Genomic DNA, 55,722 nt, shown 5'->3' with positions numbered 1-55,722 from the left:
AGGGCACCTTCACCGAGCCGCGCATGTTCAACGGCCTGATGAAGACGTTCCTCGGCCCGGTCGAGAGCGCCGAGGGCGTGCACTACCTGCGCCCGGAGACGGCCCAGGGCATCTTCGTGAACTACGCCAACGTGGCGACCACGGCCCGCAAGAAGCCGCCGTTCGGCATCGCCCAGGTCGGCAAGAGCTTCCGCAACGAGATCACCCCGGGCAACTTCATCTTCCGTACGCGGGAGTTCGAGCAGATGGAGATGGAGTTCTTCGTCGAGCCCGGCACCGACGAGACGTGGCACGAGTACTGGCTGAACGAGCGCTGGAACTGGTACCTCGACCTGGGCATCTCGGCTGACAACCTGCGCTTCTTCGAGCACCCGCAGGAGAAGCTGTCGCACTACTCCAAGCGCACGGTCGACATCGAGTACCGCTTCCGGTTCGGCGGCACCGAGTTCTCCGAGCTGGAGGGCATCGCCAACCGCACCGACTTCGACCTGACGACGCACAGCAAGCACTCGGGCACCGACCTGTCGTACTTCGACCAGGAGAAGAACGAGCGCTGGACGCCGTTCGTCATCGAGCCCGCGGCCGGTCTGACCCGCGCGGTGCTGGCGTTCATGCTGGAGGCGTACGACGAGGACGAGGCGCCCAACACCAAGGGCGGCGTCGACAAGCGCACCGTGATGCGCTTCGACAAGCGCCTGGCCCCGGTCAAGGTCGCCGTGCTCCCGCTGTCGCGCAACGAGCAGCTCTCGCCGAAGGCCCGTGGCCTGGCCGCGGACCTGCGCAAGCGCTGGGTGGTCGACTTCGACGACGCGCAGGCGATCGGCCGCCGCTACCGCCGCCAGGACGAGATCGGCACGCCGTACTGCGTCACCGTCGACTTCGACACCTTGGAAGACAACGCGGTGACGGTCCGTGATCGTGACACGATGGTCCAGGAGCGGGTCTCGCTGGACCAGGTGGAGCGTTACCTGATCGAGCGCCTGCCCGGCTGCTGACCTTGGTTGACGTGCGTGGAGTCCCCCGAACCGGTGGTTCGGGGGACTTCGCACACGGGTAGTGCGACGTTTGCCGAGTTTGATTCGGGTCCTCCCCGGTAACATACGGACAGTGACCACCATCGAGCTGAAGAAGACGCCCGGAGGCCCGGCTGAGCCGCCTCCCCGGCGCCCGGCCTGGCGAGCGGGGCTGGTCATCGCGGCCGCCCTGCTGCTGGCTGCTGTGCTCGCGGGTCACCGGCTCGTCCCCAATGTGCACGGCATCGGCAGCGTGCTCGACACCATCGCCCCGCTGTTCGGCCTGGCCGTGCCGGTGCTGGCGATCGCTGCCCTGCTGGCCCGCTCCGGCAAGGCGCTGCTGGTGGTGCTGCTGCCCGCGGTGATCTGGGCGGCGATGTTCGGCCGTGCGCTGCTGCCGCCGCCGGGCGGGCAGGTGCAGTTGCGGGTGGTCACCCAGAACCTGTACGCCGACAACCCCGACCCGCAGACCACGGTGCGGGCGCTGGCCGACGGCGGCCCCGACCTGATCGCGCTGCAGGAGGCCTCCGGCGGCACCATCGAGACGGTCGCCGAGCAGCTGACGAAGACGTATCCGCACTACGCTGTCCGCTCGACGGTGGGCCTGCTGAGCAAGTACCCGATCGCGGACGTCACCGGCGTGGACACCGGTCTGGAGTGGACCCGGGCGCTGCGCGCGCTGGTGAAGACGCCGCAGGGCGACGTCGCGGTGTACGTCGTGCACCTGGGCTCGGCCCGGATCAACGACACGGCCACCCGGGACCACACCATCGACATGCTGGCGCAGGCGGTCCGCGAGGACGAGGCGCAGCGGGTGCTGGTGCTCGGCGACCTGAACACCGCGGCGACCGACCGGGCCATCGCGCCACTGGCGGCGCTGCTGGACGACGCGCAGGCCGAGGCGGGCTGGGGTTACGGCTTCACGTGGCCTTCGTCACTGCCGGTGATGCGCCCCGACCATGTCCTGTACCGCGGGCTGACCGCGACCCAGGCCGGGGTGCTGCGTACTCCCGGCACCGACCATCGAGCTGTCACCTCGGGCTTCTCCTTCTGAACGCGTCCGGAACGTGTACCTTCCTCTCCTTGGACTAGTACTTCTGGCCGACCTCTTGTATGGTCGGCAGTGCTCGGCTTGCCGAGTCGGCTGCCAAGCCGTCTAAACAGCGCTCAAGAAACGGGTGCTGTGTCCGTCACAGGCGAACCGTGTCCGAGGTCGACCCCCGTCGCCCGGAACACACGCGGTTCACTGCGCCGGAGGCCTGCAATGTCTGCAACACTGGTTCGCGAGACCGAAGCGTCCGCGTCCCCCTCGTCCCTGACCGACACCCTCGACGCGACCGCCGGCGATGTGCTGCTGCGCCGTCTCGGAGAGCTGAGCGAGCAAGACCCCGCACATGAGGACGTGCGGCAGGAGGCCATCTGTGCCTGGCTGCCGCTGGCCGAACGCCTGGCCCGCCGCTTCCGACACCGCGGTGTGGATGGCGACGACCTCGTGCAGGTGGCGACCATCGGCCTGATCCAGGCCGTGGACCGTTTCGACCCCTCCCGTGGCAGTGCCTTCGTGCACTTCGCGGTGCCGACCATCGTCGGCGAACTCAAGCGGTACTTCCGTGACCGGGGCTGGAGCATGCGGGTGAGCCGCCGCATGCAGGAGCTGTACCTGGACATCAACCGGGTGTCCCCGCAGCTCTGCCAGGACCTCGGCCGGTGGCCGACCGCCGACGACCTCGCCACGCATCTCAATGTCACCGTCGAAGACGTGGTGGCCGGGATGCACTGCGCGCAGGCGTACCGCATCAACTCCCTCAATGTCGCGGTGAGCGGCGAGGACGGCGATGTGGAGCTCGGCGAGCTGATCGGCGAGACCGACACCGTGCTGGAGTCCATTCCGGACGTGCACGCGGTCCGGCAGTACGTCAAGGAACTGCCGGAACGTGAGCAGAAGATCCTCATGCTGCGCTTCGTTCAGGGCCACAACCAGGCCCAGATCGCCGAGCAGATCGGGGTCTCCCAGATGCACGTGTCGCGCCTGCTCAGCCGGTGCCTCGCGCAGCTGCGCGAGCGCATGCTGGCGGAGGACTGATCCGCTTCTTAACGTAGCGGTTTCGTCACTGAGTTCGTGGGGCAGGAAGGAACCATGGAGCTTTTACTGTGGATCCTCGCCGTGGTCCTGGTCGTTTCCGGGATCGTCTCGCTGGTACGACGCCAGATCCTGTGGGGCATCGTGCTGATCATCATCGGTCTGCTGGTAGGACCTGGGGGCGTGAGCATCTTCTCGTAGGACGCCACGCAGTAACGCCGAAGGGCCGGATGACCGACGTCTTCCCGGCCCTTCACCATGTCCGGCCGGGTGCGAGCCGCGTCACAGGACGCTGCCCGCGCCCGGCCGTACTGTTGCGCCGTGACCGCACTCGGCCAGCCCCTAGAACTGCGCGGCGTGACGCTGCCCCACCGCATCGCGATGTCGCCGATGTGCCAGTACTCGGCCGGGCCGGACGGCCTGCCCACCGACTGGCACCTGGCCCACCTGGGCGCCCGCGCGGTCGGCGGGGCAGGGCTGGTGATCACCGAGGCCAGCGCGGTGCTGCCGGAGGGCCGGATCTCCCCGCGCGACGCCGGCATCTGGTCACCGGCGCACGTGGACGCGTGGCGTCCCGTCACCGCGTTCGTCGCCGCGCAGGGGGCGGTGCCCGCGATCCAGCTCGCCCACGCCGGGTTCAAGGCGTCCACGTACTGGCCGTTCGCGCAGGAGCGGGGCGGGGTGCCCGACGCCGACGGCGGCTGGCAGCCGGTCGCGCCGGGCACCGAGCCGTTCGTTCCCGCGTACCGCACGCCCCGCGCCCTCGACGAGGCCGGCATCCACGCGGTGATCGCCGCATTCGCGCAGGCCGCCGTGTACGCGGTCGACGCGGGCTTCCGGGCCGTGGAGATCCACGCGGCGCACGGATACCTGCTGCACGAGTTCTACTCGCCGCTGACCAACCACCGCACCGACGGCTGGGGCGGCGACCGGGCCGGGCGCACGCGCCTGGCCGTGGCGGTCGCGACGGCCGTCCGCGACGCCGTCGGCCCCGACGTGCCCGTGCTGGCCCGGGTCTCGGCGACCGACTGGACCGACGGCGGCTGGGACGTCACCGACACCGTCGCCCTGGCCCGTGAGCTGGTCACGGCCGGGGTCGACCTGATCGACTGCTCGTCGGGCGGGGTTGTGCCGCAGGCCGACATCCCGGTCGGGCCCGGCTACCAGGCTCCGCTGGCCGAGCAGGTGCGCCGTGACGCCGGGGTGCTGACCGGCGCGGTCGGCCTGATCACCGAACCGGAGCAGGCCGAGCGCATCGTCGCCGACGGTCAGGCCGACCTGGTGCTGATCGGGCGGGAGCTGCTGCGTGACCCGTACTGGCCGCGCCGGGCGCTGGCGAAGCTCGGCGGGCAGCCGCACTGGCCGGACCAGTACGCCCGCGCCTTCTGACCGCTCAGCGGCCCTCGGCCCGCAACCTGATCACCACCGCGTCCAGGTAGGCGTCGACCCGCTCGACGTCGTAGCCCCTGCGGACCAGCGGCAGGTCGGCCTCCTCGATCTCGGCGGAGGTGATGCCGACACCTCCGGCCAGCACCGGTGCGATCCGCGCGACGAGTGCGTCCACCTGCGCGGGGTCGTACCCCCTGGTGAACGGGATGGCCCGCCGGAACGCCGGGGGCCGCGAGGCGACAGGACCGACGGTCGGCACGCCGCTGTCCGGGTCGGCCAGGGGCCGGAAGGCGCCGTGGGCCTCGTGCAGCGCCGCGACCTGGGCCAGGTACGCGTCCACCTGCGCGCAGTCGTAGCCGTGCATGACCACCGGGAGGTCGAACGTGCGCTTGCCGGCGAGATTCGCCTCGCCTCGGTACACCGCTTCGATCAGACGGTCGACCCTGTCGCGTCGGTAACCGAGCACGCGGACCACGGCGAATTCCGGCGGCGGCAGCATGGCGCACATCCTGGCACACCGGCCCGCCGTATCCGTCGTGAAAGGAACGTAACCCTCCGAGGTGCGGTGAAGGTGCCGTTCCTTCTGTCCGGGCGGGGGTTGGCGCGGGGGTGGGATCATGGGGGTGCGGGGCCGTCAGTTCCGCGGGGAGGTGGTCGGCCTCATGAGTGTCGCTACGGAGCTGTTGCAGCCGTTCCCGTTCCGGCAGGAGGACCTCGAGCACAGCAGGCTCGAGGAGGGCGTGCGGCATACGCTGGCGCACTACGCGCGGTGGCGGGACGGCAACCCGTCGGCCATCGCGTCGCATGTGGAGCACTACACCGCCCAGCTCGACGCCATCGCCAGGCGCAGCACGCCGGGCGCCGCGCTGCTGCGGGGGGTCTACCCGCCGCGCCGGCGGCGCGAGCTGCGTGAGCAGGCGCTGCTGGAGCTGAACTACTTCGGGGTGTACAACCTCAGCGAGGTGCCCGACCCGGCCGACGTGGCCCGGGGCGAGGTGCTGGCGCGGGCGCACGCGCGCACGGTGCGCGAGATCGTCGAGGGCATCGAGCGCGGGCGTGGCGTGGCCGGGGTCGTGGAGTCGCTGGAGCGGCGCTTCCCGGTGCTGCGCGAGGTCGACGAGGTGCGCTGGCTGGCCGAGCGGCTGGACCGGCTACACCGCACCCTGCCGGAGACGGTGGTGCAGGCGGGCGCGATGGGCAAGGTGGTCCGCACGCTGGTCGGGGTGCTGGCCATCGGCGGGTACGACACCCGTGACGCGGGCCGGGCCGCGGCGCGCGAACACCTCACCCGCATCCTGCCCGGCGCGTACGCGTACGGAGCCGCGTACGCCGTCATCGACGACAGCTTCCAGGACCTGCCCGGCGAGCACATGCTGCCCCGCGAGCGGGACCGGCTGCACCGGCTGATCCTGCGCGGCCTGGCCACCGGCGGCGCGATCGATCCCGGCGAGGTGCCCGACCATCCGCTGGCCGAGGAGATGCACGAGCTGTACGGCATCGCGCTGCAGGTCTACCCGTTCGCCACGCACCGGCACCTCTACCACGCGGCCGAGTCGATGTACCTGGCCCAGCACCGTGACGCGGGACGCCGCGCCGACGAGCCGCTGGAGTCGGCGTACCCGGACATCTTCCTCAAGGCCGGGCTGAGCCGGGTGGTCGCGAACATCCTCGGCCGCCGCCGGCTCGACGACGGCTTCTACGCCCGCTGCCTCAACACGATCTTCCTGAGCCAGTTCAAGGACGACCTCGCCGACCGGGACGAGGACCGCCGCGCGGGCCGGACGACCCCGTTCACGCACCCCGGTGACGGGCGCACCAACCCGCTGCTCGACCTGTTCGCCTACGACGCGTACGTCGTCGACCAGGTGTACGGCGGCGACCCCGTCGCCCGCGAGGCGCTGACCGGCGTCGGTGCGATCAAGCTGGGTGTGCACCTGTGCGCGGACCCGCAGGCCACGCTGGCGCTGCTCGACCAGTACCCGGTCACCCCGGAGATCGCCGCGTTCCTGCGTACGGCGGCCGGGGCGCCCCGGCGGGTGCTGCCGCAGTTGACCACCGGTGACCTGCGGCTCAAGCGGGAGGCGGCCGTGGTGATGGGCCGCCGCGACCCGAACAGCGTCGACGCGCGCACGTTCGTGCTCGACCGGCTGGCGCGGATCAACGAGATCGTGCACGACTGCCACGCCCAGGTCAACGCCGCCGAGCTGGCGCCGATCCTGGCGTACACGATGGACGGTCCCGCCAAGCGGCTGCGCCCCGCGCTGACCCTGATGCTGGCCGAGGGCCTCGGCGTACGCGGGGACATGCCCGAGTCGCTGCTCGGCGCGATCGAGCTGTTCCACACCGCCAGCCTCATCTTCGACGACCTGCCCGCCCAGGACGACGCCACGCTGCGCCGGGGCCGCCCGGCCGCGCACACCGTGTTCGACGAGGGCAGCGTGCAGCTCGCGGCGATCTCGATGCTGTCCTCGGGCTTCGGCATGCTGGCCCGGCTCGACCGGCACTACCCGGCGCACCGGGTCACCGACGTCGTCGCGTACGTCGGCACCGTGCTCGGCCCGCAGCGCCTGTGCCGTGGCCAGTTCCTCGACCTGCGCTACGCCCGTGACGCCTCCCCGGTCACCGGCGAGGCCATCCTGGAGATGTACCGGCTCAAGACGTCGACGATGGTCGAGGCCGCGCTGGTGCCGCTGCTGATGCTGCTGGACCGGCCGCGCGTCGAGATCGAGCTGGTCACCCGCTACGCCGACCACGCGGGCATCGTGTTCCAGGCCCGCGACGACATCCTCGACGCGACCGCGTCCAGCGAGCAGCTCGGCAAGGACTCCGGCAACGACGTGGGCAAGGCCAACCTGGTCCGGGTGTACGGGCTCGCGCAGGCGCGGCGGCTCATGGAGCAGCACCGCGACGCGGCGGTGGACAGCTGCGCGGCGCTGCCCTTCGACACCCGCCTGCTCCAGGGCATCGTCGAGCACTTCGCCGCCCGCGCCCGCTGACGCCCCCGACAGAAGATTCCTTCCCGGCACCGATGAGTTCCGTGTCCGCCGCCCGTCTACATGGACGTAACGCGATGACCGAACTTTAGGGAAGGAACCCCGTCATGACCTCGTACGCCGCCCCCGCCGCCCGCCCCCGCCGTGCCGTGAACATCGCGGTGTGGACCGTTCAGATCCTGCTCGGCCTGTTCTTCGTCGGCGTCGCGGTGCCGAAGTTCCTGCCGTTCTTCGAGGCTCCGCCCGCCTTCGCCGAGGCCGGGCTGGGCATGGCGTTCATCTGGTTCGTCGGCGCGTGCGAGCTGGCGGGCGGCGTCGGCCTGCTGGTCCCGCGACTGTCCGGGGCGGCCGCGATCGGGCTGACCGCCCTGATGGTCGGCGCGACCGTGATGAACCTGTGGGTGCTGCCGGGCTCGGCTTCGAACGCCGTCATGTCGGGCACCCTGGCCGTGGTCTTCGCCCTGCTCGCCCGCTACCGCGCCCCGTACACCCGCGCCCTGCCGGCCACCTTCCGCCGCTGACCGGCCAGGTCCGGCCGTGCGGGCCGTTCCGGGCGAAGGTCGCCGTTTGAGGTCAGGATCTGTGGTTGAACCGCAGCTCCTGACCTCAAACGGCGATCTTGGCTGGGGGAGCCGGGACGCTGGGAGGCGGGGTCAGCCGCCGGAGTCGTCGTGTTCGGCGTCCTCGGGAACGGCTTGGGAGTCGCGGTCGTCGAGCCAGCCGTAGGGCAGGACGACCTTGGCGGGGGAGTTGGTGCGGCCGCGGGGCTGGCCCAGGTTGGCGACCGGGAACGGGGCGTCGGGGTCGAGCTTGCCGAGCAGGTCGTCGAGCTCCATCAGCGAGGACGCCATGGCCATCGAGCGGCGCAGCTCGGAGCCGACCGGGAAGCCCTTGAGATACCAGGCGACGTGCTTGCGGAAGTCGGTGACGGCCTCGCGCTCGGCGCCCCACCAGTGCACCAGCAGTTCGGCGTGGCGGCGCATCACCTGCGCGACCTCGCCCAGGTCGGGCATGACCCGCTCGGGGCGGCCGCCGAACGCGGCGGCCAGGTCGGCGAACAGCCACGGGCGGCCCAGGCAGCCCCGGCCCACCACGACGCCGTCGCAGCCGGTCTCGGCCACCATGCGCAGCGCGTCGTCGGCCTCCCAGATGTCGCCGTTGCCGAGCACGGGCACGTCGAGGGCCTGCTTGAGGGTGGCGATCGACTCCCAGTCGGCCTCGCCGGAGTAGCGCTGGGCGGCGGTGCGGGCGTGCAGGGCCACCCACTTCACCCCGGCCTCCTGGGCGATCAGACCGGCTTCGACGTACGTCAGGTGGTCGTCGTCGATGCCCTTGCGCATCTTGATGGTCACCGGGATGCCCGCGGGCGCGGCCGTGTCGACGGCGGCCTTGATGATCGCGCCGAACAGGCGGCGCTTCCACGGGATCGCCGAGCCGCCGCCCTTGCTCGTGATCTTCTTGACGCTGCACCCGAAGTTGAGGTCGATGTGATCGGCCAGGTTCTCGTCCACCACCCGGCGTACGGCCTTGGCGGTGATCTCCGGGTCGACGCCGTACAGCTGGATGCTGCGCGGGTGCTCGTCCGGCGCGAACTCGATCATCTTCTCGGTCTTCGGGTTGCGTACCGCGAGCGCGACCGTCGTGATCATCTCGCACACGTAGATCCCGGCCCCCTGTTCACGACAGAGCTGCCGAAACGCGACATTGGTGATGCCCGCCATCGGCGCGAGCACCACCGGCGGATCAACGGGGTAGCGCCCGAGCATCAACGTCGCAGTCACGCCCCAAGAATCTCACGCCCGACCCCACCGCCCCGAACCCCCGTAACCCAGCCCACACCCGGTCAGCGGGCACGGGCGCCGGAGCGCAGGCGTTCGGGGTCGATCTCGCGGTCCGGGAAGCGCCTGAGGTAGTCGGCCTCCAGTTCGACCAGGCGGTCGGTGTGGTGGGACAGGGCGGCGTCGGAGCCGTGGCGCAGGGTGGCGTGGCGGGTGCGGTGCAGCGCCGCCAGCTCGCGGAACAGGTCCTCGTCGGCGAGGTCGGCGGCGGGCACGCCCGTGCCGGATTCCGGCTCCTGCTGCCAGGTGTAGACCTCCACCACTTCGTCGTAGTCGCGCATCCTGGGGGAGTACCCGCGACACGGCGGCTTCAATCGGGTCAGCCCCGGCCGCGCAGGGCGGTCTGGATCACCTGGGCCTCGTACGCGGCGTCGGCCGCCTCCTGGGTGAGGGCGTGCGAGGAGACCCGGGCCACCTCGGCGGCGCGGCGGGCGTGGCGGGCCCGGGAGGCCGCGACGTGGTAGAGGCGGGCCGCCTCGGCGTCCTCGGCGCGCAGGCGGGACAGCTCGTGCGAGTGGTCCTGGCGGGACTGGTCCCAGCCGTCGACCCGCTGCCACACCGCGCGCAACTGCTCCATGGACAGGTCGCCGCGCTTGTAGGCCGCGCGGGCGGCACGGGAGACCTCGCGCAGGTTCTCCGCGGAGCTCACCGCCTCGGCGGGCTCGGGCGGCAGTGCCTCGGCCGCCTTCTCCAACACCTGCGCGGCGTCCAGGTGGGCCTGCCAGGCGACGTCGCGCTCGGCCTCGGCGGCGGCCAGCTCGGCGGCGGTGCGTTCGGCCAGCAGCACCGCGGTCCGGGCCGCCTCCAGCACCTCGGCGGCGACCTCCTCCAGCTCGCGCACCTCGACGGTCAGCTTCTCGCGGGCGGATGCGCTGAGCCGGGCCGGGCGCACGCCGTCGCGGCGGTGCTGCGCCTGCGCCAGCAGGCCCAGGAACAGAACCGCGAGCAGCGTGAACGGCAGCCCGCCCAGCAACACCACGGCGGATGAGGACACACCAGCACCCTAGTATCGATCGCTGTTGATCGTTAGGCCTGGCGGGAATTAGTCACATCCATGACCGGAGCCGCCACCCCGGTCAGCGATCTTGGCCGGTGCCGTCGAAGATGGACGGATGACCGAGAGCGCACCCCGTATGTCCACGTCCACCGCCGTCGTGATCGGAGCCGGGATCGCAGGACTGTGCGCCGCGCGGGTGCTGGCCGACCGGTACGACCGGGTGGTGGTGCTGGACCGGGACGAGCTGCCCGCGTCGGCGGTGCCGCGACGCGGGGTCCCGCAGGGCAACCACGGTGCGGTGCTGCTCGCGGCCGGGCAGCGGGCGCTCGGCGAGCTGTTCGAGGGCCTGGTCGACGAGCTGGTCGGGGCGGGCGCGGTGCCGTTCGAACCGGGCACCGAGATGATCACCTACCGGTACGGCAGCGTCTGGGCGAAGTCGCCGACCGGCATCACCCTGCTGGCCTTCAGCCGCCCGCTGCTGGAGCACACCATCCGGAGCCGGGTGGCGGCGCTGCCCAACGTCGAGATCCGGGCCGGGGTCGCGGTCTCCGGGCTGGCGGGCGCGGACGGCACGGTCACCGGCGTGGTGCTGGACGGCGGCGAGACGCTGCCGTGCGCGCTGACGGTCGACTGCTCGGGCCGGGGCGGCCGCTCCGACCGCTGGCTGGCCGAGCTGGGCTTCGCCGCCCCGGCGGTCACCGAGATCAAGATCGGGGTCGGGTACACCACCCGCCTCCTGCGCCGCAAGCCCGGCGACCTGCCCGGGGCCACCGCGGTGTTCGTGCTGCCCGCCGCGCCGGACGAGACCCGGGTCGGGCTGGCCCTGCCGATCGAGGACGGCCGCTGGCTGGTGTCGATGGGCGGCTGGCACGGCGACTTCCCCGCCCCCGGCGACCCGGCCGCGTTCGCCGCGCACGCCCGCAGCCTGCCCCACCCCGGCATCGCCGACCTGATCGACCGGTGCGAGCCGGTCACCGAGGCCGTCTCGTTCACGTTCCCGTCCAACCGCCGCCGCCACTTCGAGGACCTGACCGCCTATCCCGCCGGCTACCTGGCGCTCGGCGACGCGATCTGCAGCTTCAATCCGATCTACGGCCAGGGCATGACCTGTGCGGCGCTGGAGGCCCAGGCCCTGGGCAGGCAGCTCGACGCGCACGGCGCGGCCACCGCAGCCCTCGCCGCCGACCAGTACCAGGAGACGGCGCACATCCTCGCCACGCCGTGGGGGTTCGCCGCGGGCGGCGACTTCGCCTACCCGCAGACCCAGGGCGTACGCCCGCGCGGCATCGCCCTGCGCAACGCCTACTCCCGCCGCATCCAGCTCGCCGCCCAGACCGACCCCGAGATCCGCCGCGTCTTCACGGCCGTCCAGCACCTGCTGACCCCACCCGGCGTCCTGCGCAAACCCGCGATGATCCTGCGCGTCCTGCGCCTGGCCCGGCGCGCCCCCGGCGCCCGCCGCCCCTGACCCGCCGCTACACGCCGGCCAGGGCGGGCAGGAGCTGCTTCTCGGCGAAGTCGAGGAAGTCGGGCTGGCTGTCGCCGCCGATCTGGACGAGCGCCACGTCGGTGAACCCCGCGTCGACGAACTCGCGTACGGCGGCGACGTGCCTGTCCACGTCCGGCCCGCACGAGATCTTCTCGGCGACCATCGCCGGGGTCATCACGGCCGTCGCCGCGGCGAACGAGCGCGGATGCGGCAGTTCGGCGTTGACCGCCCAGCCCAGGTCGAACCAGCGGAACTGGTCGTGGGCGATCCGGGCGCACGCGTCGGCGTCCGGTCCCCAGCAGATGGCGACCTGCCCGTAGCGCGGGCCGGTGCCGCCCGCGTCGGCGTACTGCCGGATCAGCTCGGGTTTCGGCTCGGTCGCGATCAGGGCCGCGTCGTGGCGGGTGGCCAGCCGGATCGAGGACGGACCGGACACCGCGACGCCGATCGGCACCGGAGAGTCCGGCAGGTCCCACAGCCGCGCCTCGGGCACCTCGAAGTACTCGCCGAGGTGGTGTACGACCTCACCGGCCAGCAACGGCCGGATGATCTCCAGCGCCTCGGACAGCATCGCGTGGCGCTGCGTGGCGTGCGGATACGCGCCGACGACGTGCTCGTTCAGGTTCTCCCCGGCACCGAGCCCGAGCGTGAAGCGCCCCTGCGACATGACGCCGATGGTCGCCGCCATCTGCGCCACCACCGTCGGGTGATACCGCATGGTGGGGCAGGTGACGAAGGAGACCAGCGGCAGCCGCTGCGTGGCGTGGGCGGCCGCGCCCAGCACCGACCAGGCGAACGGGGCGTGCCCCTGCTCGTCCAGCCACGGGTAGTAGTGGTCGGAGCAGACCGCGAAGTCGAACCCGGCCGCCTCGGCGCGCACCGCGTCGTCGACCAGCTCGCGCGGCCCGCGCTGCTCGGTCATGAGGGTGTATCCGATGTTGGTCATTTGCCCTGATTACCCGCCAGCGGTCAGGCTGACACCCCCGGCTGGTAGAACTGCGGGATGGCGGACGACAGGACGGAACTACGCGAACGTGCCGAAACGGTGCTACGGCGGCTCGCGGGCGAACACGCCGAGCTGCGGCCGGACCAGTGGCGGGCGATCGAGGCGCTGGTCGCCGACGCCCGGCGGGTGCTGTGCGTGCAGCGCACCGGCTGGGGCAAGTCCGCGGTGTACTTCGTCGCCACCGCCCTGCTGCGCGAACGCGGCCACGGCCCGACGGTGATCGTCTCCCCGCTGCTGGCGCTGATGCGCAACCAGGTCGACGCGGCGGCCCGCGCGGGCATCCACGCCCGCACCATCAACTCGGCCAACCTGGAGGACTGGGACCAGATCACCGCCGAGATCGCCGACGGCGCGGTCGACGTGCTGCTGATCAGCCCTGAGCGGCTCAACAACCCCGACTTCCGCGACAGCGTGCTGCCCCGCCTGGCCGCCACGACCGGGCTGCTCGTGGTCGACGAGGCGCACTGCGTCTCCGACTGGGGCCACGACTTCCGCCCCGACTACCGGCGGCTGCGCACCATGCTCGCCGAGCTGCCCACCGGCACGCCGGTGCTGGCCACCACCGCCACCGCCAACGAGCGCGTCACCACCGACGTCGCCGAGCAGCTCGGCGCGGGCGAGACGGCCGGACACCAGCCGCTGGTGCTGCGCGGCCCGCTGGACCGCGAGTCGCTGCGGCTGGCCGCGTTGCAGCTGCCCAGCCCCGCGCACCGGCTGGCCTGGCTCGCCGACCACCTGGACCAGATCCCCGGCTCCGGCATCGTCTACACGCTGACCGTGGCCGCCGCGCACGAGGCCGCCCAGTTCCTGGCCGCACGGGGCTACGCCGTGGCCGCGTACACCGGCCAGGCCGAGGACGCCGACCGCCGCGCCGCCGAGCAGGACCTGCTCGACAACAAACTCAAGGCGCTGGTCGCCACCTCCGCCCTCGGCATGGGCTTCGACAAACCCGACCTCGGCTTCGTCGTGCACCTCGGCGCACCCGCCTCGCCGATCGCCTACTACCAGCAGGTCGGCCGCGCGGGCCGCGCCGTGGCAGGGGCCGACGTGATGCTGCTGCCCGGCCCCGAGGACGCCGCCATCTGGCGCTACTTCGCCTCGCTCGCCTTCCCGCCCGAGGACCAGGTCCGCCGCGTCCTCGACGTGCTCGGCGCCGCCGGGCGGCCCGTGTCGACCCAGGCCCTCGAAGTGCAGGTCGACCTGCGCCGCAACCGCCTGGAGATGATGCTCAAGGTCCTCGACGTCGACGGCGCGGTCAAACGCGTCCGCGGCGGCTGGGAGGCCACCGGCCAGCCCTGGGCGTACGACACCGAGCGCTACGCGCGCATCGCCAAGGCCCGGCAGTCCGAACAGGACGCGATGCGCGACTACACCACCACGACCCGGTGCCGCATGGAGTTCCTCCGCCACACCCTCGACGACCCCGAGGCCCGCCGCTGCGGCCGCTGTGACAACTGCGCGGGCCCCGCCTACACCAGCGACGTCTCCGCCGACGCCCTCAACGCCGCGCACACCTTCCTCGGCCGCCCCGGCGTCCAGATCGAACCCCGCAAGATGTGGCCGACCGGCCTCGCCGCAGCGGGCGTGCCCCTCTCCGGCAAGATCCCAGCCGCCGAGCAGACCCTCCCCGGCCGCGCCGTGGGCCGCCTCTCCGACCTCGGCTGGGGCACCCGCCTGCGCGAACTCCTGGCCGTGGACAGCCCCGACACCACCCCGCCCCAGGACCTGCTCAACGTACTCATCGAAGTCCTCAAGGACTGGTCACACGGCTCCGACCCCTGGCCCACCCGCCCCGCCGCCGTGGTCGCCATCAACTCCCGCACCCGCCCGCGCCTCATCACCGGCGTGGCCGAACACGTGGCCCGCGTCGGCCGCCTCGACAACCTCGGCACCGTCGCGGGCGGCCCGCCCCCCGACCAGCCCAGAGCCAACAGCGCCCAGCGCGTCAAAGCCCTGCACGACGCCTTCGCCATCCCCGAGGACCTGGCCGAGAGGCTCCGCCACCTGTCCGGCCCCGTGCTCCTGGTCGACGACCAGCTCGACTCCGGCTGGACCATGGCCATAGTGGCCCGCCAGCTCCTCCAGGCAGGCGCTCCCGGTGTGCTCCCCCTGGTCCTGGCCACCACCTCCTAGACCGCCGGGTCACCCCCGTGCACATTCACCTCGACCTCGTCAGCAGCCGCCTCCAGCAGCCGGTGCGCCAGACCGGACAGCGCCCGCGCCCCCGCCATCTCCTCACCGATGGAAGCCCGCGGCCGGTCGACCGGGTGCCGCCGCGCCTGCCCCTCGGCGGTCAGCAACCGCCCCGACGGCAGCCGCATGTACGCGACAGCCCTGGTCAGGTCCGCGTCCTCCTCATACCGCAGCTCCACCGTCCAGGCCCTGGCCATCGTCGCGGTGTTCATCACGCGCCCCCTCCCGCTCGCTGCGATGCAGCTCTCATTGTCCCTCCGGGAACGCGCCCCAGCCCCCGCATCCGCCCCCGATGAGGCAGGCTCGGGGCATGGAGGCTGTTCAGATCACGCAGTACGGCGACGCCGACGTGCTCACCCCCACCGACGCCGAGCTGCCCGTGCCCGGACCCGGCCAGGCGGTCGTGGAGATCGCCGCGACGGGCGTCAACTTCATCGACGTGTACCACCGGATGGGCCGCTACCCGACGCCCCTGCCGTTCACGCCCGGCGTGGAGGCGGCGGGCCGGGTCGTCGCGGTCGGCTCGGAGGTGACCGGGACGGCGGTCGGCGACCGGGTCGGCTGGGTCATGGTCCCCGGCGCGTACGCGCAGGCCGCGGCGGTGCCCGTGGACCGGCTCGTGCCGCTGCCCGACGGCGTGTCCGACGAGACCGCGGCGGCGGTGCTGCTGCAGGGCATGACCGCGCACTTCCTGACCCACGACGTCTACCAGGTGCGGGCCGGTGACACCGTGCTCGTGCACGCCGCCGCGGGCGGCATGGGGCTGCTGCTGACCCAGCTCGTCACGCACCTGGGCGGCCGGGTCATCGGCACGGTGTCCACCGAGGCCAAGGAGCACCAGGCCCGGGTCGCGGGCGCGGCCGAGGTCATCCGCTACGACCAGGTCGACGACCTGGCGGACCGGGTGCGCGCGCTGACCGGCGGCGAGGGCGTGGCCGCGGTCTACGACGGCGTCGGCGCGTCCACGTTCGACGCGAGCCTGGCCTCCCTGCGCCGCCGCGGCGTGCTGGCCCTGTACGGCGCGGCCAGCGGCCCGGTGCCCCCGGTGGACCCGCTGCGGCTGATGGCGGCCGGTTCGGCGGTGCTGACCCGCCCGACGCTCGGCGACTTCGTGGTCACCCGGCAGGAGCTGCTGGAACGGGCCACCGACGTGCTGTCCCAGGTCGACGCGGGCACCCTGCACGTGTCGATCGGCGGCCGTTACCCGCTGGCCGAGGCGGCGCGGGCGCACGACGACCTGACCTCGCGGCGCACCACGGGCAAGCTGCTGCTGATCCCGTGAGCTACTGGACCACTTCCAGGTAGTCGACGTTCGGGCCACCCTCCCGGCTGGTGGCGGTGGCCCGGACGGTGTTCGTGCCCGCGATCAGGGTCACCGTGACCGTCACGGTGTTCCAGTCGTCCCAGCTGCGCATCGCGTCGAACCGCACGTCGCGCAGCACGGTGCTGCCGTTGACGCTGATGTCCATGGCGCGGCTGCAGCAACTGGCGTTGGCGAAACGCAGCCGCAGGGTCGCCGTCCCGGCCGCGCCCGGCACGCTCCACTGCAGGAAGCTGCCGGAGGCGTTGTCGTAGTCGACGAAACCCGAGCCGCTGTAGCCGCTGTGGTCGCTGGCCGTACGGGCCTGGGACAGGCTCGCCGACTCGGCCTCGTGCCGCACGGTGCGCTGCGGCGCGGGCGGTGGGGGCTGCTGGGGCGGTGCCGGTGAGGCGGCCGGTGACGGCGGCGAACCCGTGCCCGACGGCGCGGCCGACGGGGAGGCGCTCGCCGAGGACCGGGCGGCGGGCGTACGCGGGGCGGGGGTGTGCGCCACCGGTGCGTCCGGGTTCGCCGGTGCGGCGACGGGCGCGGCGCTCGGCTCGTCGTCCCACGGCAGCGCGTCGTTCCACGTCGCGGGCCGGTGGACGGTGGTGAGGATGAGCAGGATCAGCGCGGCGGTGAACACTCCGGTGGCCACCAGTGGCAGGCCGCGCAGCCGCTCCAGCAGCGGAATGCGGATCCGCCGCCGGCCCTCGTACCCGAAATCGTCCTCCACCGCGAGCTGCCTGCCGTCTGTAGTTCCGGTCACGGTTACGAGCGAGAAACGTAATGGGCGGGTGCCCGTCGCGCACCGGCCGCTCGGTCAGCAAATCCGGAGCCGACGGTCAACCCGCCGCCGCCATCGTGCCAGTCCTCATCGACGACCGTCGTACGGGAACCACGGCGCGGCCCCGCGACTCGACCGGGCATGACGAACAGACGAGACGTCCTGGCCCTGTTCGGCGCGGGTGCCGTGGCAGCGCTGACGGGCTGCCGCACGGCGTCGCCGACGACCCCGGCGGGCGTGCCGGACCTGGTGCTGGTACGAACCGGCGGCGGGCTGGCCGTGCTGCGACCATCCGGAATGGACCACCTCGGCGCCGGGCTGGCCACCCCGGACGGCGCGACCGTGTACGCGGCCACCCCGGTGGGTGTGCACACCGAGCTGACCGCGATCGAGACCCGGACCGGGCGGCGTACGGCGGGACCGCGGCTGGCCGGGGCGTGGGAGCCGCGGGTCGCCTCGGCGAACGGGCGGCTGGTGGCGCTGGCCGCGCCCGGCTCCGGCGAGGTCACCCACGTGCCCTCCGGTCGGGCGCGCACCCCGCTCGTGATCGCGGACGGCGTACGCGAGATGGCCCGGCTGGAACTGGCCGGCAACATCGTCCCGGACGCGTTCACGTCCGGCGGCGAGGGCCTGTTCGTGCTGGACTGGCTGCCCGCGTCCGCCCCCGACCGGTATCGGGTGCGCCGGGTCGACGTCGCCACCGGGCAGGCGTCGGCGCTGCTGACCAAGGTGAAGACGCCGGTGCCGCCGGGGGCCGAGGAGGAGATGAGCGGCGAGGGCCGGATGGCGGTGTACGCCCCGAACCGGCAGGTCCTCTACACCCTCTACACGCACCAGCCGGACCACCGGCACACCCGTGACCTGGTCGCGGGCCGTCCCGGCAACGTGCACGCGTTCGTGCACACGCTGCACCTGGCCGAGCAGTGGGCGTTCTGCGTCGACCTGCCCGCGCCGTTCGGCGAGGGACCGGGGGCGGGACACGCGCTGGCCATCACGCCCGAAGGCGGCGAGTTCCACGTCGTCGACGTGACCAGCGGTCACCACGCGACGGTCGAGACGCAGGGGCTCAGCGTGCGCGAGACCGGCGCGGGGCCGCGCGGGACGGGGACCGCGTACGCCGCGGCGACGTTCCGGCAGGTGCTGGTCGCGGTCGGGAGCAGGGTGCACGTGCTGCCGCGCGACGCCGCGCCGGTGTGGCGCGACTGGGACGCCGGGGGCGTGGTGCGCGGCCTGGCCGCCAGCCCCGACGGCAAGCGGGTGTACGCCGCCCTGCCCGACACGCTCACCTGGTTCGACGCCGAGACGGGGCAGCGCCTGGGATCGGTCGCCGTCCCCGGCCTCAGCGCCCTGAACCGGGTGCTGTGACGACCGGCGGCACGTCGGGCCGAGGCTCGGTGCTCGCTGGACCGGTCCGCCGCCGGGCCCGGCCGAACGGGGCGATCCCGGCGGCGGCCAGGCCCAGCAGCCAGGCCGGGGCGAGCAGCGCGGACAGGACGGCGTACCAGGGCAGCCGCCAGGTCCACGACGGGCCGGTGGCGGCGCTGGTCTCGCCGCCGGTCCACGGACGCGCGGCCAGCGACCAGGCCAGGAACGCGTCGCCGACGGGCAGTTGCCCGCCCAGGTAGCGGCGGGTGCCGTCCCACTGCACGGCCAGCCCGGCCGCCTCGGCCAGACCGGTGAGGGCCGCGGCGGCCGGGGCGTCGCCGTAGACGACGGCGTCGCCGAGGGCCACCGCGCTCGCCGACAGGCTCAGCCCCCCGACCAGCGGCCCGGAGTCGACGTCGCCGGCGAGGTCCACGCCGCGCGGGTGCTCGCGGATGCCGGGCACGCCGGGCACGGTCGAGGCGAACCTCTCCCGGAACACCGCCCAGTCGCGCGCACCCGCCGCCGGGTCCACCTCGCGCAGGAAGCGCAGGATCATGACCTGCGAGGTGGCCCGCGCGCCACTGGTCGGCTGCCCGGTGGCCGGGTCGACGGTGTGCGGCAGCAGCCCGGTCGCCGGGTCGCGGCGGGCGTCCGCCGCGGCGAGCCAGTCCCGGACCAGGTCCGCGCGGTCGGCGCCGGTCAGCGTGCCCGCCAGCCGCACCGCGGCGAGGCCGACGGCGCTGTCGCAGGGCCAGGCCTGCCCCGGGTATGCGGTGAGGAACGGCGACCCGGTCGCGTCGAGCTGCCGCCGGAACGCCGTGGCCAGCACGTCGGCGTCCGCGCTCAGCCGCGCCCGCTCCGGCGCGCCCGACCCGTCGAGCGCGACCACGCCGCCCCGCAACCAGGTCGCCCAGCCCTGATAGAACACCCCGTACGGCGGGTCCAGCGACGCGTCGAAGACCGCGCTGCCCTGCGCCGAGTCCACGTGCGACAGGGCCCAGCGCGCCTCGGCCAGCGCCCGCGGGGTGAGCTGCGCACTGCGCGCACCGACGTCGAGCCAGGTCAGGCCGTAGAGCGTGTAACTGAAGAACCAGCCCTCGGGGAACAGTCGCTGCATCCGCGCGGCGCTGCCGCCGTCGAGCGCCGCGCGCTGGAAGGCGAGCCGGGGCAGCGCGTCCGCGACGATCTCCGCGTCGGTGCGGGCCAGCGGGCCGGCCGCGTGCAGCCGGGACACCTCGATGCCCGCCAGGCCGGTCGACGCCAGCACGAGCAACACCGTGAACGACCGCACCAGCCTGCGCATCGGGAGATCGTAGACGGGCGTGCATGCGTAGGGTCGGCCCGCAGGCCTACTATCAGCCGGTGACCCAGGGTGTGGAACCAGTGGACCTGTTGCGGCTCATCGGATCCGCGGCGCACGACTACGACAGCATGGACGAGCTGGAGCAGGTGCTGCTGCCCGCCGACGGCCTGCATCCGCTGGCCGCGCAGGCCGTCGCACCGATCCTGGCGTTCGCCGCGGACCCCAAGACGCGCCTGCCCGACCAGCTGCTTATGCTGGTCGGCGAGCTGGCCGCGCACCCGGCCGGCGAACCGGTGCGCCAGGCGCTGCGCGCGTTCATCGTCACGCTGCGTAACCTGTCCGAACTCGACGACCACAGCGTCGTCGAGGAGTCGACCGCCCTGCTCGGCTGGTGCGGCCCCGACCCGTCGCTGTCGGCGGTGCTGCTGGCCCGCGCCCGGGAGTACGCCGACGACTATCGCCGGGTCACCCCGCTGGTGACGGCGGCGCAGCTCGACCCGGCCGCCGCCGCGGACTGGCTGCCGGAGTTCCTGGACCCGTCGCGCTCGTCCACGGTGCGGGTCGCGGCGGTGCTGGCGATGCGCGAGGCCGGGCTGACGGCCACCGCGCAGGCCGCCGCCGCGCTGACCGCCGGCTGGGCCGCCGACCCGGACGCGCTGCGCTGGACCACCCGCCGCGGCAAGCTCGCCGACCTGGTCGAGTACGCCGGGGGCGGGGACGCGGCACGCGAGAACCTGCTGCTGACCGCGATCGCGCGCGACGGGCAGGCGCAGGCTCGCCGTGACGTCGCGCAGACCCTGGCCGACCGGGCGGCGGCGCAGACCCTGCCGGTGCAGGCGCAGGCCCTGCTCTGCTCGTTCCTGGACGACCCGGAGGAGCGGGTGCGCCGCTGCGCGTACCGGGCCGTGGTCGCCGACGACGCGCTGACCCGCCGCCAGGCCGACTGGCTGGCCGACGCGGTGACGCGCGGCGCCCGCATGCGCCGCTCCGCGCTGGACGCGCTGATCCGGGTCGGTGACCCGCGCTGGACCGAGCACGCGGAGGCCGCGCTGCGCGGCGGCTGGACCCCGCCCCGGCTGCCCGGCGCGCTCGCGGAGCTGTCCACGCTGGGGGAGTCCCTGCGCGAGGCGGTGCTGCACCGCGTGGTGGACCTGGCCACCACGATCGACGTGAACCGCTCGGCCAAGACCACCGCCAAGGAGCAGCGCGAACTCGTCGGGCTGCTGCGGGTCCTCGGCGTCGCGGCCGACCCGGCTGCGGTCGGCGCGCTGGCCCGGCACCTGGCCCAGATGACCTGGCCGGCCCGGCTGTGGGTGGCCGAGTTCCTGGCCGAGGCGGGCCGCGGCGACGCCGAGGTGGTCGACGCGATCGCCGCGATCGCCAACGGCGAGGTCATCTACCTGCGGCTGCTGTGGCTGGCCGGGGGCGACGACACGCCGCTGCGGGCCGCCATCGCGGTCGCCCCGCGCCGGGACGTGCTGGCGGCCGTGGCCGCGGCCGAGGTGTTCGGCGACGCCGACCCGGACGTGGCGGCCAGGCTGCGCGAGATCCGCGACAGCGACGCCGACCTGAAGGACCGGTTCGCGGCCGCGGGCGCGCTGTGGGAGCTGACCGGCGACCCGGCCGAGGCGGCGGCGACGGTCCGGGAGGCGCTGGACGCCCCGTGGCTGCGTACCCGGCAGCGGGCGCGGGAGCTGGCCGACCAGCTCGGGCTTGCCCGCGACTGATCGGGAAAGCGCTCCATAGCACAGTTGTGACCGCGCGGCGTCCACTGAGGAGACACATGCATTTCGATTGTCGACGAATGGCTGCGATCTCGTAACCAGCGCTATGGTGCCGGTTCGGAAGCGCGCCATGTCGACGAAGCCAGGATGCGCAAGTGTTCGGTCGAGCCACGGGAGTGTCCGGGATGGACCAGCGCGACCAGGAAAACTATGCGGCCCAGGCGCTGGCCGTCTTCGACGGGTACGGCACGGACGAGGCGATCGTGCACGGGCCCCGGCGGCTCACGTACGCCGACCTCGCCTCCGGCATCAGGGCCATGGCCGCCACGCTGTACGAGAACGGCGTGCGCTCCAACACGGCGGTCGGCATCCTGGCCGGCAACCCGCCCGAGTCGATCCTCGTGCAGTTCGCCCTGCACCTGCTCGGCAGCCGCTCGGTGTGGCTGGCCCCGAACGCGCCTGCGCAGCTGTGCGCCGACTACCTGGCGCTGGCCGACGTGGAGGCGTTCGCGTACGACGCGCGCACCCACGCCCCGCTGGGCGAGCAGCTCGCGGCGGACGCCGACGACCTGACCGTGTTCTGCTTCGGGCCGGGCGTCGGCATCGACCTCGCCGCGCCCCGGCGGCCCGGAGCGGCGCAGCTCGGCCTGCCTCCGTCGGTGCGCGAGCCGCAGTCGCTGTTCCAGACCGGCGGCACCACCGGGCGGCCCAAGCTGGTGCACCACCGGCACGGGTTCTTCAAGGCGGTGCAGGCGGTCGCGGCCAGCTACCAGGTCACCGACGGCCGCCCGCTGCGGCACCTGGCCGTCGGCGGGTTCTGGCACTCCAGCCAGCAGGTCGCCGCGATGATCACGCTGCTCACCGGCGGGGTGCTGGTGCTGCACGACCGGTTCACGGCCGAGGACTTCCTGGCCACCGTGGAGCAGGAGCGCATAACCAGCGCCACCCTGCCGCCGCCGATGCTCTACCAGCTGCTCGACCATCCGAACCTGGCCAAGACCGACACCAGCAGCCTGATCACGCTGTCCTGCGCGGGCAGCGCCGCCGCCCCGACCCGGTTGGCCGAGGCCGTCGCGCGCTTCGGACCGGTGCTGCGCCCGGTGTACGGCATGAGCGAGGCGACCTTCATCGCCGCGTACCCGAACCTGGCCCACGATCCGGCGCACCCGGAACGGCTCGGCTCGTGCGGGCGGCCCTATCCGGGGGTGCGGGTCGAGATCCGCAACGAGCGCGGCGGGGTCGTCCCGTCCGGGCAGATCGGCGAGGTGTGGGTGTCGGCGGCACTGATGACCGCCGGTTACTGGGGCCAGGCCGAACTGACCAGCCGCACCATCGTCGACGGCTGGCTGCGCACCGGCGACCTGGGCAGGCTCGACGCCGACGGCTACCTGTTCCTGGTCGACCGTCTCAAGGACATGATCGTCACCGGCGTGACCTCGACGAACGTCTACTCGCGTACGGTCGAGGACGCGCTGCTGCGCCACCCGCAGGTCCGGGCCGCCGCCGTGATCGGCGTACCGCACCAGAGTATGGGCGAGGCCGTCTACGCCTTCGTCGTCCCCGCCGACGACGCCGTGATCACCGCCACCGACCTGCGCGCCTGGGCGGTCACCGAACTCAACGAACTCTGGGCCCCCCACACCGTCGAATTCCTCCCCGACCTCCCCCTCACCGACGTAGGCAAGGTCGACAAGAAAGCCCTCCGCGCCCTCCGCGTCGCCCCCTCCACCGCCTGAACCCGCCGGAGGGGGTGGGAAGTGGGTCAGGGGAGGGCGGACTCGATGAGGGCGGCGGCCAGGGGGGTGCCGGGGTAGGCGCGGAGTTCGGTTTGGAGGCGCGTCAGCGCTTGGCGTACGCCCTGGTCGGTGGTCAGGTTTTCGACGGCGGTGCGCAGGGCGGCGGCGGTGGCGGTGGGGGCCAGTGGGTGGCCCGCGCCCAGTTCGGCGACGCGTTGGGCGTTGACCTCCTGCTCGGGGGTCTGCGGCACGGTGAGCATGGGGACCCCGGCGTGGATCGCCTCCAGGATGCCGCCCATGCCCGCGTGCGTGACGAAGGCGGCCGCGTGGGCCAGCACGTCGAGCTGCGGCACCGTCGCCGCCACGGTGACGTTCGCGGGCAGCGGGCCGAGTTCGGCGGGGTCGGTGCGCTCGCCGACGGCCAGTACGGCCTGCCACGGGCTGCCGGTGAACGCTTCGACACAGGTGCGGTAGAAACCGGGCAGGCGGTTGTAGACGGTGCCGAGCGAGACCAGTACGACGGGCCGGCCGGGGTCGGGGGGTGTCCAGCGGGCCTGGAACGGCCGTGGGCCGGTGCACGGCCCGGTGAAGTGGTGGCGTCCGCTGAACGTCTCCGCCCGGAACTGCATGAACCGGGGATAGAGCAGCAGCTGCGCCAGCGGCTGGAAGGCGCGGACCGCGTCGGGGTCGACGCCGTGGGCGGCCGCGAACGTGTCTAGCTGCACCTGGTGCTCGGGCATACCCGGCCGGGGCGTGACGGTCAGGCCCAGGTGCCGGGCGATGGACCAGTGTTCGTTGGCCGCCTGGAAGCTCTGGAACTGCACGGCGGGCAGCTGTTCGCCGATCGCGATGAGCCGCCCGGCGAGGCTCTGCATCCCGAAGACCATCAGGTCGGGCCGGTCGTCCCGGAAGTACGGCGCGAGCTGCGGCAGGGTGGCGCGGGCCTCGTCGAGGAACGCCTCCCGCACGGTGGTGATGTAGTCGGCCCGCTCCGGTCGCCGCAGGTCGCGGTTGCTCTCGGCGGGCAGGCCCGACAGGTACGGCAGCACTGTCGCGCCGGTCGCCGCGACCGCCTCGGCGCGCGCCGCCACGGTGGCGTAACTGACCCGGTGGCCGCGCCGGATCAGCTCCGTCACGATCGGCAGGGTCGGGTACACCTCGCCGACCGTAGGCGCGTTGACGAATGCGATGTGTCGGCCCATCCGCACAGCGTCGGGGGGCGGGGCGGTCGCGCTCAAGCGCCCATCGGACCGTCTACTGTGGCGTAACGGTCGATGGACCTCGATCAGAGCCTGCGGCCGAGGTAGGTCAGCGGCCCGGGCACGTCGATCACGTGCATGCCGACCCGCTCGGCGAAGGAGCGCGCCGCGAGGTTCTCGGCGGCCACGCCCAGGTGCACGGCGGGCACCCCGGCCTCCTGTAGCGCCAGCACGAGCCGCCCCATCAGCGCCCGGCCGTGGCCCTGCCGCCGGTGCTCGGGCAGCACGTCGATCCGCAGGTGCGCCGGGTACGCCGCGAGCGCGGGCACGACCAGGCGCTCCGGGGTGTGCAGCAGGTGCCGCATGAGCTCGTCGCCGTCCCGGGGCGCGGCGCCGTCCAGCGCGGGGTGGCGGCCGGTGACCAGCGGCAGCCACTTGCGCCGGAGACGTTCGGCGAACGCCTGGGTGTCGCCGGTGGCCAGCACGTATCCGATGGCCTTGTCGTCGGCGTCGGCCAGCATGAAGGCGAACTGCGGCTCCAGCTGGGCGTAGGTCATGCGCGGAAGACTACCTGGAAGCGCTCCCATGTGCGCGCCCGTCGATCGCCGCAGCAGTCCGATGTAGCAGAGTGCAGGGTATGACCGCCCGACCCGAGGACTACGCGCCCGCGCTGGATCACGCCGTCGCCCATACGCTCGCCTGGCTGTCCTCGCTGCCCGACCGCCCGGTGCGGCCCCGCGCCGACGCCGACGAGCTGGCCGCCGCGTTCGGCGGTCCGCTGCCGGACGGCCCCACCGACGCCGCCGAGGTCGTCGACGAGCTCGCGCGGCGTGCCGAGCCCGGCCTCATGGCGATGCCGTCGGGCCGCTTCTTCGGCTGGGTCATCGGCGGCACGCTGCCCGCCGCGCTCGCCGCGGACTGGCTGGTCAGCGCGTGGGACCAGAACGCCACCCTGCGCTACGCGACGCCCGCCGTCGCCGCGATCGAGGAGGCCGCCGCGCGCTGGGTCCTCGACCTGCTGGGGCTGCCCGGTCACGCCGACGTCGGCTTCGTGACCGGCGCGACCATGGCCAACTTCACCGGCCTGGCCGCCGGACGCCAGCACGTGCTGGCCGAGGCCGGGTGGGACCTCGACACCCTCGGCCTGACCGGCGCGCCCCGGGTGCGCGTCATCGCGGGCGCGGAGCGCCACGCCACCCTCGACCAGGCGCTGCGCTACCTGGGCCTGGGCGCGCCGACCCTGGTTCCCGCCGACGGCGAGGGCCGCATCCGGCTCGACGCGCTCGCCGACGAGCTGGCCCGTGGTGCCGGCCCGGCGATCCTGTGCCTGCAGGCGGGCAACATCCACTCCGGGGCGTACGACGACATCGGCGCGGCCTGCGCGCTCGCCCGGCAGCACGGCGCGTGGGTGCACGTGGACGGCGCGTTCGGCCTCTGGGCCGCCGCCTCCCCGGCGACCCGGCACCTGCTCTCCGGGCACGAGCTGGCCGACTCCTGGGCCACCGACGCGCACAAGACCCTCAACGTGCCCTACGACTGCGGCATCGTCGTGGTCGCGCGCCCCGCCGCGCTGCGGGCCGCGATGGGCACCCAGGCCAGCTATCTGGTACGCGCCGAAGCCGGTCCCGCCGACCCGCAGGACAAGGTCCCCGAGCTGTCCCGCCGGGCCCGCAGCGTGCCGGTGTGGGCGGCGCTGCGCTCGCTCGGCCGCACCGGCGTCGCCGACCTGGTCGACCGGCTCACCCGGCACGCCCGCGCGCTCGCCGACGGCATCGGCGCGATCGAGGGCGCCACGATCCGCAACGACGTGGTGTTCACGCAGGTCTGCGCCACGTTCGGCGACGACGCCCGGACCCGCGAGGTCACCGCCCGGCTGCTCGCCGACGGCACCGCCTGGATGTCCGGCTCCCGCTGGCAGGACCGCGACGTGCTGCGGGTGTCGGTCAGCAACTGGTCCACCGACGACGCCGACGTGGCCGCCTCGATCGAGGCCGTACGCCGCGCCGCCGCCCGATGACCGCCCCCGGCCCGCCCACGGTCGTCGGCCGCCTGCCCGCCGCGTCCCGATGACCGCGCCGTGGACGCCCGAGCACGAGGTCGACGCCGCGCAGGCGGCGCTGCTGATCGCCGAGCAGTTCCCCGCACTGGCCGGACAGCCGGTGGTCCCGCTGGCCACCGGCTGGGACAACACCGTGCACCTGGTCGGCGGGCAGTGGGTGTTCCGCTTCCCGCGCCGGGAGATCGCGCTGCGGCTGCTGGTTCACGAGACCGCGGTGCTGCCCCGGCTCGCCGGGCGGCTGCCGCTGCCGATCCCGCGTCCGGAGTTCCTCGGCACGCCGTCGGCGCGGTTCCCGTGGCCGTTCTGGGGCGCCCGCCTGTTGCCAGGAGTCGAACTCGCCGACACGGGCCTGCCTGACGACCAGCGCACCCACGCGGCTGTGGACCTGGGCGGCTTCCTGCGCCGCCTGCACGACCCGGCTCTGGCTGTACTGATCGCGACCGTGTCGCCGGCCGGAGTCGCCGCGGCCGCCACGACCACGCCAGGCGACAGGTCACCCGAGGCCGGGCCTGCGGTGGTGCTGCCGCACGATCCGATGCGGCGCGCGGACCCCGGCGTACGGGGGCCGATGGCGCGGGAGCGGCTGGCCGCCCTCAGCGCCGCGGGCCTGTGGCAGCCGGACCCGGCCGTGTTCCGGCTGCTCGACGAGGCGGAGCCGCTCGGCCCGCCGGACGGCCCGCCCGTGCTGGTCCACGGCGACCTGCACCAGCGGCACCTGCTGCTCGCCGGGGACGGGCGCGCCGCGGGCGTCATCGACTGGGGTGACGTGTGCCTGGCCGACCCGGCCGTCGACCTGTCCCTGGCGTACGGCGGCTTCGCCGGCGGGGCCCGCGCCGCCCTGCTCGCCGCGTACGGGCCCGTTCCGCCCGAGCGTGCGGCGCGGGCGCGGGTGCTGGCCGTGCACCTCAGCGCGGTGCTGGCCGAGTACGCCCACGCCGAGAACCGCGCCGCGCTGCTGCGGGAGGCGCTGGCCGGGATCGGGCGCGCGGCCCGCTGACCTGATCACCTGTAATCCGCCGGGGGAAGGTCGCTTGTGGGACGTGGACGCCGGGGCGGGCGGCATAGACTGAGGCAATGGCGATTCTGGGCATCGACATCGGCGGCTCCGGTATCAAGGGCGCCCCGGTGGACGTCACCACCGGCACCCTGGTCGAGGAGCGGTTCCGGGTGGAGACACCGCAACCGTCCGACGTGACCAGTGTGGTGGCCGCGGTCGCCCAGGTGGCCGCGCACTTCGACGCGACCGAGCGGATCGGGGTCACCTTTCCCGGCGTGGTGCTGCACGGGGTGACCCGCACCGCCGCCAACGTGGACAAGTCCTGGCTCGGCGCGCCCGCCCGCGACCTGTTCACGCAGGCCGTCGGCGTGCCCGTGACGGTGCTCAACGACGCCGACGCGGCAGGTGTCGCCGAGATGACCTTCGGCGCGGGCAAGGGCCGCAAGGGCGTCACGATCATGCTGACCCTGGGCACCGGCATCGGCAGCGCCGTGTTCATCGACGACCGGCTGGTGCCCAACACCGAGTTCGGGCACCTGAAGATGAACGGTGAGGACGCCGAGGAGCGCGCCTCGGCGCACGCGCGCGAGGTCGACAAGCTCGGCTGGAGCAAGTGGGCCAAGCACGTCGAGGAATACCTGCGCGAGATGGAGAACCTGTTCAACCCGGACCTGTTCATCATCGGCGGCGGGGTCAGCAAGAAGTCCGAGAAGTTCCTCCCGCTGATCGACATCCGCACGCCCACGGTCCCTGCGGTCCTGCTCAACGAGGCCGGGATCGTCGGCGCCGCGCTCGCGGCAACCGGATCCCAACCGGCGGGGGAGGCGTAGCGGATGAGGATCGGCAACACGGAGATCAGGCCGGTCGGCGGGGCCTGGGGATGTCTCGCCATGATCGCGGTCTCGATCCTGCTCTCGGTGCTCTGCACGGTCGGGCTCAACCTGATCGGCCGGTGACCGGGAACGCGCATATCCGCCACGACCAGGCCATCGCCGTTGGACAATGTGCGCAGCACCGGTGCCCTGCCGCCGGGCGACCGAGGAGTCGCGATGGCTTTTCAGGACCGCATGACCCTGCGCAACATGTACCTCTATCTGGTCTGCCTGATCACCCTCGTGATCTCGATCTTCGCGGCGGTCAACCTGGTCCGCAGCACGGTCGAGCTGCTCTACCCGGACCCCGGCTACTACGGCTACGTGCCCCGCTGCGCTGAGAGCAAGCCCGGCCAGGTGTGCACGCCCGCCGAGGAGTCGGCCTTCGCCGCCGAGCAGAAGAGGATCGAGGAGCTGACCCGCGACTCGCAGCGCCGCCAGGCGGTGCTGAGCATCGTCGGCTCGGCCACCACGCTGGCCATCGCGGTCCCGGTCTACATCTACCACTGGAAGCGCATCCAGGACGAGCTGCCACCGCGCGCAGCGGTCACCAGCGGCGAACCGCCGCCGGCGTGACGGCGGGTCAGGCGAGGGTCAACCAGAGCTGATCGTGGCCGCGCAGCATCAGCTGGCGGGGCGTGCCGGGCGCCTCGGCGAGCCGGATGTCGCCGAAGCGGTCCAGCAGCATGGCCAGGCCGCGCTGCCCTTCGAGGCGGGCCAGCGCCGCGCCCAGGCAGTAGTGCGCGCCGCCGCCGAAGCTCAGCGTCGACGTCTCGGTGCGGTCGGGGTCGAACACGTCCGGGTGGGCGAACTGCGCCGGGTCGCGGTTGGCGGCCGCCAGCAGCACCAGCACCCAGCATCCGGCTGGGATCGGCACCCCGGCGACCTCGGTGTCCTGGGCGGCCCAGCGCACCGAGAAGTGGGTGGGCACCTCGTAACGCAGGATCTCCTCGACGTACTGCGGGGTCAGGGACAGGTCGGCGCGCAGCCGGGCCAGTGCCTCGGGCCGTTCCAGCAGCAGGGTCAGGCCGTTGCCGAGCAGGTGGGTCGTGGTGACGAAGCCCGCGTTGAACACCACGATCAGGTTGGCGACCAGCTCCTCCTCGGACAGCTGCCCGCCGTCCGACTCCAGCGCCTGCACCAGCGCGCTGACCAGGTCGTCGCGCGGCTCCTCGCGCCGCCGCGCGGCCAGGTCGGCGAAGTACGGCGTGATCTCCTCGGCTGCCGTGTTGGCGGCGGCGACGTTGTCGGGGGTCGCGCCGCCGAGTTCCAGGATCGCGCCCAGGGCCAGCGCCCGGGGGCGGTACCAGGCGCGGTCGGCGGCGGGCACGCCGAGCAGTTCGCCGAGCACGTCGGCGGGCAGCGGGAAGGCGAACTCGCTCATGAAGTCGACCTTCGCGCCACCGCCCGCCTGCTCGGCGAGACGGTCCAGCAGCCCGGCGGTGAGCCGTTCCACGGCGGGGTCGAGCGCGTTGACCCGGCGCGGGGTGAACGCCTGGTTGAACATCTTGCGCATGCGGGTGTGCCGGGGCGCGTTGGTGAAGAAGACCGAGTCCATGAACACGGCGTGCGCCCGGTTGCCCTCCCAGGAGGGCTTGGCCCCGAGCAGGGTCTCGTCCATCACCTTGAACGTCGCCGAGTCGCGCAGCACGGCCGCCGAGGCCTCGTACCCGTGCACGACGTAGCTGTACCGGTCATCGGGCGCGACCTTGCAGACCGGGCCGAGTTCGTGCAGCCGCGCGTAGAACGGGTAGGGATCGCGGCGTACCTCGTCGGTGTGCAGCGACGCGAGCGAGACCTCGGCGACCACGTCAGTCCTCGTCCTCGTCGTCCAGCAGCAGGTCGAGCGGGATCGCCTTGGCCATCGCCTCGTTGCCCGCGTCGTTCGGGTGGATGTGGTCGCCGCTGTCCCACTCCGGGCGCAGCTTGGTCGGGTTGGCCGGGTCGCGCAGCGCGGCGTCGAAGTCGATGACCCCGTCGAACTCGGTGCTGGTCCGGATGTACGAGTTCACCTGCAGCCGCACCGAGTCCAGCGTCGGGGTGTACGCGACCACGCCCGGCGCGGACTCGAACGCGTTCCACGGGCTCAGCGTGCACACGATGACCTTCAGCCCCGCCTGCTTCGCCACCGAGGCCATCTGCTGGATGCGCGCGATGATGTTGTCGGCGTTGTCCTGGCTCAGCCACACGTCGTTGATGCCCAGCGCCAGGATGACGGTGCGCACCCCGGTCTGCCCGAGCACGTCGAAGTGGAACCGGGACGCGCCGTTCATGCCCAGCTCGTTGACGCCGAGGTCGGCGCCGTTGAGGGTGAGCCGGTTGCCGGACAGGCCCGCGTTGAGGATGCCGGGCGCGTTGCCGCCGGGCGCCTCCTTGACCAGCCGCGCGCCGAGGAAGTCGGTCCACCGCCGGTCGGCGTTGACGGTCGTCTTCAGGCCGTCGGTGATCGAGTCGCCGAGCACCACGATCGAGCCCTGCCCGGTGCGGTTGAGCACGTCGAGCCCGGCCAGGTAGTACCAGTTGTTGCGGGTCTCGGCGAGCTTCGCGCCGCTGGCCTCGCCGGCGTGGTCGCCGGTGCCGATGTAGCTGGTCTCGCGGGAGTACAGGTGCCAGGTGGCCGGGTTCGGCTTGGCCTGCGCGGGGACGTACAGGGTGACCGCGATGTCCTGCGAGGCGGGGACCTCCATCGGCACCGGGTCGCTCACCGCGCTGCCGCCGGACGGGATGGTGACCTGCTTCTGCCCGTTGAACGTCGCGTCGACCACCGAGCCGGGCTTCAGATCGCCGGGGCCCGCCTCGGGCCAGGGCAGGGCGAGCGTGGCGCGGCCGATGGTGAGCGGCGCGGTGCCGTAGCGGTTGGACAGCCGGATGCGGGCCTGCGTGCCACCGACCGAGGTGTGGACGAACATCCTGATCGTCTGGTCGGAGAAGCCGTCCTTGGACTTGCCCGCGCCGGCCGGGGTCAGCGCCGCGGACCAGGAGCCGGTCCAGGCCTCCGGCTCGGGGGCGACGGCCTGGCTGTTCGCGGTGGCGACCAGCAGGGTCGAGCCGACGGTCACCAGGGTGACCAGGGCCATCAGGAATTGCCGTTGCCGGGGGCTGTTCATCGGCGCGAAGCTCCTCGGTCGCTGAGGGGTGTGTCGACCATCGATCACCGGGACCCGGGCGTCGCGCAGCGGGCTGGTGTCAGGTCGGCAGTCTAAGCCGATCGGCGTGCCGTTGGCACCATCGGAATCGATGTGCCGTCCGCTCAATACGTCTGCATACGCAAATGTCCCGATTGGAAAATGATGAGTGTACGAATCGACGACCCGAGGTGGTGGCTGATTCATCCCGGCGGCGGTATCGTCCCCGCGTAGGCCGCTGCCACACACCAGGAACCGGCCTATCATCAGCGAATCCGCTGCCTCCTGAACGAACTGGGGTGACTCGACCGTGGGCGATCGGACATACGATCCGGCAGGCAACTACGCCGCGAAGGCATTGACGTTATTCACCGTATTCGGTGACGCCGAGGCGCTCGTCGCGGTCGACGGCCGGCGCTACTCCTACGCCGAGGTGCACGCCGAGGTGATCGCGATGGCGGGAGCGCTGTGGGCCCACGGCATACGCCCCGGACAGGCGCTGGGCGTGCTCGCCCGCAACCCCGCCGAGTCGATCTTCCTCCAGCTCGCGGCGGGCCTGATGGGTGTGCGTACCGCGTGGATCGCCAACAACGCCCCGCCCCGGTTCCGGCGCGGTTTCCTCGACCTCGCCGAGGTCGACGCGTTCGTCTACGACGCGGGCAAGCTGCCCGAGATGGGTGCGGAACTGGCCGCGCTCGCCGCGCCGCGGCCCGTGTTCTGCTTCGGGCCGGGCGGCGCGGGGCCGGACCTGACCGCGCAGCCGCGCGCGACCGAGCTGCCGTTCGACCCGGCCACGGTCACCGACGAGCCGTCGTCGCTGTTCCAGACCGGCGGCACCACCGGCTCGCCGAAGCTGGTGCACCACGGGCACCGCTTCTTCGCCGCCCTGCACGCCCTGTCCGACTACTACGTGGCCAGCGGCCAGCCCACCCTGCGGCACCTGCTGATCGCCGGGACCTGGCACGTCAGCGCGCAGACGGCGGTGTTCATGACGCTGTTCACCGGCGGCACCGCGTTCCTGCACGACGGCCTGGACTACCCGCTGTTCTACGACACGATCGAACGCGAGCGCATCAACAGCACCCTGCTCGCCCCGCCGCTGCTGTACGTGCTGCTCGACGACCCCAAGTCGGCCGGAGCCGACTTCAGCAGCCTGCACACGCTGACCGTGTCCGGCGCGGCGGCCTCCCCGGCCCGGCTCACCCAGGCCATCGAGCGCTTCGGCCCGGTGCTGCGCATCGTGTACGGCATGAGCGAGTCCCCTTTCATCTCCGCGCTGCCCGAGCTCGACCACGACGAGGCGCACCCGGAACGGCTGGCCTCGTGCGGCATCCCGTACGGCGACGTGCGGGTGCAGGTGCGCGACGAGGACGGGCAGGTGCTGCCGCCCGGCGAGGTCGGCGAGGTGTGGATCACCGGGTCGCTGATGATGAGCGGCTACTGGGGCATGCCGGAGCTGACCGCGCAGACGCTGGTCGACGGGTGGCTGCGCACCGGCGACGTCGGGCGGCTGGACGCCGACGGCTACCTGTACCTGCTGGACCGGGTCAAGGACATGATCGTGACCGGGTTGAGCAGCACCAACGTGTTCTGCCGCCCGGTCGAGGACGCGCTCGCCGCCCATCCCGAGGTGCTGGCCGCCACCGTCATCGGCGTGCCGCACGAGCTGGAGGGCGAGGCGGTGCACGCGTACGTGGTGCGTACGCCCGAGGGCACGGTCACCGGCGCGGAGCTGATCGCGCTGGCCGCCGCCGAACTCAACGCCATGTGGGCACCGCAGCAGGTCGAGTTCATCGAGTCCTTCCCGCTGACCGAGTCCGGCAAGGTCGACAAGAAGGCACTGCGGGAGCGGTACGCCGCCCGCACGGGTTCTGGAGGGCACTGATGACGATCCACGCCGCACCCGCGGTCGGTGACCCGGCGTCGGAGCAGGCCGAGCCGGCCGCGGCGCTGCCGGTGCTGGCCGCCGAGGCGGTGTCGACGCTGGCCACCCGGATGTCACTGCTGGTGGTGCCGTGGCTGATGCTGGTCTCCGGTGCCGACTGGCGCGCGACCGGGCTGGTCGCGGCGGCGCAGGTGCTGGCGTACCTGCTGGCCGGGCCGGTGGGTGTCGCGCTGGCCGACCGGCTGCGCCCGGTGCGGCTGGCGGTGTCGGCCGACCTGCTCAGCGCGCCCGCGCTGGCCGCGATCGCCTACTTCGCGCTGCCCGACTCGGCGCTGGCCGCCACGTCGGGAGTGCTCGGCACGATCGGCCTGGGTGTGCTGGCCGCGCTGGCCGGTGGGCTGCGCGCCATCAGCGACCGGGCCCGCGACGCGGTGCGCGCCGACAGTGCCGACGACGGCGGACGGCCGCCGGTCGCCGGTGCGGTCCGCGCACTGCAGGTGATCGTCGTACTGGCCGGTGGCGCGGCGGCGGGTGTGCTCGCGGTGCGCCTCGGCGCGGCCGGAGTGCTGTGGCTCGACGCGGTGCTGTGCCTGCTCGGCGCGGCGATGCTGGTGCAGGCGGTCACCGTCCGGCCGCGACCCGACGGGGTGAAGCCTCCATCCGAAGTGCTCACCGGCGAGGTCCTGCCCGCCGGTTCCGACGCGGCGCGATCCGCTGATGAGACGCGGGCATCCGACCGGGACGGCTCGGCGTCCGGTGCAGAGGGCGAAGTGACGTCCGACGGCCGTGCCACCACCGGCCAGGTCCCGGGCGAGGCGGCATCCGATGGCCGTGTCGCCGCCGCCGACCGGGTCGCCGGCGATCCACGGCTCAACGGCCGGGTCGCGAACCCGCCGGGTGACGACGCGCAGCCGTCCACCGCTGCCGACCAGTTCGGCGACGGGCCGGTCGCGCGCGGGCGGCACGCGGCGGAGGAACCCCGCCCGGACGACGGGCGGCAGGTCCTGCCCATCGCCCGCACCCAGGCCCGGGACCTGCGGCGCGGCGCCATGGCCGAGTTGCGGGCCGACGGGCTGGTACGCCGCCTGGCGGCCGTGCTGTTCGTGACGAACCTGCTGGTGCAGGCCGGTGCTGTGCTGCTGGTCGCGGCCTGGGTCGAGCACGTGCTCGGCGAACCCGACCTGCTCGGCCTCGTCGGCGGGGCGTTCGCGCTCGGCGCGGTGACCGGTGCGGTGGTGCTGACCGGGCTGACCCGCGCGCCGTCGCGCCACCTGCTGCTGGCACTGGCCTTCCTGGCCGGTGGCGGGGCCGCCGCCGTGGCCGGGGGACTGCCGCCGGTGCAGCTGATCGTCGCCGTCGTCGCGGCCGTCTGCGGGGCGACGATGTCGTCGGTGACGCCGCCGCTGGGCATGCTGCTGTCGCAGCGGGTGCCGGTGCCGGTGCGCAGCCGCGTCGGCGCGTTCGCGTCCGGCATCGCCTACCTGGGTGTGCCGCTCGGCACGGCGGCCGCGGCCTGGGCGCTGCCCCGGCTGGAGCTGCGCTGGGCACTGGCCGCCGCGGCCGGGGCCTACCTGGTGGCGCTGCTGGCCCCGGTGTTCGCGTACCGCACCTGGCGGCAGCTGAGCGCCGGTGCGCCGGCCGTGCTGACGGGCGCGGCACGGCTGCCCGCCCGGTTGTCGGTGACGCTGGCGTACGCCAACGGCCAGTGGCTGGTCGAGGTGCGCAAGGGCCGGGCCCTGCTCGGCTCGCGGCACCTGGTGAAGAGCGCCGAGGCGCTGAACATGCTGGCCCTGCTCGACGTTCCCGGCGTACGCCGCAGCGTCGAGGAGGCGCTCACCGTCGACCAGACCGAGGCGACCCGGCAGGCCGAGCGCATGCGCAGCGAGCTGGCCGAGCTGGAGGCGAAACTGGCCGGGCTGTCGGAGATGGCCGAGCTGAGCGAGGTGCGGGTGCCGGTGCAGCACAACCCCAACAGCAAGACGAACCATGGTTGACGGGTACGCCGCCACCCTGGAGGCGGCCGACCCGTACTGCCTGGATCCCGGCGAGGCGGCCGCGCTGCTGGCGGGGCACCCGTGGAAGCGGTTCGCGGTGCTCGGCGACAGCGTCGCCTCGGGCGTCGGCGACCCGGTGCCCGGATACGTGGAGCAGGCCTGGTGTGACCGCATCCGCAGCGAGCTGGCCGAACAGCAGCCCGACCTGTGCTACCTGAACCTCGGTGTGCGGGAACTACGGGCGGCGGAGATCCGCGAGCAGCAGCTTGCGGCGGCGGTGCGGTTCGCGCCCGATCTGGTGCTGATCTCGGCCGGGGGCAACGACGCGCTGCGGCGCTCGTACCAGCCGGACGCGGTCGACGCCGAACTCGGCGCGATGATCACCGCGCTGCAGGAGGCGGGAGCGGACGTCATCACGGTCGGCATGTTCGACGTCTCCTACGCCCCGTCGTTCCCCGAGCCGGTCAAACACCAGGTGGGGGAGCGGATGCGCATGCTGTCGGCGCGCACCGCGGCACTGTCCGCCCGCCTCGGCGCGATCCACGTCAACTGCACCGGCCACCCCGCCGAACGCGACCCGGCCAGCTACAGCGCCGACGGCGTACACGGCAACCTGCGCAGCCACAGCATCTGCGCCGCCCTCACCATCCGCCGCCTCGGCCTCCACCTCACCCCCTGACCAGCCCTCCACCCCCGGCCGCCCGCCCCGCCCCGCCCCTCCGCCGCAACTCTTAAAGAGTCGCGGCCTTGACGCCTGTTGAAGGCGCGGGTCTTTAAGAGTTGCGGCAGGGGTGGGGCGCCGCGCCGCGCGGCTCGGCCGGTCGGCGGGGGGGATCAGAGGTAGTCGGCGGTGGTGTGGACGCGGCCCAGGCGGGGGAAGGTGCGGCGGACGGCCATCTCGTGTTCGTCGGTGGCCAGGCCGGACATGGCGTCCTCGACGAACTCCAGGTCGTAGCCGATGTCGCCGGCGGCCCGCGCGGTGGACTCGACGCCCATCGTGGTGACCAGGCCCGCCAGCACGAGCGTGGTCGCGCCCAGGCGCTGGAGCTGCTCGTGCAGGTCGGTGGCGTGGAATGCGCCGATGGATCGCTTCACCACGAGCACGTCGCCGGGCTGGGCGAGGCCGTCGACGAGGTCGCTGCCGGGCGGCTGGGTGGCCACGTTGGGCCGGTCGACGCGGACCAGCACGACCGGGCGGCCCGCGGCCCGGAACGCCGCGGCCAGCTGGGTGCACCGGCGCAGCACGTCCTCGCCGGAGTGCGGTTCGACGGGCAGGGCCACGATGCGCGGCATCAGGTCGATCAGTACGAGTGCCGAGGTCATGGTTTTGATCTTACGTCCGTCGCCGGACCTGCCGGTCAGCCGCCAGTTCACGGGGGTGGCCGCGTCTTCCCGCCGGGCGCATGGCCTGGACCTGAGGAGATTTGGCACATGCATTTAGCAACCTAAATATTGAAGATTCTTGCGACGTTTGGCATCGTGTTCCAGGACCGAGCGCCCCAACCGGGCAACCCGGTCACCTCCGGCATGTCACCACATGCCACAACCCCGAGGAGGAACCTGTGCTCAACACTCCCACCACGCGACGGCGCTTCACCGTCCGCGCGGCCGCCGCCACCCTGCTCGCCGCAGGGCTGCTGGTCCCGGCCACGGCGCAGGCCGCTCCGGCCGGCGGCACCGGCCCGGCGCTGACCGCCGACGCGGCCACCGCGCTCGCCACCGAGCTCGGCGCGGCCGGCGTCTTCGTCGACAACGCCGGCAAGATGGTCGTCAACGTCACCGACAGCGCGTCGGCCGACAAGGTACGGGCCGCCGGCGGCGTCGCCCGCCTGGTGACCCGCAGCGCCGCGCAGCTCCAGGGTGCGACCGCCGACCTGGACCGGCTGGCCCGCATCGCCGGCACCTCCTGGTACACCGACCCGATCAGCAACCAGGTGGTGGTCACCGCCGACAGCACCGTCACCGGTGCGAAGCTGGCCAAGCTGAAGGCCGTCACCGACCGGCTCGGCGACAACGTCCGGGTGGAGATCACCGCGGGCACGCTCAGCCCGACCATCTCCGGCGGGCAGGCCATCTACGGCGGCAACTCGCGCTGCTCGCTCGGCTTCAACGTGCGCAACTCCGCCGGTGTCTACTTCTTCCTCACCGCCGGGCACTGCACCAACATCTCCTCCAGCTGGTACGCCTCGTCGGGCGGCGGCAACTTCATCGGCACCCGCACCGGCACCAGCTTCCCGGGCAACGACTACGGCATCGTGCGCTACGACAGCGCCATCGCCCACCCTGGCAACGTCTACCTGTACAACGGCAGCTACCAGGACATCACCAGCGCGGGCAACGCCACCGTCAACCAGACCGTGAACCGCAGCGGCAGCACCACCGGCCTGCGCAGCGGCCGCGTGCTCGGCACCGGCGCGACCGTGAACTACCCGCAGGGCACCGTCACCGGCCTGATCCGGACCAACGTCTGCGCCGAGGGCGGCGACAGCGGCGGCTCGCTGTTCGCGGGCAGCGTCGCGCTGGGCCTGACCTCAGGCGGCAGCGGTAACTGCAGCACCGGCGGCACGACCTACTTCCAGCCGGTCACCGAACCGCTCAGCGTCTACGGCGTGAGCGTCTACTGAGGCCTCCTCCTCAGGTAAGGGCAGCCGCCGGGACCCCCCGCCCGGCGGCTGCCGCCGCGTCAGCGGCTGGACTTGTAGACCTCCTGCACGGCCGTGAGCAGCTGGTCCTGCTGCGGCTGCACGGCCAGGTCGAGATCGCGGGCGAACGGGAGCACCGCGCCGTCGGGCCGGGTCACCCGCTTGGGCGGCACGGTCAGCCGCATCTGCTCGGCGGCGGTCGCCAGGATCTCTCCGGCGATGCCGCACATCCGGTTCGAGTCGTCGATCACCACGAGCCGCCCGGTCTTGGCGACCGAGGCCGCCAGCCCGTCCCAGTCGAACGGGTGGAGCGTGCGGGGGTCGAAGACCTCCACCGAGATCTGGTCGGCGAGCTGCTCCGCGACGGCCAGGGCCGCCTGCACCAGGTGCCCGACCGCGACCACGGTCACGTCGGTGCCCTCCCGGTGCACCCGCCCGACGCCCAGCGGCACCGGCCCGAGCGCGTCCATGTCGACGTCGGCCCGCACCCCGAGCGCCCCGGCGGGGGCGAACAGCACCACCGGGTCGTCGTCGCGGATCGCGGTCAGGAACAGCCCGTACGCGTCCTCCGGCGTAGCCGGCACCACCGTCTTCACGCCCACGTGCGCGAACAGCCCGTACGGGTGGTCGGAGTGCTGGCCCGCCCAGCCGCTGCGCGACCCCGAACCCGGCACGAAGTAGGTCACCGGCACCCTCGCCTGCCCACCGGTCATCAGCGAGAACTTGTGCGCCTGGTTGGCGATCTGCTCGAAGACCAGGAACAGCAGCGACGGGATCTGGAACTCGATGACCGGCCGCAGCCCGGCCAGCGCCGCGCCGGTCGCGAAACTGGTGAAGGCCTGCTCGGACAGCGGGGTGTCGACGACGCGCTGCGCGCCGTACTTGGCCAGCAGGCCGGTGGTGACGTTGTTGACGCCCACGCCGATGTCCTCGCCGAGCACGCAGACGGCCTCGTCGCGGCCCATCTCGTCGGACAGCGCCCGCTGCAGGGCCTTGAGGTAGGACAGTCGTGCCATCAGCGCACCGCCGTGTCGAGGAGTCCGATGCCGTCGCGGCCGCGCAGGCCGGTGGCGTAGAGGTGGTCGAGTGCCCCGGCCGGGTCGGGATGCGGGCTGTCCAGCGCGTACGCGACCGCCTCGGTGATCAGCGCCTCGACCTCCGCGTCGATCCCGGCGCGGACGTCGGCGTCCAGGCGGGAGCCGTGCACGTCGAGCGGGTCGCGGGACCGGCCGGCCGCCACCTCCTCATCGCTGCGGTAACGCACCCTGGCCTTGTGCTCCCAGGTGTGGTGGGCGTCGAAGCGGTACGCGGTGGCCTCGATGAAGCTCGGCCCGCCCCCGGCACGGCCACGGGCCACGGCGTCGCGGGCCGCGTCCAGCACCGCCGTCGCGTCGGCCCCGTCCACGCTGACCGCGGGGATGCCGAACGCCTCGGCGCGGCCGGTGATCGAGCCGGCGACGGACTGTGCCACGGTGAGCGTGGTGGCGTACCCGTTGTTCTCGCAGACGAACAGCACCGGCAGCCGCCACAGCGCGGCCAGGTTGAACGTCTCCAGTAGCACGCCCTGGCTGACCGCGCCGTCGCCGAAGAAGCTGACCGCGACCCGGTCGCTGCCCTCCTTGACGGCGGCCCAGGCCGCGCCGGTGGCGATGGCCCCGCCCGCGCCGACGATCCCGTTCGCGCCGTAGATGCCCTTGCTGAAGTCCGCGGCGTGCATCGAGCCGCCCCGGCCCTGGTTGAGCCCGGTCGCGCGGCCGGTCAGCTCGGCGAGCATGCGCACCGGGTCGGCACCCTTGGCCAGCACGTGCCCGTGTCCGCGGTGGGTGCTGGTGATGATGTCGTCCTCGCGCAGCGCCGCGCACACGCCCGCGGCGATGGCCTCCTGCCCGATGTACGGGTGGATCCCGCCGACGATCTCCCCGGCGTGGACCAGCTCGATCGACCGCTCCTCGAACCTGCGGATCAGCCGCATCGTCCGGTACAGCCCCGCGTCCTCGCTCATGCGACCCGTGCCTCCAGCACTCCCGCGCGGGCGTCGACGATCTCGAACCCGGCCTTGCCCAGCAGTTCCCGGTACTCGTTCTCGGTGCGGTCGCGGCCCTCCAGGGTGACCAGCATGAGCAGGTCGACCAGCCCCGCCGCGGAGCGGCCCGCCGGATCGGCCTCCTCGGGCAGGAACTCCTCCAGCACGATGACGCGCCCGTGCGGCGGCAGCACCGCGTGCACCCGGCGCAGGATCGCGATCGCGTTGTCGTCGTTCCAGTTGTGCAGCACCCGGGCCAGCGTGTAGACGTCGCCGCCGTCGGGCACGCCGTCGAAGAAGCTGCCCTCCACGCACGCCGAGCGCCCGGCCAGGCCCGCCTCGGCCAGCTTCGTACGGGCGGCAGCGGCCGCGTCGGGCAGCTCCAGCAGCACGCCCTGCAGGTGCGGATACCGCTCCAGCAGTTCGGCGAGCAGGCTGCCGTTGCCGCCGCCGACGTCGACCACGATCCGGGCCTCGCTCAGGTCGCAGCCGGACAGCGCCTCCGGCGGGCGCTGGTCGCCCATGGACTCGTTGAACACGGCCGCGGCGTCGGGGTTGTCGCCGAGATAGTCGTAGAACGGGCGGCCGTACACCGCCTCGAAGGCCGGGCGGCCGGTGCGCAGCGTGTGCATGATCTCGGCGAACGAGCGGAACACCTCGTCACCCTGCATCAGCGCGTTGAGGCGGACCGAACCGGGCACGTCGGCGCGCAGCAGCTCCGTGGTGGGGGTCAGCCCGTACGTGTCCGGGGCCGGGCGGGTGAACAGGCCCATCAGGGACAGCGCCCGCAGCAGGCGGCCCAGCGCGTGGGGGTCCGCACCGCACTGGTGGGCCAGGTCGCCGACGTGCTTGGGGCCGTCCGCCAGCTGGTCCGGCACGCCGAGCCGGACCAGCGCGTACACCCCCTGGGCGACCCAGCTGCCGGAGAGGATGCCGAGGAGTTTGCGCCGGGCCAGTGCTTCGTTCACGTTGTTCTCCGAGCCGAGGGTGTGCCGAAGCCGCAGCTCACCAGCGGGCGACGCCGGTGGTGAGCTGCGGCCGAAGAGATTTCAGTGCTGAGCCGAGGTCCAGAGCACCGGGCAGTAATCCGGGTCGGCATAGTCGGGGTGGCCGTCGGGCGTACGGCGCACCAGCTCGTCGTGGTTGTAACCGACGACGGAGCCGTCGCTGAGGGCGTACGGGCGGTACCGGTTCTCGCCGTCCTGCAGGTGCAGGGACACCGCGCGGCGGGGACGGTCGCTGCGGTTGCCGGCGCTGCCGTGGTACGTGCGGCAGTGGTGGAAGCTCATGTGGCCCTTGGGGATGATCATCGGGACCTTGGTGACCTGGGTGCCGTTGAACGCCGCGTTGCGCGCCAGCAGGACCTCCAGGTCCTCCTTGTCGCGCTCGGCGAAGTGCTTGGCGGTGGAGTCGTCGTTGCCGACCTCCTGCCACCGGTGGCTGCCGTCGACCATCGTGATGGTGCCCATCTCCTCGTCACAGTCGTGGAAGGGGATGAACGCGGTGAGCATGCGCTCCGAGGTCGACGACGCCCAGTAGTGCCGGTCGAAGTGCCACGGCACGACGTTGGTCGGCTCCTCCGGGCGCGGCGGCTTGAAGATCAGGGTCGACTGGAAGATCCGGATCTCGTCGGCCTGGGCGAGCCGGGCCGCGACCGCGCCGATCAGCGGCTTGCGCAGCAGCTTGGCCAGCCCGTCATGCTCGTAGTGCACGTAGTCGTTGTGCCGCTGCACGTCGCCGTGCTGCGGCTCCCAGTACGCCAGGCGGCGCGGTCGCAGCGGCAGGGAGCGGCTGCGCTCCCCGGCGTAGAAGCGCTCGCTGGCCTCGACCAGCTCGTCGACCTCGGCGTCGGTGAACAGCTTCTTCGTCAGGTACCAGCCGTGCTCGGCGTAGAACGCGACGTCCTCGTCGGAGGGGAGCAACTCCCGCTCCTCGTCGGTCAGGTAGAACTGCTCAGCCATGGGAAGGCTCCTTGCCAGGGGTGGGGGTGGGGGATGGTGCACGGGGGTGTCCCGGTCTCAGGCGGCGGCCAGGCCGGCGGGGCGGGCGTCCGGCGCGGGCACCGCTTCGGCGGGTGCCCCCAGCTCACGCTCCTTGGCCTCGTACAGCGCCTTGATGTTGCTGCTGCCGAAGGTCAGCGCACCGTGCCGCTCGATCAGCTCCAGGAACAGCGTCCGGCGCACGTGCATGGACTGGGTGAAGATCTGGTACAGCTCCCCGTAGTGGTCGGTGTCGACCAGCACCCCGAGCTGGCGCAACTCCGCGATGGGCAGGTCTACGCTGCCCAGGCGCTGCTCCAGCGCGTCGAAATAGGTCCCCGGCGTGCTGAGGAAACCGACGCCCCGCTCGGCGAAGGTGCGCACCGCGGTGACGATGTCGTTGGTGCGGAACGCGATGTGCTGCACGCCCGCGCCCGCGTGCCAGGACAGGAAGTCGTCGATCTGGCCGGGGCGGCGCGACAGGTCCGGCTCGATCAGCGTGAACGTCACCTGCCGCGACGGGCTCTGCACCACCTTGGAGTCCATGCCCTGCCCGCCGACCTCGATGTACTCCTCGAAGATCTCGGCGAAACCGAACACGTCCTGGTAGTAGCGCGAGGTGGCGGCGATCTCCCCGGCCGGTACGCAGATCGCCAGGTGGTCGATGACCTGCAGCAGATCGTCGGCGTATGACTGCTCCGGCAGCGTCATCTCGATCGTGCCGGGCAGCAGCTCCCAGCGGGAGCCATGCCGCTCGACGAGGCGGTGGGTGACGTCACCGAAGCCGGAGACGCTCGCCTCCACGACCCGGCCCGCGGCGTTCTCGTGCACGGTCGGCGCGGACAGCGCGTTCGCCCCGCGCCCGACGACGAAGTCGTACAGGCCGGCGGCGTCGTCGGTCTCGAAGGCGATGACGGCCACGCCGTCGCCGTGGCGGCCGACGTAGAGCGTGGCCGGGTGGTCGGCGACCAGCCCGGAGGTGAGCACGATCCGGATGTCCCCGTGCTGCAGCAGCAGCGAGCGCTGCCCGGCCAGGCCCGTCTGCGGGCCGCCCTGTCCGCAGATCCGGAACCCGAACGCCGTGCACAGATAGTAGGCCGTCTGGCGGGCGTCACCGACGTAGAACTCCAGGTGGTCGATGCCGAGAATGTTCATTTGCTACCTACCCCTTGGCAGTACGATGTCCTGTTTTGCACTGACTGCTAGGACTCGCTCCCCGCCAGGTGGTGGGCGCGGAACGGGTCCACGGCTCGTGACTCGTCCCTGGCGCTGCCGCTTTCGCGGCGCACGCCGAACGAACTCACCACGCTCCGATTGGCCGTCGTGCCCCTGTGACGTCCGTCGTTCACGGCCGACCCGCCGGAGCTGAGCGCTCCGGCGAGGGCCGTCTGACTGTCACGCTAGCGGGTGTCGCTGATGTCCCTCAATACCTAGCTACGCAAATATTTAATTGCGACAGTATGTTGTCTCTTGCAAACGATTCGGTGACTCCTCACTCAGCAAAACGGCTGAGTGACGTGGTGGGTCGACCCAGGACAAGGCTCACATTATGTCCGCCGAATCCGAAGGAATTGGACAGTGCAAAATCGATGGGACTTTGCCGAGCCTTGCCACGAATATGGTCTAGATCGCACGCGGGATCCGGGTCCTCGAGGTTGACCGTCGGCGGCAGCAGCCCGCGCCCGAGCGCCATGATCGTCGCCGCGGCCTCGATCACCCCCGACGCGCCGAGCATGTGCCCGGTGACGCCCTTGTTCGAGCTGACCGGCGGCATGGCAGCGGCGAACACCGTGTTGACCGCCAGCGACTCCGCCACGTCGCCCAGCTTCGTGCTGGTGGCGTGGGCGTTGAGGTAGCCGATGTCGGCGGGGGACAGCCCCGCGTCGGCCAGCGCCCGGCGCATGCACTCGGCCTGACCCGAGCCGTCCGGCCGGGGCGTGGTCGGGTGGTGGGCGTCGGTGGTCGCGCCCCAGCCGTGCAGCGTCGCGTACGCCGGGCGGCCCCGCGCGTCCGCGTCCGCGGCCCGCTCCAGCACCAGCACGCCCGCGCCCTCGGCCAGCACCAGCCCGTTGCGGCGCAGATCGAACGGGCGGCTGGCCGCCGACGGGTTGTCGGCCCAGCCCTTGGCCAACGCGCGAGTGTTGCCGAAGGTGTCGGCCAGGGTCGGGAACAGCGGTGCCTCACCGCAGCCGACCAGCACCACATCCGCCTCGCCGTAGCGCAGGATGCGGATGCCCTCGGCGATCGACTGCGCGCCCGCCGCGCACGCCGTGCCGATGGAGGAGCTGTAGCCGCGCAGGTCGTACTTGATGGCGATACGCGCGGTCGCCATGTTCGGCAGCATCCCCGGCAGCAGGTACGGGCTCACCCCGAGCCGGCCCTTCTGGGTACGCGTGATCACCTGCGCCTCCAGCGTGGCCAGCCCACCCGTGCCGGACACCACCGTGGCCGCCCGATACGGGTCCACGTCGCGGCCCACCACCAGGTCGGCGTCGGCCATCGCCCGCTCGGCGGCGACCAGCGCGTGCACGATGTACCGGTCCAGCGTGCGCGCCTCCGGGCCGGGCAGCACGCTGGCCGCCTCGATGTCCGGGCCCTTGCCCATCACCTCCAGGGACCCCTGCGCGGGGTGCCCCTCGGGGGTGGTCACGATCCCGGACCGCGCGCCGCACAGGGCGTCGAAGATGTCGTCGAGGTCGTTGCCGACCGGGGTGACCAGGCCGATACCCGTGACGACGATGTCAGGACGGTTGGCGGTCATCGCGCAGCACCGGACAGCGCGCGCTCGCGCAGCACCAGCTTGCGCACCTTGCCGGTGGCCCCGGTGGGGATGTCGTCGTCATGTACCGCGTTGACGTCGCGCAGCGTCGGCGCGGCGTGCTCGCCCAGCGCCGCCACGACCGCGTCCCGGCGGTCCGCCGCGACGTCGGCCCCGGCCTTGAGCACCAGCAGCACGTCGGTGACGACCCCGCCGCCCTCGCGCACCGCGACGACCGTGCAGTCGAGCACGTCGGGGCAGCTCGCCAGGATCTTCTCCTCGGTCAGCGACGTGTGCAGCCACTGCCCGCCGTCCAGCACGACCGAGTCCACCGCCCGGTCCACGTGGTAGTAGTAGCCGTCCTCGTCGTGGTACACGAGGTCACCGGTCAGGTAGTAGCCCGACTGCCGGGTGCGGAACTCGGTGACCGAGTCGTTCCAGTACATCAGCTTCACCGTCGGCGACTTCAGCCCCAGGTGGCCGACCACGCCCGCGCCGACCGGCTCCCCGGCGTCGTCGAGCACCGCCACGTCGGCGAACACGTGCGGGCGGCCGATGCAGCGGTCGTAGCGCTCGGTGTCGACCCGGTGGGTGATGTGGAACGCGGAGTGGCCCATCTCGGTCGAGCCGATGCCGTCGATGAACATCGAGCCCTTGACGCGGGTCACGCCCTCGCGGGTGACGGTGTTGTGGCTGCCGACGGCGACCAGCGGCCGGATGTGCGCCTCGTGCGCGCAGTCGCCGGTGTTGAACCAGATCGCCACCGAGTCCAGGTCGCGCGTGCCCAAATCATGGCGGGCCATGTCGGCCCAGGTCACCGCGAAGCCGAAGACACCGGTCGGTTTGAACCGCTCGATCGCGTCGAGCACGTAGTCGCCCCGCTGCGAGGACAGGAAGACCAGCTCGGCGCGGTTGCACAGGGCCTGGTTGATGGACAGGATGCCCGCGGTGTGCGCCGACGGCAGCGCGCAGACGACCCGCTCGGTGCCCTGCGCGCGCGGCCCTGACAGCCGGATCCGGCGGGTGGCCGCGAACAGCGTGGTGTGCGAGTGCACGATCGCCTTGGGCAGGCCGGTGGTGCCGGAGGAGTGCGTGATCGAGATCGGATCGTCCGGGTGGTGCCGGTACGGCGGGGGAGCGTCGGCCGGGTCCGCCGAGCCCATCTCGGTGATGTCGCCGAGCAGGCGCGAGCCGAAGTCGCGGCCCTCCAGCAGCGCGGCGTGCTTCGCGTCGGTCAGCACCGCCTCGGCCCGCAGCCGCCGGATGTACTCGGCCGCGATCTCGCCGCTGAGGTTGCCGTTGAGCAGCGCGGGAATCGCCCCGAGCCGGTTGAGCGCGAGGAACGACAGGACCACGTCGGCCGACGTGCTGGCGTACACCGCGACCGGGTCGCGCCAGCCGATGCCGCGCTCGTGCAGCCACGCGGCGCGCGCCGCGACCCGCTCGTCGAGCTGGCCCAGGGTCAGCGGCTCCCACGCGGGGTGGCCGTCGACGTCCACGTCGAAGGTCAGCCCCGGACCGGCCGGGTCGGCCCCGTGCGCCAGCAGCCGGGTGATGACATTGCCGGCGCCGAGGTCGGCGTCGGCGGCGAGGATCGCCCGCAGGTTGGTTCGCATCGCTGCACTCCTTCGGTCAGTTCACTTCGCTGTTGCGTACGAGCACGGCCAGCGCCCGGTCGTGCTCGCCGTCGGTCAGGGCCTGCTCAGCCACCACGATCAGGGCCTCGTCGGCGTCGCCGTCGCGGATCAGCAGCGACGCCATCGCCAGCCCTTCGGCCAGGGACTCCGCGACGGGGTCGGCCCCGCCGGCCGGGCTCAGCGACACGACCGGTCCGCCCAGCTCCCACCGCGCCGCCACGTACCCGGCCACCGCGTTCGGCACGGCCTGGAAGAACAGCAGCGGCCCCAGCCGCCGCCCAGCGTCGACCGCCCGCGCCACCTCGGCCGCCGTGACCGCGTCCCCCGTCGCCGACGAGATGATCACCGCAGTCCGCGCCCCGCGCCCCGCTGCGACCGGTGGCTCCCCATGCGCCCGTCCCAGACACCGCCGGGCCGCCTCCGCCACCAGCGGACTGAACGACGACATCACGAACCCCGCCAGCACCGGCAACTGCACGTCGCCCTCTGCCTCCGGCCACGCTCCCCGCGCGACCTCCACCAGCCCCATCACGACCCACCCCCCGTCCCCGCCGTGGCGCAACTCTTGAAGAGGCGCGCCTTCGAGGGCACCCGGTGGCCGCGAGTCTTTAAGAGTTGCGGCAGGAGGGGGCGGGTCATGGGGCGCCGACCAGGAGGGCGGTGTTCGCGCCGCCGAAGGCGGCGTTGAGGCTGAGGGCGTACGCGGGGCGGGCGGCGGTCGTTGCGGTGAGTACGTGTAGGGGGCAGTCGGGGTCGGGGGCGAGGTAGCCCGCGTTGACCGGGAGGAAGCCCTCGCGCAGGGACAGCACCGTGGCGACCAGCTCCAGCAGGGGAGAGGCTTCCAGGGCCTGGCCGTGCAGCGACTTGGTCGAGCTGATCGGCACCGCCGACGCGTGCTCACCGAGGGCACGGCGCAGCGCGGCCGCCTCGGCGACATCGCTCTGCGCGGAGCCGGACCCGTGCGCGTTGACGTAGCCGATCTGCTCCGGGGTCAGCCCGGCGCGGCCGAGCGCGGCGTCGATCGCCCTGGCCAGGCCCGCGCCGTCGGGTCGCGGCTGGACGACGTGGTAACCGTCCCCGGCGCGGCCCCAACCGTGCAGGCGCGCCAGCGGCGTCGCGCCTCGTGCCTGCGCGGCGCGGGCCGACTCCACCACCACCGCGGCCACCCCGTCCCCGAGCAGCAGGCCCTTGCGGCCCGCGCTGAACGGGCGCACCGCGCCGTCGGCGGCCAGCGCCCGGCCCGCGTCGAACAGCGCGAACTGGTCCGGCTCGACCAGGTATCCGGCCGCCACCATGACCCGTTCGGCGCCACCGGCGGCCACCGTGGCGGCGGCGTCGGCGACCGCGGTGCTGGCCGCGACGCAGGCACTGGTGTACGTGCGTGCGCCGTCCGACAGCCCCGCCTTCTCGGCGACCGACAGCGTGAACGCGCCGGTGCGCCCCGGCCGGTCGGGCAGCCCGCGGGCTCCGTCCGGCTCGCCGTGCACGGCCAGCAGCAGCGGCGTCGACGCCCGGACCGGAGCGGAAAGCCCGGCCTGGTGCGCGGCCTCGTCGACTGTCGACAGCAGCTCGTCGAGCAGCACCGGTGAGCCGGGCAGCAGCGCGCCGACACCTACCCGCCGGGCGCTCACGTCGAAGCGGGTGACCGGCGCGAACGCCGGCCGTCCCGCCCGCAGACCGGCCGCCAGCGCGGACGCGCCCCGGCCGTACGCGCTGACCGCCGACAACCCGGTGACCACGACCTGCGCGCGGTCACCGGCGGGGCGCGGTTCAGTCACCGGCAGGCTCCGCCAGCACCTCGGCCAGCACCTCGACCGCGCCGGTCACCGTGGTCATCCGCACGAGCACGTCGTCGTCGAGGTCGAGCATCCGCCCGTGGCGCTGCTCGACCTGGTGCACCAGCCACGCCAGCTCCAGCGAGTCGATGCGCTCGCGCACCTGCTCCGGGCTGCGCTCGCCGTAGCTGGCCAGCATCGCGACGACCTCTTCGCGACCCGGCGACGCCGGTTCGCCCGCACGCTGGCGCGGCACGCCGAGGGATCCGGCGGCCGCAACAGGGGCGTCCATCACGCGCTCGCCAGGTTGCCGCGCTCGCGGATCGCGGCGGCGAACTCGCCCACCGTCATGGCGGCCATCTGCTCGGCCTCCTCGTCGCTGAACTTCACGCCGTAGGTGTCCTCAACCCGCACCGCGAGCTCGGCGACGGCCAGCGACTCCAGGTCCACACCGGCGGAGCCCAGCGGCGTGTCGGCGTCGACGTCGTCGATCGGGTAGTTCATCTCCGCGATCGCGTCGATGATGAACTGGCGTACGTCGGTGCTCATGTTGACTTCCTTCCATGGTGGAACGGCCCAACGGGCCCGGATCGGGATGGCAGTCGGGGTGGCGGCGCGGCTCGGTTAGGTGGCCGGCTTCGCGTCCGCCGTACGCAGCACCGCGTGGTCGCGCACGAGCTTGCCCGTCGCGGTCCGGGGCAGCTGCTCGACGATGTGCAGCACGCGCGGCCGCTTGTACGGGGCCAGCCGCACGGCGAGCTCGCCTTCCAGCGTCGCGGCGGCTGCCGCGTCGGGCACCACGGCGTACGCCTCGATGCCGCCGTCGTAGACGACCACCGCGCTCTCGACGCCGGGCAGGGCCGCCAGCGTGTGCTCCACCTCGGTCAGGTCCACCTTGAGGCCGCCGACCGACACCTGCGAGTCCAGCCGCCCGAGCACCGTCATCAGGCCGGTCGCCGGGTCGACCCGGCCCGCGTCCTTGGTGTGCAGCCAGCCGTCGACCCAGCGGGTCGGGTCGGACAGACCGACGTACGGGCTCTCCGGCGTGGCGATCAGCAGCTCGCCGCCGGACTCCCGGACGGTGATGCCGGGGGCGGGCATCAGCGAGGGCCGGTGCTCGCCGAACAGGTCGGTGGCGATGACGCCGACCTCGGTCATGCCGTACATGTTGCCGAGCACGATGCCGTAGCGGTCGGTGAAGCGCTGCGCGACCTCGGCGCGTACCAGTTCACCGCCGGTGGTCATGCGCTTGAGCTGCGGCAGCTTCGGCGGGTTGGGGTTGGAGGCCAGCAGCTCGGTGTGGAACGGCACGCCCAGCAGCGTGGTCGGCGCGTCCCCGGCGGCCACCGCGCGCAGGATCGCGTCGACGGTCAGCCGCTCCGGCAGCACCAGCTCGACGCCCGCGTGCAGGCAGTACAGCAGCCCGCCGACCAGCCCCAGCACGTGTACCACGGAGGCCAGCAGCACCACCCGCTCGCCGGGCAACGGCACCCCGTCCATGCGGGTGTACCGGTCGATCTCGGCGACCAACTGCTCGGCGGTCCGGGCGATGACCTTGGAGGGGCCGGTGGAGCCGGAGCTGAGCTGGATCACGGCGTGGCCGGTCGCGGCGGGGTGGCCGTCGCGGGCCTGCGCGACGTCGGTGACGTCGTAGAAGGCGCGCAGCCCGCCCGGCAGCGTGCCGGTGAAGCTCACCACGACCTGCGGCTGGAGCCGGTCCAGGGCGCGGTCGGTCTCGAACGCCGTCAGCCGGTGGTCCAGCAGCGCGACCTGCGCGCCGATCCGCCACGCGGCCAGCAGGTTCGCCGCGTACGCCAGCGACGGCGGCAGCCGCAGCGCGATCGCGCCACCACGGGCCAGGCCCAGCCGCCGCAGGGTGTTCTCACGGTCGGCGACGGCGTGACGCAGGGCGGCCCGGTCCACGGGGGATCCGAAGTGGAGGCAGACGTCCCGGTCGTCTCCGGCGAGCAGGAGTTCGTCCACCCAGTCGGGGGTCGTCGTCAGGGGTGCGCCGGTCGCCCAACCCGTGTTGCTCATGATTGCTCCGCCAGGTGTCGCAAGTGTGCTGGAACCTGGGTCTGTGCGCCCCCGACGGACCCGGTGAATCCGGAGACTAGCAAGCAGATCGATGCACTTGCAATGCTGACTCTAAGTCTGTCGATACGTGAATGGACCAGGCAAAAGTCGGGCTTTTCATGGCAGATGAGAGCCCCGCAATCCGACACTTATCTGACTCATCGTCGATTCCATCCGGGCCAGTTCCGCGCGCAGCCGGGCCGCCTCGTGCCCGGCCCCGTCGTGCTCGCGCCGGGCCAGCTCGCCCACCGCCTCGTGTACCGCCGGGGATTCGAGCTGGGCCAGCGCGTGAGCCGCCGTCTTGGCGCGCAGCGCCCGCCGCGGGGCCAGCCTGCGCAGCCCTGAGCTGGCCTGCAACGTCCACTGGCCGTCGGCGTAGCGCAGCGTGACCCGGGGGCCGAGCGCGGTCGCGGCCAGCCCGTACCCCCGGGGCAGCGCCGCCGCCGGGTCCGCGGTCGGCCCGCGGGCCCCGGCGTCGTTGAGTTCGCGCCAGACCCGGTGCCGGATGACCGGGGTGAGGGTGACCGCGAAGTACAGCAGCGAGGCCAGCAGCACCCCGTTGACGAAGCCCAGCCGCTCCACGACCACCCCGGCCAGCACGCCGCCGAGCGGGATGCCGGCCATCGCCACGGCCATGATGATGCCGCCCGCGCGGGCCAGCATCGGGCCGGGTACCCGCTGGTAGATGACCGCGCCGATGGTCGGGTTCACCGAGCACATCACCATGCCGCTGAGGAACGTCACGATGACGATCACGGTCAGGTTGTCGGTGAGCGCGAAGACCAGGAACCGGGGCGCGCCGCCCACGAAATACCCGAAGACCAGCGCGCTGTAGCGCGGCAGGTACGGCGCCAGCGTCGCGAACACGACACTGCCCACAATCATCCCGATGGCGTACGCCGCCGACACCGACCCGAGCGCGACCGGCGAGTCCAGCACCGTCAGCACCCACATCGGCACGAACACCACGGAACTGGCCTGGTTGAACAGGTTCGTGAAGAACAGCATCCCGGTCACCGCCCGCAACAGCGGCTCCCGCGTGAAGTACGTGAAGCCCCCCTGCAGCGCGATCAGGTACGGCTCAGCCGGGGCCGGTTTCGGCGGCTGGCCCTCTGTGACTGCCGAGTCCGGCACGAAGAAGGCCACCAGCGCCGCGCCGACCAGGAAGCTCGCCGCGTCGACCCAGATCGCCCCGATCGCGCCGAACGCGGCGATGGCCACGCCGCCGACCGAGGCCCCGATCAGGCCCGAGGTGCGCAGCACGCCCTCGCGGGCCGCCGACACCCGGCTGAAGTCCGTGCCCGCGGCGTCCATCAACGGCTTGAGCAGGTTGTTCTTGGACCGGTCGGCCTGCGCCCGGAGCACCCCGGCGAGGCTCGACAGCACGATCAGCACGCCGAAGCCGAACTGCCCGGTCACCGCGATCAGGCCCATCACCACGGCACTGCCCGCGTCGGACACCAGCGAGGTCGCCCGGGAGCCGAACCGGTCCTGCAGCGGCGCGGCGAGCACCCCGCTCAGCACGTACGCCAGCGTCTCCGCGCCCGCCACGACGCCGACCTTGACCGGGCTGCCGGTGGTGACCAGCACCAGCCAGGGGATGGCCAGAAAGGACATCCGGCCGCCGATGACGGAGATCGCCTCCGCGGCGATCAGTCCGGGGATGGCGGCCCTGCTGCGCCAGGGCGACGGCGGTGTCGCGATGGACAACGGAACTCCTTCTCAAGCCGGGCGACTTCTTTGTACCAGCAAGAAAGGGCGACATTGAAGTATCCGTAGGTATCGAGTGGGGAGGCTCTGGACACCCATCGTCGCCGTCGATACGGTGACCTTCGATCAACGGGCGGTCAGCCCCGCATGGAGAGGCGGTCGGTCGATGCGGTTGCTCATGGTCGGCGCGGATCTGCCCGCCCTCGCCGCGGCCGGTCCCGATGTCGAGGTGACCGTGCTGCTCGGCGCGACCACGAAGGACGGCTGGCTGCCGCTGCCCGGCGGGGTGCGCACCGTGTTCGTCGACGATCACAAGAGCATCGACGCGGCCGTCAACGGTCTGCTGCGCGCCGGGTTCGGCCCCGGCTCGTTCGACGCCGTCTACGCCTACGACGACCCGGCACTGATGACCGCCGCCGCGCTGGCCGCGATGCTCGGCGCACGCGGCATCCCGCCGCGCACCGTGGCACTGTTCCGCGACAAGTCCCTGCAGAAGCAGGCGCTGCGCGCGGCCGGGCTGCCGGTGACCGCGTGCACGGTCGTCGAGGACATCCGCGAGCTGCCCGCCGGTTTCCGGCTGCCGTACCCGAAAGCCGTGGTCAAGCCGGTAGCCGGAATGGCGACCCAGTCGACGTACGTGGTCGACGGCGACGCCGACCTGGCCCGGATCAGCGCCCAGTGCCGGGCGAACAACACCGCCGCGCGCACCTTCGTCATCGAGGAGTTCGTCACCGGCGAGGAGTGGTTCGCCGACGGCTTCCTGTCCGGGGGAGAGCTGCGTTTCCTGAGTCTGGGCCGCTACGCCCAGCCGTGTCTGAGCGCGGTGCTGGACAAGGCCCCGGTGCAGACGTACTGCCTGGACCCGGTCGCCGACAAGGAGTCCTACGACCTCGCCGCGCCGCTGGTCACCGAGGCGCTGCGGGTGCTGGGCCTGGCCGACGGCGTGTTCCACATGGAGCTGTTCCACCAGCCCGACACGGGCCGCCTGGTGTTCAGCGAGTGCGCGGCCCGCCGCGCGGGCGGCCCGATCAGTGACCAGATCCGCTACAAGTACGGCGTCGACCTGGCCGGCGACGGGGTGCGCGCCCTGCTGGAGTCGGTCGGCGAGCCGGACGTGCGGGTCCGCGAGGGCGTGGTCGCCTCCACCTTCCTGCCGCTGCGGCCCGGGATCGTGCTCGGCTACCCGACCGCCGAGCAGGTGCTGGCGCAGCCCGACGTGGTGCACGCCCGGATGTTCGTGCCCAAGGGCATGCGGGTGCAGGGCGGCGCGGCCAACACCTTCGCCCGGATGGGCGAGGTCACCGTGCACACCGCCGACGCCGCGACCGCCCAGCGGCGGCTCACCGAGCTGGCCGACTGGTTCCGGCAGCACATCGAGGTGCTGCCGCTCGCCCCGACGCTGCGGGAGCTGTACACCGACCCCCGCAACGCCGACTTCGTCCACGCCGCGGCCGCCGCACACGGCGACCCGGCTCCGCACGGCGACCCGGCCGCGCACGGCGACTCGGCCTTGCGCGACTGACGCCGGACCGCGACGGCGTCGACCCGTCCGGCCGCCCACGGCCGTCCCAGCACGATCAGGAGAGCCCGATGCCACTGCACCCGCAGGTCCAGGCGATGCGTGCGCGTCGCGAAGCCAGTGACGCCCCGCAGCTGTACACGCTGTCGGTGGACGAGGCGCGCGCCGCCGACCTCGCCTCGATCCAGGCGTCAGGCGGCGACCCGGAGCCGGTCGCCGAGGTCGTCGACCGCGAGATCGACGGCCCGGACGGGCCGCTGCCGATCCGGATCTACCGCCCGGTGCTCGGCGGCGAACTGCCGGTGCTCGTCTACTTCTTCGGCGGCGGCTGGACCCTGGGCACCATCGACACCTCCGACGCCGTATGCCGGCACCTCGCCAACGCCGCGGGCTGCCTGGTCGTCTCGGCCGGTTACCGGCTCGCCCCCGAGCACAAGTTCCCTGCCGCGGTGTACGACTGCCACGCCGCGGTCCGCTGGGTCGCCGCGAACGCCGCCGCGATCGGCGCGGACCCGGCCCGGATCGCCGTCGGCGGCGACAGCGCGGGCGGCAACCTCGCCGCCGCGGTGACCCTGCTCGCCCGCGAGGACGGCGACCTGCCGCTGGCCGGGCAGCTGCTGGTGTACCCGAACACCGACCACCGCTCGCACACCGCCTCGCTGCGCGAGGGCACCGACCCGTACCTGTTCAACGCCACCTCGGTCGCCTGGTACTGGGCCAACTACCTGGCCACCCCCGAGGACGGCCTCAACCCGCTGGCCTCCCCGCTGCGCGCGGACACCCTCGCGGGGCTGCCCCCGGCCCTGGTCGTCACCGCCGAGTACGACCCGCTACGCGACCAGGCCGAGGAGTACGCCCGCCGCCTCGGGCGGGAGGGCGTGCCGGTGACGCTGACGCGATACGACGGCATGGTCCACGGCTTCTTCTGCATGTCCGGCGACCTCGACGCGGGCCGCCGCGCCCTCACCCAGGCCGCCGGCCAGCTCCGCACCTGGTTCACGCCCTGACTCCGCCCGCTGCGGCCCACCAGCCCGCACCTTGAATAGACGCTGGCCTATCACATCGAGTTTTCGCAGATCATTTTCGATGTAATAGGCCGGCGTCTATTGAAAACAGCGTGTGGGACAGGAGGATTCAGGCGTAGAGGTGTTGGAGCCAGTCCTCCAGGGACTTCTGCTCGGCGGCGGCGTCGGCGGCCTCGTCGAAGTGGTGGACGGCCACGCCGACCGGGGCGCCGAAGGCGTTGCGGCCGAAGAAGCGGTACATGGTGTCGTCGGTGCGCAGGCCGACGAAGTTCGGGTGCAGGTAGTCGACGACCGCCTCGGTCTGCCCGCCGGGCAGCGCGACCCGGACCGTGTCGCCCTGGCTGGTCTGCGCCGTCAGGCCGAGCGCGGCGCGCAGGGTGGTGAAGCCGTCGGGGGAGTTGGACGCCGCAGGGGCGTCGGCCGAGGTGTAGACGACCGGGCGGCGGCTGAAGTGGGCCAGGTACTGCCCGAGGGTGTGCAGGTAGAAGTCGGTGTGCTGACCGGCGCCGTCGTACTGGTTGTCCCAGTCGTCGGTGAACACACCGCTGTGCACGTACCGGAACCAGGTCGTGCCGCCGTCCCGGCCCTCGACGGTGTGCTCGACCTGGTTGAACCAGCCGTTATCGCCGTCCATCCGGGAGGCGAGACGGTGCGGCGGATCCCAGGCGGTGATGGTGCCGCCGAACGCGGCCGCCCCGCCGACGCGCGGCTCGAACTCCATCGGCCACAACCAGCCGCCGTTGCCGGTGGTGACGGCGTCCCAGTACTCCTCCGGGGTGGTCCGCAGCTCGCCCTCGCGCACGATCTCGAAATTCTTGCCCATGGTGCTACTCCTTCTCGGTGTCTTGCTCAGTCAGCTGCGTGCCGTCCGCGCGAGGCGGCAGCAGGCTCGGGTGCAGGCCGACGACCAGCCGGTGCTTGCGGCCGCCGGTGGCGCTCCCGTCGTGATAACGGCCGACCAGGGCGGCCAGCGTCTCGGTCAGTTCGGCGGCGAACGCGGCCCGGTCACCCGCCGACGCGAACCGGATCTCGGTGTCGACCGCGAACGTCGCCAGCGGACGGCGGGCCGCGCGCGCCCCGGTGATCAGCTCGCCGATCTCCCGCACCAGCCGCGACGCCAGCGCCAGCAGCCAGCGCGCCGACTGCTGGTCGGGGGAGCGGTCGGGGTCGGGCGCGACCGCCGCGAACGCCGCGGGCGAGATCACGTAGGACGCGGCGGTGGCCCGCAGCACCC

Annotated in this window: 52 protein-coding genes (2 of these 52 cut by a window edge); 24 read left to right on the top strand and 28 right to left on the bottom strand. The window is 72.8% G+C overall.

The annotated features are described in order from the left end of the window. From HAV40_RS27565 to HAV40_RS27545, 5 genes are all read left to right on the top strand, one after another. Window positions 1–995, top strand: the 3' portion of a protein-coding gene (locus HAV40_RS27565) for a glycine--tRNA ligase (RefSeq protein WP_166386264.1). It extends 385 nt beyond the left edge of the window; the window shows 995 of its 1,380 coding nt (coding positions 386–1,380); its start codon lies off the left edge, out of view; its stop codon occupies window positions 993–995. Window positions 996–1,107: 112 nt separating this feature from the next. Continuing rightward, window positions 1,108–2,067 carry an endonuclease/exonuclease/phosphatase family protein gene (locus HAV40_RS27560; RefSeq protein ID WP_239086729.1) on the top strand — a complete coding sequence of 320 codons (960 nt, stop codon included), beginning with the start codon at window positions 1,108–1,110 and terminating at the stop codon, window positions 2,065–2,067. A 210-nt stretch (window positions 2,068–2,277) separates the two neighbouring features. Continuing rightward, the gene (locus HAV40_RS27555) at window positions 2,278–3,096 is read left to right on the top strand and encodes a SigB/SigF/SigG family RNA polymerase sigma factor (RefSeq protein ID WP_166386262.1); all 819 of its coding nucleotides are present in this window, start codon (window positions 2,278–2,280) and stop codon (window positions 3,094–3,096) included. 54 nt (window positions 3,097–3,150) lie between these two features. After that, the gene (locus HAV40_RS27550) at window positions 3,151–3,294 is read left to right on the top strand and encodes a GPGG-motif small membrane protein (protein ID WP_166386260.1); all 144 of its coding nucleotides are present in this window, start codon (window positions 3,151–3,153) and stop codon (window positions 3,292–3,294) included. A 120-nt stretch (window positions 3,295–3,414) separates the two neighbouring features. After that, on the top strand, window positions 3,415–4,482 hold the full coding sequence (locus HAV40_RS27545) for an NADH:flavin oxidoreductase/NADH oxidase (protein WP_166386258.1): 1,068 nt from the start codon (window positions 3,415–3,417) through the stop codon (window positions 4,480–4,482). Window positions 4,483–4,486: 4 nt separating this feature from the next. Here the strand turns inward: HAV40_RS27545 and HAV40_RS38990 are convergent, their stop codons facing one another. Continuing rightward, entirely contained in the window at window positions 4,487–4,981 is a 495-nt protein-coding gene (locus HAV40_RS38990) for a DivIVA domain-containing protein (protein WP_166386256.1), read from the bottom strand. Between the two features lie 163 nt (window positions 4,982–5,144). On the opposite strand from HAV40_RS38990, the gene HAV40_RS27535 reads away from it, so the two are divergent. Then, a complete protein-coding gene (locus tag HAV40_RS27535; protein WP_166386254.1) occupies window positions 5,145–7,478 on the top strand; it encodes a polyprenyl synthetase family protein in 2,334 nt (777 codons plus the stop codon). Between the two features lie 104 nt (window positions 7,479–7,582). Further along, window positions 7,583–7,996, top strand: a complete 414-nt coding sequence (locus HAV40_RS27530) for a DoxX family protein (protein WP_166386252.1) — start codon at window positions 7,583–7,585, stop codon at window positions 7,994–7,996. A gap of 132 nt (window positions 7,997–8,128) precedes the next feature. Here HAV40_RS27530 and dusB read toward each other — a convergent pair whose 3' ends face one another. The 3 genes from dusB to HAV40_RS27515 all read right to left on the bottom strand — a co-directional run bounded on the left by dusB (window position 8,129) and on the right by HAV40_RS27515 (window position 10,307). After that, window positions 8,129–9,241, bottom strand: coding sequence for a tRNA dihydrouridine synthase DusB (gene dusB / locus HAV40_RS27525; RefSeq protein ID WP_166386426.1), 1,113 nt, complete (start codon window positions 9,239–9,241; stop codon window positions 8,129–8,131). 77 nt (window positions 9,242–9,318) lie between these two features. Continuing rightward, window positions 9,319–9,594, bottom strand: coding sequence for a DUF6158 family protein (locus tag HAV40_RS27520; RefSeq protein ID WP_166386250.1), 276 nt, complete (start codon window positions 9,592–9,594; stop codon window positions 9,319–9,321). Window positions 9,595–9,632: 38 nt separating this feature from the next. Next, window positions 9,633–10,307, bottom strand: a complete 675-nt coding sequence (locus tag HAV40_RS27515) for a hypothetical protein (RefSeq protein ID WP_166386249.1) — start codon at window positions 10,305–10,307, stop codon at window positions 9,633–9,635. Between the two features lie 118 nt (window positions 10,308–10,425). Between HAV40_RS27515 and HAV40_RS27510 the strand changes: the two genes are divergently transcribed. Continuing rightward, window positions 10,426–11,778 (top strand): FAD-dependent oxidoreductase, encoded by a 1,353-nt coding sequence (locus HAV40_RS27510; RefSeq protein WP_203671705.1) that lies wholly within the window; start codon window positions 10,426–10,428, stop codon window positions 11,776–11,778. Window positions 11,779–11,785: 7 nt separating this feature from the next. Here HAV40_RS27510 and HAV40_RS27505 read toward each other — a convergent pair whose 3' ends face one another. After that, entirely contained in the window at window positions 11,786–12,745 is a 960-nt protein-coding gene (locus HAV40_RS27505) for a TIGR03557 family F420-dependent LLM class oxidoreductase (RefSeq protein WP_166386247.1), read from the bottom strand. Window positions 12,746–12,802: 57 nt separating this feature from the next. Here HAV40_RS27505 and HAV40_RS27500 point away from each other — a divergent pair, with 57 nt between their 5' ends. Next, window positions 12,803–14,938 (top strand): RecQ family ATP-dependent DNA helicase, encoded by a 2,136-nt coding sequence (locus HAV40_RS27500; protein WP_166386246.1) that lies wholly within the window; start codon window positions 12,803–12,805, stop codon window positions 14,936–14,938. Here the strand turns inward: HAV40_RS27500 and HAV40_RS27495 are convergent. Then, window positions 14,935–15,210 (bottom strand): dsRBD fold-containing protein, encoded by a 276-nt coding sequence (locus HAV40_RS27495; RefSeq protein ID WP_166386244.1) that lies wholly within the window; start codon window positions 15,208–15,210, stop codon window positions 14,935–14,937. The two genes, HAV40_RS27500 and HAV40_RS27495, sit on opposite strands and share 4 nt — an antisense overlap. Before the next feature lie 98 nt (window positions 15,211–15,308). Between HAV40_RS27495 and HAV40_RS27490 the strand changes: the two genes are divergently transcribed. Continuing rightward, a complete protein-coding gene (locus tag HAV40_RS27490) occupies window positions 15,309–16,280 on the top strand; it encodes a quinone oxidoreductase family protein (protein ID WP_166386242.1) in 972 nt (323 codons plus the stop codon). 1 nt (window position 16,281) lies between these two features. Here the strand turns inward: HAV40_RS27490 and HAV40_RS27485 are convergent, their stop codons facing one another. Then, window positions 16,282–17,067: a carbohydrate-binding protein gene (locus tag HAV40_RS27485; protein WP_166386240.1), complete on the bottom strand. Its 786-nt coding sequence runs from the start codon at window positions 17,065–17,067 to the stop codon at window positions 16,282–16,284. 159 nt (window positions 17,068–17,226) lie between these two features. On the opposite strand from HAV40_RS27485, the gene HAV40_RS27480 reads away from it, so the two are divergent. After that, window positions 17,227–18,450 carry a YncE family protein gene (locus HAV40_RS27480; RefSeq protein ID WP_166386239.1) on the top strand — a complete coding sequence of 408 codons (1,224 nt, stop codon included), beginning with the start codon at window positions 17,227–17,229 and terminating at the stop codon, window positions 18,448–18,450. Here the strand turns inward: HAV40_RS27480 and HAV40_RS27475 are convergent. Beyond that, window positions 18,425–19,753 carry a hypothetical protein gene (locus HAV40_RS27475; protein ID WP_166386237.1) on the bottom strand — a complete coding sequence of 443 codons (1,329 nt, stop codon included), beginning with the start codon at window positions 19,751–19,753 and terminating at the stop codon, window positions 18,425–18,427. The genes HAV40_RS27480 and HAV40_RS27475 overlap by 26 nt on opposite strands. A 59-nt stretch (window positions 19,754–19,812) precedes the next feature. On the opposite strand from HAV40_RS27475, the gene HAV40_RS27470 reads away from it, so the two are divergent. Next, window positions 19,813–21,480, top strand: coding sequence for a hypothetical protein (locus tag HAV40_RS27470; RefSeq protein ID WP_166386235.1), 1,668 nt, complete (start codon window positions 19,813–19,815; stop codon window positions 21,478–21,480). Window positions 21,481–21,662: 182 nt separating this feature from the next. Beyond that, complete coding sequence (locus tag HAV40_RS27465; RefSeq protein WP_166386234.1) at window positions 21,663–23,213, top strand: AMP-binding protein; 1,551 nt, start codon at window positions 21,663–21,665, stop codon at window positions 23,211–23,213. Between the two features lie 26 nt (window positions 23,214–23,239). Here the strand turns inward: HAV40_RS27465 and HAV40_RS27460 are convergent, their stop codons facing one another. Both HAV40_RS27460 and HAV40_RS27455 read right to left on the bottom strand, forming a co-directional pair. Continuing rightward, the gene (locus HAV40_RS27460; protein ID WP_166386232.1) at window positions 23,240–24,415 is read right to left on the bottom strand and encodes a macrolide family glycosyltransferase; all 1,176 of its coding nucleotides are present in this window, start codon (window positions 24,413–24,415) and stop codon (window positions 23,240–23,242) included. Window positions 24,416–24,498: 83 nt separating this feature from the next. Beyond that, window positions 24,499–24,969 (bottom strand): GNAT family N-acetyltransferase, encoded by a 471-nt coding sequence (locus tag HAV40_RS27455; protein WP_166386230.1) that lies wholly within the window; start codon window positions 24,967–24,969, stop codon window positions 24,499–24,501. An 80-nt stretch (window positions 24,970–25,049) separates the two neighbouring features. On the opposite strand from HAV40_RS27455, the gene HAV40_RS27450 reads away from it, so the two are divergent. From HAV40_RS27450 to HAV40_RS27435, 5 genes are all read left to right on the top strand, one after another. Further along, window positions 25,050–26,429 carry a pyridoxal phosphate-dependent decarboxylase family protein gene (locus HAV40_RS27450; protein ID WP_166386228.1) on the top strand — a complete coding sequence of 460 codons (1,380 nt, stop codon included), beginning with the start codon at window positions 25,050–25,052 and terminating at the stop codon, window positions 26,427–26,429. A gap of 49 nt (window positions 26,430–26,478) precedes the next feature. Further along, the gene (locus tag HAV40_RS27445) at window positions 26,479–27,468 is read left to right on the top strand and encodes a phosphotransferase (RefSeq protein WP_166386226.1); all 990 of its coding nucleotides are present in this window, start codon (window positions 26,479–26,481) and stop codon (window positions 27,466–27,468) included. Between the two features lie 77 nt (window positions 27,469–27,545). Then, on the top strand, window positions 27,546–28,298 hold the full coding sequence (gene ppgK / locus HAV40_RS27440; protein WP_166386224.1) for a polyphosphate--glucose phosphotransferase: 753 nt from the start codon (window positions 27,546–27,548) through the stop codon (window positions 28,296–28,298). A gap of 3 nt (window positions 28,299–28,301) precedes the next feature. Continuing rightward, on the top strand, window positions 28,302–28,424 hold the full coding sequence (locus HAV40_RS38985; protein WP_275413502.1) for a hypothetical protein: 123 nt from the start codon (window positions 28,302–28,304) through the stop codon (window positions 28,422–28,424). A 93-nt stretch (window positions 28,425–28,517) separates the two neighbouring features. After that, on the top strand, window positions 28,518–28,916 hold the full coding sequence (locus HAV40_RS27435) for a hypothetical protein (RefSeq protein WP_166386222.1): 399 nt from the start codon (window positions 28,518–28,520) through the stop codon (window positions 28,914–28,916). A 7-nt stretch (window positions 28,917–28,923) separates the two neighbouring features. Here HAV40_RS27435 and HAV40_RS27430 read toward each other — a convergent pair whose 3' ends face one another. Together HAV40_RS27430 and HAV40_RS27425 are read right to left on the bottom strand one after the other, a co-directional pair. Next, window positions 28,924–30,150 (bottom strand): cytochrome P450, encoded by a 1,227-nt coding sequence (locus tag HAV40_RS27430; protein ID WP_166386220.1) that lies wholly within the window; start codon window positions 30,148–30,150, stop codon window positions 28,924–28,926. A gap of 1 nt (window position 30,151) precedes the next feature. Further along, window positions 30,152–31,447 carry an SGNH/GDSL hydrolase family protein gene (locus tag HAV40_RS27425; RefSeq protein ID WP_166386218.1) on the bottom strand — a complete coding sequence of 432 codons (1,296 nt, stop codon included), beginning with the start codon at window positions 31,445–31,447 and terminating at the stop codon, window positions 30,152–30,154. A gap of 328 nt (window positions 31,448–31,775) precedes the next feature. Between HAV40_RS27425 and HAV40_RS27420 the strand changes: the two genes are divergently transcribed. The 3 genes from HAV40_RS27420 to HAV40_RS27410 are packed head-to-tail and all read left to right on the top strand — an operon-like array spanning window position 31,776 to window position 36,023. Next, on the top strand, window positions 31,776–33,350 hold the full coding sequence (locus HAV40_RS27420; protein ID WP_166386216.1) for an AMP-binding protein: 1,575 nt from the start codon (window positions 31,776–31,778) through the stop codon (window positions 33,348–33,350). After that, window positions 33,350–35,344, top strand: a complete 1,995-nt coding sequence (locus HAV40_RS27415) for an MFS transporter (protein ID WP_166386214.1) — start codon at window positions 33,350–33,352, stop codon at window positions 35,342–35,344. Before HAV40_RS27420 ends, HAV40_RS27415 begins: the two co-directional genes overlap by 1 nt. After that, on the top strand, window positions 35,337–36,023 hold the full coding sequence (locus HAV40_RS27410) for an SGNH/GDSL hydrolase family protein (protein WP_166386212.1): 687 nt from the start codon (window positions 35,337–35,339) through the stop codon (window positions 36,021–36,023). Before HAV40_RS27415 ends, HAV40_RS27410 begins: the two co-directional genes overlap by 8 nt. 155 nt (window positions 36,024–36,178) lie before the next feature. On the opposite strand, the gene HAV40_RS27405 is transcribed toward HAV40_RS27410, so the two are convergent. After that, window positions 36,179–36,667 (bottom strand): isochorismatase family protein, encoded by a 489-nt coding sequence (locus tag HAV40_RS27405; RefSeq protein WP_166386210.1) that lies wholly within the window; start codon window positions 36,665–36,667, stop codon window positions 36,179–36,181. 239 nt (window positions 36,668–36,906) lie between these two features. Here HAV40_RS27405 and HAV40_RS27400 point away from each other — a divergent pair, with 239 nt between their 5' ends. Beyond that, window positions 36,907–37,968, top strand: a complete 1,062-nt coding sequence (locus HAV40_RS27400) for a S1 family peptidase (RefSeq protein WP_166386208.1) — start codon at window positions 36,907–36,909, stop codon at window positions 37,966–37,968. Window positions 37,969–38,027: 59 nt separating this feature from the next. On the opposite strand, the gene HAV40_RS27395 is transcribed toward HAV40_RS27400, so the two are convergent. The 13 genes from HAV40_RS27395 to HAV40_RS27335 all read right to left on the bottom strand — a co-directional run bounded on the left by HAV40_RS27395 (window position 38,028) and on the right by HAV40_RS27335 (window position 51,944). Further along, window positions 38,028–39,002 carry an alpha-ketoacid dehydrogenase subunit beta gene (locus HAV40_RS27395; protein ID WP_166386206.1) on the bottom strand — a complete coding sequence of 325 codons (975 nt, stop codon included), beginning with the start codon at window positions 39,000–39,002 and terminating at the stop codon, window positions 38,028–38,030. Beyond that, on the bottom strand, window positions 39,002–39,988 hold the full coding sequence (locus HAV40_RS27390; RefSeq protein ID WP_166386204.1) for a thiamine pyrophosphate-dependent dehydrogenase E1 component subunit alpha: 987 nt from the start codon (window positions 39,986–39,988) through the stop codon (window positions 39,002–39,004). The genes HAV40_RS27395 and HAV40_RS27390 overlap by 1 nt, the downstream gene beginning before the upstream one ends. Further along, a complete protein-coding gene (locus HAV40_RS27385; RefSeq protein ID WP_166386202.1) occupies window positions 39,985–40,977 on the bottom strand; it encodes a methyltransferase in 993 nt (330 codons plus the stop codon). Before HAV40_RS27385 ends, HAV40_RS27390 begins: the two co-directional genes overlap by 4 nt. 81 nt (window positions 40,978–41,058) lie before the next feature. Then, window positions 41,059–41,970 (bottom strand): phytanoyl-CoA dioxygenase family protein, encoded by a 912-nt coding sequence (locus HAV40_RS27380; RefSeq protein WP_166386200.1) that lies wholly within the window; start codon window positions 41,968–41,970, stop codon window positions 41,059–41,061. A gap of 57 nt (window positions 41,971–42,027) precedes the next feature. Beyond that, window positions 42,028–43,143: a 4-hydroxyphenylpyruvate dioxygenase gene (hppD, locus tag HAV40_RS27375; RefSeq protein ID WP_166386198.1), complete on the bottom strand. Its 1,116-nt coding sequence runs from the start codon at window positions 43,141–43,143 to the stop codon at window positions 42,028–42,030. 337 nt (window positions 43,144–43,480) lie between these two features. Beyond that, complete coding sequence (locus tag HAV40_RS27370; RefSeq protein ID WP_166386196.1) at window positions 43,481–44,749, bottom strand: beta-ketoacyl-[acyl-carrier-protein] synthase family protein; 1,269 nt, start codon at window positions 44,747–44,749, stop codon at window positions 43,481–43,483. Beyond that, window positions 44,746–46,362 carry a class I adenylate-forming enzyme family protein gene (locus HAV40_RS27365; protein WP_166386194.1) on the bottom strand — a complete coding sequence of 539 codons (1,617 nt, stop codon included), beginning with the start codon at window positions 46,360–46,362 and terminating at the stop codon, window positions 44,746–44,748. Before HAV40_RS27365 ends, HAV40_RS27370 begins: the two co-directional genes overlap by 4 nt. Before the next feature lie 16 nt (window positions 46,363–46,378). Next, complete coding sequence (locus HAV40_RS27360) at window positions 46,379–46,912, bottom strand: beta-ketoacyl synthase chain length factor (RefSeq protein ID WP_166386192.1); 534 nt, start codon at window positions 46,910–46,912, stop codon at window positions 46,379–46,381. Window positions 46,913–47,018: 106 nt separating this feature from the next. Continuing rightward, the gene (locus tag HAV40_RS27355) at window positions 47,019–48,161 is read right to left on the bottom strand and encodes a beta-ketoacyl synthase N-terminal-like domain-containing protein (RefSeq protein ID WP_166386190.1); all 1,143 of its coding nucleotides are present in this window, start codon (window positions 48,159–48,161) and stop codon (window positions 47,019–47,021) included. Continuing rightward, a complete protein-coding gene (locus HAV40_RS27350) occupies window positions 48,154–48,450 on the bottom strand; it encodes an SANT/Myb-like DNA-binding domain-containing protein (RefSeq protein WP_409364993.1) in 297 nt (98 codons plus the stop codon). Before HAV40_RS27350 ends, HAV40_RS27355 begins: the two co-directional genes overlap by 8 nt. Continuing rightward, the gene (locus tag HAV40_RS27345; RefSeq protein WP_166386188.1) at window positions 48,450–48,707 is read right to left on the bottom strand and encodes an acyl carrier protein; all 258 of its coding nucleotides are present in this window, start codon (window positions 48,705–48,707) and stop codon (window positions 48,450–48,452) included. The genes HAV40_RS27350 and HAV40_RS27345 overlap by 1 nt, the downstream gene beginning before the upstream one ends. A gap of 75 nt (window positions 48,708–48,782) precedes the next feature. Continuing rightward, on the bottom strand, window positions 48,783–50,195 hold the full coding sequence (locus HAV40_RS27340; protein WP_166386186.1) for a class I adenylate-forming enzyme family protein: 1,413 nt from the start codon (window positions 50,193–50,195) through the stop codon (window positions 48,783–48,785). A gap of 156 nt (window positions 50,196–50,351) precedes the next feature. Beyond that, window positions 50,352–51,944 (bottom strand): MFS transporter, encoded by a 1,593-nt coding sequence (locus tag HAV40_RS27335; RefSeq protein ID WP_166386184.1) that lies wholly within the window; start codon window positions 51,942–51,944, stop codon window positions 50,352–50,354. A 166-nt stretch (window positions 51,945–52,110) separates the two neighbouring features. On the opposite strand from HAV40_RS27335, the gene HAV40_RS27330 reads away from it, so the two are divergent. Next, a complete protein-coding gene (locus tag HAV40_RS27330; RefSeq protein WP_166386182.1) occupies window positions 52,111–53,466 on the top strand; it encodes an ATP-grasp domain-containing protein in 1,356 nt (451 codons plus the stop codon). Between the two features lie 68 nt (window positions 53,467–53,534). Next, window positions 53,535–54,470 carry an alpha/beta hydrolase gene (locus tag HAV40_RS27325; RefSeq protein WP_166386180.1) on the top strand — a complete coding sequence of 312 codons (936 nt, stop codon included), beginning with the start codon at window positions 53,535–53,537 and terminating at the stop codon, window positions 54,468–54,470. A gap of 127 nt (window positions 54,471–54,597) precedes the next feature. Here HAV40_RS27325 and HAV40_RS27320 read toward each other — a convergent pair whose 3' ends face one another. Both HAV40_RS27320 and HAV40_RS27315 read right to left on the bottom strand, forming a co-directional pair. Beyond that, on the bottom strand, window positions 54,598–55,311 hold the full coding sequence (locus HAV40_RS27320; RefSeq protein ID WP_166386178.1) for an SRPBCC family protein: 714 nt from the start codon (window positions 55,309–55,311) through the stop codon (window positions 54,598–54,600). Window positions 55,312–55,315: 4 nt separating this feature from the next. Next, a protein-coding gene (locus HAV40_RS27315) for a winged helix-turn-helix domain-containing protein (protein ID WP_166386176.1) crosses the window boundary here: on the bottom strand, window positions 55,316–55,722 show its 3' portion. The gene runs 223 nt beyond the window's last position; the window shows 407 of its 630 coding nt (coding positions 224–630); its start codon lies beyond the right edge, outside the window — the gene reads right to left on this strand; the stop codon is at window positions 55,316–55,318.

Origin of the sequence: Catellatospora methionotrophica, from assembly GCF_011297335.1 — a bacterium.
Classification (GTDB): domain Bacteria; phylum Actinomycetota; class Actinomycetes; order Mycobacteriales; family Micromonosporaceae; genus Catellatospora; species Catellatospora methionotrophica.
The sequence above is the reverse complement of the archived record's forward strand: the minus strand, read 5'-3'. Positions and strand labels throughout refer to the sequence as shown.

Excerpts from the sequence above, each read along its gene's own strand:
- HAV40_RS27465 (WP_166386234.1), top strand. The coding sequence starts at position 21,663 with ATGGACCAGCGCGACCAGGAAAACTATGCGGCCCAGGCGCTGGCCGTC.
- HAV40_RS27475 (WP_166386237.1), bottom strand. The coding sequence starts at position 19,753 with ATGCGCAGGCTGGTGCGGTCGTTCACGGTGTTGCTCGTGCTGGCGTCG.
- HAV40_RS27455 (WP_166386230.1), bottom strand. The coding sequence starts at position 24,969 with ATGACCTACGCCCAGCTGGAGCCGCAGTTCGCCTTCATGCTGGCCGAC.
- HAV40_RS38985 (WP_275413502.1), top strand. The coding sequence starts at position 28,302 with ATGAGGATCGGCAACACGGAGATCAGGCCGGTCGGCGGGGCCTGGGGA.
- HAV40_RS27325 (WP_166386180.1), top strand. The coding sequence starts at position 53,535 with ATGCCACTGCACCCGCAGGTCCAGGCGATGCGTGCGCGTCGCGAAGCC.
- HAV40_RS27550 (WP_166386260.1), top strand. The coding sequence starts at position 3,151 with ATGGAGCTTTTACTGTGGATCCTCGCCGTGGTCCTGGTCGTTTCCGGG.
- HAV40_RS27520 (WP_166386250.1), bottom strand. The coding sequence starts at position 9,594 with ATGCGCGACTACGACGAAGTGGTGGAGGTCTACACCTGGCAGCAGGAG.
- HAV40_RS38990 (WP_166386256.1), bottom strand. The coding sequence starts at position 4,981 with ATGCTGCCGCCGCCGGAATTCGCCGTGGTCCGCGTGCTCGGTTACCGA.
- HAV40_RS27495 (WP_166386244.1), bottom strand. The coding sequence starts at position 15,210 with ATGAACACCGCGACGATGGCCAGGGCCTGGACGGTGGAGCTGCGGTAT.
- HAV40_RS27530 (WP_166386252.1), top strand. The coding sequence starts at position 7,583 with ATGACCTCGTACGCCGCCCCCGCCGCCCGCCCCCGCCGTGCCGTGAAC.
- HAV40_RS27445 (WP_166386226.1), top strand. The coding sequence starts at position 26,479 with ATGACCGCGCCGTGGACGCCCGAGCACGAGGTCGACGCCGCGCAGGCG.
- HAV40_RS27365 (WP_166386194.1), bottom strand. The coding sequence starts at position 46,362 with ATGCGAACCAACCTGCGGGCGATCCTCGCCGCCGACGCCGACCTCGGC.
- HAV40_RS27505 (WP_166386247.1), bottom strand. The coding sequence starts at position 12,745 with ATGACCAACATCGGATACACCCTCATGACCGAGCAGCGCGGGCCGCGC.
- dusB (WP_166386426.1), bottom strand. The coding sequence starts at position 9,241 with ATGCTCGGGCGCTACCCCGTTGATCCGCCGGTGGTGCTCGCGCCGATG.
- HAV40_RS27330 (WP_166386182.1), top strand. The coding sequence starts at position 52,111 with ATGCGGTTGCTCATGGTCGGCGCGGATCTGCCCGCCCTCGCCGCGGCC.
- HAV40_RS27380 (WP_166386200.1), bottom strand. The coding sequence starts at position 41,970 with ATGGCTGAGCAGTTCTACCTGACCGACGAGGAGCGGGAGTTGCTCCCC.
- HAV40_RS27340 (WP_166386186.1), bottom strand. The coding sequence starts at position 50,195 with ATGAGCAACACGGGTTGGGCGACCGGCGCACCCCTGACGACGACCCCC.
- HAV40_RS27555 (WP_166386262.1), top strand. The coding sequence starts at position 2,278 with ATGTCTGCAACACTGGTTCGCGAGACCGAAGCGTCCGCGTCCCCCTCG.
- hppD (WP_166386198.1), bottom strand. The coding sequence starts at position 43,143 with ATGAACATTCTCGGCATCGACCACCTGGAGTTCTACGTCGGTGACGCC.
- ppgK (WP_166386224.1), top strand. The coding sequence starts at position 27,546 with ATGGCGATTCTGGGCATCGACATCGGCGGCTCCGGTATCAAGGGCGCC.
- HAV40_RS27435 (WP_166386222.1), top strand. The coding sequence starts at position 28,518 with ATGGCTTTTCAGGACCGCATGACCCTGCGCAACATGTACCTCTATCTG.
- HAV40_RS27370 (WP_166386196.1), bottom strand. The coding sequence starts at position 44,749 with ATGACCGCCAACCGTCCTGACATCGTCGTCACGGGTATCGGCCTGGTC.
- HAV40_RS27395 (WP_166386206.1), bottom strand. The coding sequence starts at position 39,002 with ATGGCACGACTGTCCTACCTCAAGGCCCTGCAGCGGGCGCTGTCCGAC.
- HAV40_RS27345 (WP_166386188.1), bottom strand. The coding sequence starts at position 48,707 with ATGAGCACCGACGTACGCCAGTTCATCATCGACGCGATCGCGGAGATG.
- HAV40_RS27390 (WP_166386204.1), bottom strand. The coding sequence starts at position 39,988 with ATGAGCGAGGACGCGGGGCTGTACCGGACGATGCGGCTGATCCGCAGG.
- HAV40_RS27460 (WP_166386232.1), bottom strand. The coding sequence starts at position 24,415 with ATGGGCCGACACATCGCATTCGTCAACGCGCCTACGGTCGGCGAGGTG.
- HAV40_RS27450 (WP_166386228.1), top strand. The coding sequence starts at position 25,050 with ATGACCGCCCGACCCGAGGACTACGCGCCCGCGCTGGATCACGCCGTC.
- HAV40_RS27425 (WP_166386218.1), bottom strand. The coding sequence starts at position 31,447 with ATGAACAGCCCCCGGCAACGGCAATTCCTGATGGCCCTGGTCACCCTG.
- HAV40_RS27320 (WP_166386178.1), bottom strand. The coding sequence starts at position 55,311 with ATGGGCAAGAATTTCGAGATCGTGCGCGAGGGCGAGCTGCGGACCACC.
- HAV40_RS27535 (WP_166386254.1), top strand. The coding sequence starts at position 5,145 with ATGAGTGTCGCTACGGAGCTGTTGCAGCCGTTCCCGTTCCGGCAGGAG.
- HAV40_RS27500 (WP_166386246.1), top strand. The coding sequence starts at position 12,803 with ATGGCGGACGACAGGACGGAACTACGCGAACGTGCCGAAACGGTGCTA.
- HAV40_RS27410 (WP_166386212.1), top strand. The coding sequence starts at position 35,337 with ATGGTTGACGGGTACGCCGCCACCCTGGAGGCGGCCGACCCGTACTGC.
- HAV40_RS27490 (WP_166386242.1), top strand. The coding sequence starts at position 15,309 with ATGGAGGCTGTTCAGATCACGCAGTACGGCGACGCCGACGTGCTCACC.
- HAV40_RS27480 (WP_166386239.1), top strand. The coding sequence starts at position 17,227 with ATGACGAACAGACGAGACGTCCTGGCCCTGTTCGGCGCGGGTGCCGTG.
- HAV40_RS27360 (WP_166386192.1), bottom strand. The coding sequence starts at position 46,912 with ATGGGGCTGGTGGAGGTCGCGCGGGGAGCGTGGCCGGAGGCAGAGGGC.
- HAV40_RS27415 (WP_166386214.1), top strand. The coding sequence starts at position 33,350 with ATGACGATCCACGCCGCACCCGCGGTCGGTGACCCGGCGTCGGAGCAG.
- HAV40_RS27405 (WP_166386210.1), bottom strand. The coding sequence starts at position 36,667 with ATGACCTCGGCACTCGTACTGATCGACCTGATGCCGCGCATCGTGGCC.
- HAV40_RS27350 (WP_409364993.1), bottom strand. The coding sequence starts at position 48,450 with ATGGACGCCCCTGTTGCGGCCGCCGGATCCCTCGGCGTGCCGCGCCAG.
- HAV40_RS27510 (WP_203671705.1), top strand. The coding sequence starts at position 10,426 with ATGACCGAGAGCGCACCCCGTATGTCCACGTCCACCGCCGTCGTGATC.